Genomic DNA, 55,086 nt, shown 5'->3' with positions numbered 1-55,086 from the left:
CGGTGTACGAGAACCGGGTGAAGCTGATCCCGTTGCAGGAAAAATACCGGTTGCAGCAGCACATCGGCGTGGTGTTTCTCAAGGCCAAGGAGCGTGACCCGAATCTGTTGGCGTTGCTGGCCGAGTGTCGGATGTATGCCAATCGACAGGCCTGAGACCGCGCTGCTGCCAATCGCCAGCAGGCTGGCTCCCACAGAGGGTGTTCCAACAGATCACCCTGTGGGAGCTAGCCTGCTAGCGATGGCATAGCCCAGACAACTCAGAATCTGAAATCAGCCGACAATCCCCCGAACAATGAAGAACAGCAACGAAGGCCCCAGCAAGCAGCCAAGTCCGGTGTGGAAGGTCGCCGTCAACGCACCGTAAGGCACCAGGCGCCGATCCGTCGCCGCCAGCCCCGCCGTCACGCCGCTGACCGTCCCGGCCAGGCCGCCAAACACCATGGCCGAACGCGGGTTATCCAGGCCCATCCAGCGCGCCGCCATCGGCGTGCCGACCATCACCAGAATCGCCTTGATCAGCCCGGTAGCAATCGACAACGCCACCAGATCGGAACTGGCACCAATCGCTGCCCCGGTCACCGGCCCGACGATGTAGGTCACCGCGCCAGCGCCAATGGTGGTCATGCTCACCGCATCGCGATAACCAAATGCCCAGGCGATGCTCGCACCGACAATGAACGGCAACACCGTGCCCAGCAGCAGCGCAATCACCCCGATCAACCCGGCCTTTTTCGCTTCCGTCGCCTGCACTTCGAACGCCGTGGCGACGATGGCAAAGTCGCGCAACATGGCGCCGCCCATCAGGCCGATGCCGGAGAACAGCGTCAGGTCCGCCAGGCCTTTTTGCCCGCCGGTCATGGTGCCGCCGACCCAGGCCAGGACCAGGCCGATGACGATGGCAATCGCCGAGCCGTGAATGCGCCCGAAAGTCAGGCGTTTGGACAACACCACCGACACCCACATGATTACGCCCACGAACGCGAACGCCGTGACCAGACCGTTATGTTCCAGACCTTTCTCGATGAGATCCCACATGTCAGCGACCTCCTGCCGATGCGCCAACCGGGGTTATTTCTGCCGGCTCATCGGGCAAGGGTTCGCCTTTGTGAGTCCGGCTGATCAGAGCAATGGTGCAGCCGCAGACCACCACCGAGCCGATGGCCGCCAGCACCGCCACCGGGCCGCCGTGCAGCGCCGTGACCACGTTCTGTTGCGCGGCCATTGCCACCACCACCGGAATGTACATCGCGCCCCAGAAACCGACGCCCATCTCGCAGTCCTTGGTCATGCCGCCACGCTTGTGCATCCACAACCGCGCGCAGATCAGCAGGATCATCGCGATCCCGACCCCGCCGACGTTGGATTTGACGCCCAGCAACACGCCCAGCATGTCACCCATGATCACCCCTGCCAGCGTACAGATCGCCAACAGCGCCACACCGTAAATAATCATTGTTGTAGTCCTCAAATTGCATCGTCGAATATTGTTTTTGTTGTTCGAAGCCTGAGTCAGTGATCTAGGATTGGCGGCTTCCCTCCTCACGCAACAGCGCCTGCAGGGTATCGAGCCGGGCACCGTCGAAAGCCATCACGGTCCCCTGCTCGAACACCCGGCGCGCCAGCCCGGTCAGCACCGCACCGGGCGGCAGTTCGATCTGTAGACGTACGCCACGCTCATAAGCGCTTTGTACCGTGCCGCGCCAATCCACCACGCGGCACATGTTGAAAGCGAGGTCGTCGCGCAACGCTTCGATGTTGGTCACCATCCGCGCGCGGCTGCCGCTGAGATAACCCAGGACCGGCGTTTTCAGTGGCACCCCGGCGAAGGCTTCGGCCAGGAACTTCGCCGGTGCATCCAGCAGCGGGCAGTGCGACGGCACGCTCACCGCCAGACGCCTGGCCAGCCCGGCACCACGGCCTTTCGCCCGTTCGGCGACGGCTTTCATCGCGCCATCGCTGCCGGCGATCACCACCTGGTTATCGGCGTTGATGTTGGCCAGGTAAACCGGCGTGTCGTCGCCGTGAACCTGGGCCAGCAAACCTTCGACCGTCGCCAGATCCAGACCGATGATCGCGGTCATGCCGTAGCCCAGAGGATAAGCCTGCTGCATCAACTCACCGCGCAGGCTGACCAGATGCAACGCATCGCTGAAACTCAGGGCTCCGGCCACCACCGCTGCCGGGTAGGCGCCGATGGACAAACCGGCGACGTAGTCCGCCGCGACGGACAACTGCCGCGAAGCCGCCACACCGGCGATCAACAGGCACAACTGAACGGCCCGCGTCGACTGCAAAGCCGCAGCAGAATCCAGCAGCAAGACATCCTCACCGAGCACGTCGCTGGCCTCGATCAGGGTTTCCCGAGGCAAGCGTTGAAGCATGCCCGGCTGCTGTGCACCCTGACCGGGGAACACCAACAAGCTGCTCACGCTGCCTGCTCCTGCGGGTTCCATGGATCGAGCACCAGACAAGCCTGGCTTGCGTTCTTGAGCAGCACGCGATTCGAAGAACCGGCCCATTCACGCAACGCGACGGCGCCGAATGGCGTCTGCAACTGCATGTCCACTACACAGATGGCGCGGTCCAGAATCGCCACCAGCGCCCGAGATTCAGCACGGCTCAGCGGCTGTGGTGTACGAAGTATCACGTCGAGATCGCTGCCCTCATGCAAGGCTGAAAACCCGCTGGCCAGTTCAAACCCGGCACTGCCGCTGACACCCCAGACCCGACCGCAACCCTCCAGCATCGGCCGCAATTGAGCCAGGGCCTGAAGCACCGGCAAGTCCCTGTCGATATCGACATGACAGAGCGCCTCCGGCGACACCCGACGGGTGATCGAAGCAATCGCCATCGACGCCGCGTAACGCTGTTCGCGCTGACGGCCACGCACACCGACCGCGACCTGCCCGGCCGCTGACAAGGCGCGCCGCACCACGACCGGTTGCCCGGCGAGGACCGACTCGATCGCCCACACAGGCGCATCCGCAGGCAACTGCGCCGGGGTCATCCCCCAGAGCAGGTCGTGCGCCAGCAGCGTGTTCACCACTGCGCCCTCAGCAATTGGCGAACCTGGCTGGAGGCCGTGCGATGGGTGGCACCGAGGCGGCCACTCAGGTCGCGTCCCTTGGCAGCGACATCGCCGATGGCCAATGTCAGGCACTCAGCCACTCGCGCCAGATCGTTCGCCGAGGGTTGTTCGATCTGCTCCACCGACAAGGTTTCCCAGAGCAAACCGAGGCTGGCATAACTGTCGATGTCATAGGCCATCGGCGGCACGCTGGCGGCCAGGGCTTCCAGTTCTTCGACACTGCGCAGCGTCACCCGCGCCGCCGAAGCCTTGCCCATGGCATGCACCATCACCCCAGGATCACGCAGGGCAATCAGCCGGTTGGCTTGATAGCCGTGGGCGAGAAACGCCCCGGACATGGCCTTGCCCACCAGCAAACCGATCACGGCATGGCCGGCCAGACGGGCACGGGCATAGCTGTCGGCGGCACCGGCCAGGGCCTGATGAATGCCGAGCGCTTCTTCGCGCCGGCCATAAGCCTGGCTCGGTACATCAACGATGGCGATCAAGGCCCGTTTTTGCGGTTTGTCCTGATCGGCCGTGATGACTTCGTCCACCGCCTTGGCCAGGCCCCAACCTTCGAGCAAGCCGACTTCACCATGACGGGCACGAACGAAACGGTTGTCCGGATCGGCCACCACCGCGATAAACCGAACGGCTTGTTCACCTAGAAAGCCATCCGCCACCTTCAGCGACGCCGGTAAACCTTCGACCGCTTTGGCGCCAGCACTCAAGGCGTTGAACCAGTTCAAGCCCCTCAGGGAATACGCACTCATGAGCGCTCTCCTTGATACAGATCGCGAACCACTGAAGGCTCGATTTGCGGCCCGGCGTCCAGACGCGCTAGCCGTTGCAGGAACAGTTCGGCCTGTGTGCTGCGTTGCTGCGCGGGCAAACCCTGCTTGAGCAACGCGCTGACCTGCTGGCGGATCTGCGCCACGTCGTCCTCGGCGTAGCGATCCACCAGGCCGGTGGCAAACCGTTGCTCGCCGCCAGTCAGGCTCCAAATGAACGGACGATCCCGCGAGTCGTATTCCTCAAGTCCGGCCTCCTGTTCGATCACCTGCGGGCCGTTCAGGCCGAGACGCGCTTCCTGGGTGACCAGCAAGTAGCTGCACAAGCCGGCGGCAATCGACATGCCGCCGAAGCAGCCCACGCTGCCGGCCACCACGCCAATCACGGGTTGGTACTGGCGCAGATCGACAATCGCCGCATGAACATCGGCAATCGCCGCCAAGCCGAGGTTGGCCTCCTGCAAACGTACGCCACCGGTTTCCAGTAGCAGCACAGCACGGGTCGGGATGCCGTTGCGGTTGTCTTCAGCCGCCAGTTCCAAGGCACCGGCAAGTTTCGCCCCGCCCACTTCACCGAGGCTGCCGCCCTGGAACGCCCCCTCGATAGCCCCGATCACCACCGGCAAACCGTCGATGCTGCCCTTGGCAATGATCACGCCGTCATCGGCCTGTGGCACCACGCCCTGACGCGACAACCAGGGCGACATGACCCGTTGAAACGGGTCGAGCAATTCGCGAAAGGTGCCGGCATCGAGCAAGGCCTTTGCCCGTTGGCGGGCGCCGAGTTCGACGAAGCTGTGCTTGTGCAGCAGTTCTGCGCTGTCAGTCATGGCCGATCTCCTCGAAACCCTGCTCCAGACGCAAACGCACCACGCCAGGGGTGGCGCCGAAATCGTGAATGTCGATGTCCATCGCCGGCGGGGTCTGCCCGTCGAACATCCGTGCAAACAGGTGCTGCCAGCGTTGTTCGCTGCCATTGACCGAGGTCTGCACGGTGATGGTCAACTTGCCGGCCTGACCCGGCTCGATCAGCACTTCCAGATCGCCCGAGCCGACACAGCCCACCAGTGTGCGGCCGCGTGGCGGCTGCCCGGCGGGGAATTCAAAGGATAAGGTTTCCATCAAAAAGCTCCCTGATTGATGCCGTCGCCGGACTCGATGCGGTCGATGAACAGGCAGGCGGCGAGCAGGTCGGCAGCACCGCCGGGCGAGGCATTCAGCGCGATTAATTGTTGGTCCAGCTCATGCAAACGACGGCGACCGGCCAGGCTGGCACTGCCACCCGCGTCGAGTACCGCCTGGGCGCCACGTTGCATGGTGTACAGGCCTTGTTCGCCGGCGCGGTACAGCACGCAGGTGTCGGCCAGTCGGGTCATGATCGCCAGCAGCGCATCGAGCCGGGCGTTCTGTTCGCCATGGCCGGCGGCGCGGCTGCGTTTGAGCTGCGGCAGGGCGCGTTGGGTGACTGCCGGAAAGCCCAACTGCGCTTCTTCGCGGGCACCGCGAGCGCCGTAGCGCAGGGTGACCTGAGCACCGTGGCTCAGGGGCCGTGGCGCATGGCGGTCGTCGAGCAAGGCCAGGCGTGCGGCGCGCAAAGCGATGGAACCTGCGGCAGTCGATTCAGGCTCCAGCGCGGCAGCCGCAACCAACAGGCCCAACGCCCAGATGGCCCCGCGATGGGTATTCACGCCGTGGGTGGTGGCGAGCATCGCTTGCTCACCCTCTCGACCGATCAGCCCGATGGCCTCACGCAGCGGCAAACCGATCTCGCCTATCTCGATGGCGATCTCAGCCATTTCTTTGAACGCTGGCCACAACGCCAGTGCCGAGGCGTGCATCAGCCCCAAGTGCAAATCGGTATGGGCACCGCTACCGCGACGGTCGACCAGCGCCGGTTTCGGCGACAGGTCCGCTTCGTCGATCAGCGCGTCCACCGCCAGGTCCGCCAGGCGTTCGGCCAGGGTCAGGGTTTTCGCTTGCAGGTTGAATGCGTGCATTACCAGCTCCTGAATTTGGCGGGCGGGTTATAGAGGCCACCGGACCACTCCACCAGATCGGCCACGCTTTTGGCGGCGAGCAACTCGCGGGTAGCGTCGGTGCGCCGGATGCCGAGGTCTTCGGGCAAGGCGATCAGGCCTTCACGGCGCATGCGCGCCGTGTCTTTGGGGTTATGACGCAGGCCGATGGCGGTCACCCCGGCGACGGCGGCGATCATCGCGCGGCGCTCTTCCAGCGAGCGGGCCTTGTACAGGTAGGCAATGCCTTCTTCGGTCAGCAGGTGGGTGACGTCGTCGCCGTAGATCATGATCGGCGCCAACGGCATGCCGCTTTTTTTCGCCACTTCGATTGCATCGAGGGTTTCGACGAAGGTCGGTTTGCCGCCCTCCTGGAAGGTCTCGACCATCTGCACCACGAGTTTCTTGCCGCGTTCGAGCATCGGTTCGGCGGCGTCGGCGTGGCGCATGTCGAGCCAGGCCGGCGTACCGTGACGCCGACCACGCGGGTCGTGGCCCATGTTCGGTGCGCCGCCGAAACCGGCCAGGCGTCCTCGGGTCACGGTCGAAGAATGGCCGTCGCCATCGACTTGCAGGGTGGCGCCGATAAACAAGTCCACCGCGTATTGCCCGGCGAGTTGGCTGAACATCCGGTTGGAACGCATGGAACCGTCGCGCCCGGTGAAGAACACATCGGGCCGGGCGGCGATGTAGTTTTCCATGCCCAGTTCGGTGCCGAAGCAATGCACGCTTTCGACCCAACCGCTTTCGATTGCCGGGATCAACGTCGGGTGCGGATTGAGCGTCCAGTTGCGGCAGATCTTGCCCTTCAATCCAAGGGATTGGCCGTAGGTCGGCAGGATCAGCTCGATGGCGGCGGTGTTGAAACCGATGCCGTGATTGAGTGACTGAACGTTGTGTTTTTCGTAGATACCGCGAATTGCCATCATTGCCATCAGCACGTGCACAGGCTTGATGTGCCGGGGGTCGCGGGTGAACAGCGGTTCGATGTAGAACGGCTTGTCGGCCACTACCACGAAGTCGACCCAGGACGCAGGAATGTCGACGCGGGGCAACTCGCTGACGTCGTCCACCAACTGATTGACCTGGACGATGACGATGCCGTCGCTGAACGCCGCCGGCTCGATCAAGGCCGGAGTGTCTTCGGTACTCGCCCCGGTGTAGATGTTGCCGGCGCGGTCGGCCATGAAACCGGCCGAGAGCACGACGTTGGGAATCAGGTCCACCACCAGCCGTGCATAGAGTTCGATGTAGGTGTGGATCGCGCCGATTTCCAACAGTCCGTCTTCGAGCAACTGGCTGATGCGCAAGCTTTGCGCACCGGCGAAGGCGAAGTCGAGCTTGCTGGCGATGCCGCGTTCGAACAGGTCCAGATGCTCGGCGCGCCCGACGCTGGGCATGATCATGTGCAAATCATGCAGCTTGCCTGGATCGGCCTTGACCAACGAGCGGGAGAGAAAATCCGCCTGCTTCTGGTTGTTGCCCTCCAGCACCACTCGGTCGCCGGGCAGAATCAACGCCTCCAGCGCCGCCACGATCTTGTCGGTGGGCAACACCACACCGTCGGCAAAGCCCCGCACCAGCTCGAGACGTCGCTGCTTTTCGCTGCGCCGCCGCGTCCATCGCGAGTCGGGGGATATTGTTGTTGTCATGACCACTCCACGGGTTCGCTGTCGTGGAGTCACCTTAGGAGCGTTGGGTGGGGGGTATCAATCAAGCAGCGCGGTGGATTGTTACGGTCAGGTTAATGATTGAACCGTCGGACGCCATCGCGAGCAGGCTCGCTCCTACATTGGGTCTGCGGCGTCCATAAAACCCTGTGGGAGCGAGCCTGCTCGCGATGGGGCCAGTCAGACCAACCCCGCCTCCACCAACAACTCTTCCAACGCCAGCAAATCCGGAACCCTGGCCACTTGATCGCCGACTTGCACCGCTGCTTTTTCCAGCGAGCACAACGGCACGTCGACATAGCTCAACTGACTGTCGAGCTTGTACGAGCGGGGAATGCCCTGGACCAGCATGGCGATGAATTTCAGCTCGGGGCGGCCGCCGAGGGCGTTGAGGATGACGATTCGGGCGCGCTCACCGATGATGATTTTACTGCCGCACGCCGACTCGAAACTGAGCAGCGGGATTTGCCGGTTGCGCCACGGTACTCGCCCCAGATACCAGGGCGGCGTGTCGAGGTCGAATGCCGCGGGCTGGTAGTCGATCAGTTCGGCGACCGCGACGTTGGGCAGGATCAGGTTACGGTCGGCCAGTGGCAGCAAGAGGCCGGTGAGGTGGCTAGTGCGCTGGTCGATCAGCCGCTCAAGCATGGGTTTTGCTCCATAGGGCGATGCTTTCGAGCAGTACCGATTCCTGGTACGGCTTGCCGAGGTAGTCGTTGACGCCGATGGCCATGGCGCGGTCGCGGTGTTTCTGCCCGGTGCGCGAGGTGATCATGATGATCGGCAGGTGCTTCAAACGCTCGTCGCTGCGCACCAGCGTTGCCACTTCGAAACCGTCCATGCGCGGCATTTCGATGTCGAGCAGCAATACGTCGGGCATGTGTTCTTCAAGCAGCAGCATGGCGTCGACCCCGTCCTTGGCCGTCAGCACATTCATGCCGTGGCGTTCGAGCAAGCGGCTGGTGACCTTGCGCACGGTGACCGAGTCATCGACCACCATGATCAGCAACGGCCGTTGCGGCTCGCTCTCGGTATCGGGATTCGCCGGACGCTGTGGCACATGGGCTTGCAGGGCGCGGATCGGCGCCAGCAAATCCAGGATCAGCACCACCCGGCCATCCCCCAGGATCGTCGCGCCGGAGACGCCCTTCACGGCCGCGAACTGCGGGCCGAGGCTCTTGACCACGATCTCGCGAGTGCCGGCCATGGCATCGACCAGCACCGCGATGTGCCGTTCGTTGCACTGCACCAGCAGCACCGGCAGCGGCAGGTTCTGGCCCAGCAGTTTTGGCCGTGGACTGGTTTTCAGCAGTTCGCCCAGGTAGCACAGTTCATAGCGCTGCCCGGCGTATTCATAGGTCGGCGGGTCGAGGCGGAAATGCCCTTCGAGCTCGTTAGGCAATACGCGGACGATCCCGTCGATGGTGTTCAGCGGGATCGCGTACTGATCCTCGCCACATTGCACCATCAGCGCGCGGTTGACCGACACCGTGAACGGCAGGCGAATGCGGAAGTGCACGCCCTGCCCCCGCACGGAATCGATGCTCATGCTGCCGCCCAGTTGCCGTACTTCTTCATGCACGACATCCATGCCGACGCCCCGCCCGGAAATCTGGGTGATTTTCTCGGCTGTGGAGAACCCCGGCTGCAGGATGAATTGCAGCACGTCGCGGTCGCTGATCTCGCTGTTCGGATCGAGCAAACCGCGCTTGATCGCCTTGCGCCGCACCGCCTCCAGGGAAACGCCGGCACCGTCGTCGCGGATATCGAAAATGATGTCGCCGCCCTCGCGCAACAGATCGAGGGTGATCCGTCCCTGTGCCGGTTTACCCGCCGCTATTCGCGCCTCGGCAGATTCCAGGCCATGGTCCACGGCGTTGCGCAGCATGTGCTCAAGCGGTGCGGCCATGCGTTCGAGCACGTTGCGATCCATCTCGCCTTCAGCGTTTTCGACGATGAACTCGACGTCCTTGCCCAACTCTTCGGACACCTGACGAACGATGCGCTTCAAGCGCGGCAGCATCCGCTCGAACGGCACCATGCGCGTATGCATCAGGCCTTCCTGCAGTTCGGTGTTGATGCGGCCTTGCTGTTGCAGCAGGTTTTCCGCGTCCTGATTGCGCCGGTCGAGGGTTTCCTTGAGGTCGAGCAGGTCGGAGGCCGATTCGAACAGCGCCCGCGACAGTTGCTGCAATTGCGAGTGACGGTCCATCTCCAGCGGATCGAACTCCTCGTAACCCAGACGTTCGGCGTCGACTTGCTGGCGACTGAGGATCCGGCCCTGGGTTTCGATATCGAGTCGACGCAGTTGATCGCGCATCCGTTCGATGGTGGTTTCCATCTCGTTCAGGGCGATTTGCGCATCGCTGACCTGCTGCTCGATGCGGCCGCGAAAGATTGATGTCTCGCCGGCCAGGTTGACCAGGTCATCGAGCAGTTCCGCCGAAACCTTGACCATGTCGGCCCCGGCATCGGGCTGCTGCGGGGCTTCGGTTTTTGTGGTGACGGGCAGCGACATTGGCGCTGGCGCTTCAGGCAGCGCCGGGTGGCTGAAATTCTTGATCGCGTCGATCAGCCGATCGGCCGGCGGCAAGGGGTCGCCGGCGCGGGTCGCGTCGAGCATTTGCGCCAGGCGGTCATGGCTGCGTTGCAGCAGCTCGAACAACGCCGACGTGGGTTTCAGCACCCCTGTGGATAAACCTTCGTAAAGAAACTCCAGCTCATGGGCCAAATCGCCGATCGGGGCGATTTCCACCATACGGGCGCCGCCCTTGAGCGTGTGCAGGTCGCGCAGCAGGGTTTCCACTTCCTGACGATTCGACGGCTCGGCCTGCCAGCGCACCAGCGCCGCACCGGAGCTTTCGATGATGTCGAAACCTTCTTCGAGGAAGATGTCCAGCAGCTCGCTGTCGTGATGGGCCGAGTCATGACTGGCCACAGGTTCGATCATATCGGCGTGGCCCGTTTGCCCTTGGCGCAACACGCGGATCGCGTCGATCAACTCGCTCGAGTCGCCCAAGGGCTGGTGCTGTTGCAGCTGCTCAAGCAATTGCGCCAGCCGCTCATGGCTGCGTTGCAGCAAATCGGTCAACCCGACGCTGTAGCTGTAACGACGGTCGACCAGGCCTTCGTAGAGGTTTTCCAGTTCATGGGCCAGGTCACCGACCGGCTGGACCTCGGCCATGCGCGCACCGCCCTTGAGGGTGTGCATGTCCCTTTGCAAGGACGACAGCGGCGCGACGTTCTGCGGTTCACCCAACCAGCGCTGCAAGGCCTGGCCGGCGCTTTCGAGGATATCCACGGCCTCTTCGAGGAAGATCGAAACAATCTCGTCGTCCAGGTCCTTACCACGGTTCTCTGTAGGAGCTGGCTTGCCAGCGAAGGACTCACCGACACCGTGTCTTTCCAATAAAAACGCGTCATCGTTGACGACCATCGCTGGCAAGCCAGCGCCCACGGGGGGCAGGCTGTTTTCGAGTTCGGCGGTGACATCGGACAGTTCGCGGATGCTCAGGGTGCGGCTGCCGTCGCTACGGATCAGGCCCATGGCCGATGGGTCCAGGCTCTGATCGAGCAAACCGTGCAAGGCACGAATCCTTTCCGGACACGGGCTGACTTCCTGGCCGGCAGCCAGTTCATCAAGCATGTTGATCAGCGCTTCGTGGGCACTTTGCGCTTCCTGGAAAACCGCCTCGCTGACCGCCAGACTGCTTTCCTCAACGGCACCGTAAAGGTCGAGCAAGGCTTCGCACAATTCGTCCACCGGATGCAGATCGGCCAGGTGCGCACCTTCGCCGAGGGTGGTCAATTCATCCAGCAGCGCACTGAGTTCCTGGCGTTCGCCAGGGTGTTGCTGCCAGCGTTGCAACAGGCTTTCGGCGTCCAGCAGGATGTCCATGCCCTGGGCCAGAAAGTTGTTGATCAATTGCGGATCGCGCTTGATGCGCAGCCCTGTGCTCGGGGTGTTCGACAGGCTGGCCAGACGTTCGGCCAACAGTGCCTGGGTGCGCTCGATCAAGGCCACAGCGTCAGGGATCTCGGCCAACGGGTCCGTCTTGAGTTGGCGCAAGCCGAGGCGGAACAAACCTTCGGCTTCCAACAGCAATTCGACTTCGTCCAGATCCAGGGCGATCTGGTGGGCCTTGTATTCCCGGGCCAGTTGATCCAGAGGCGCGGCCAGCTCGGCAATTGGCAACACCCCGGCCATCGACGCACTGCCCTTGAGGGTGTGCAAGGCGCGCTGCAACTCATCGCTGGCCTGCAGCGGCACGTGTTCGGCAGCCTGATCCAGGAAGCGGTTGAGGCTGTTCAAATGGGTTTCGGCTTCTTTGCGGAAGATCTCCAGCAGCAAGGGATCAAGGGCCGCGACGTCCTGGGTATCTTCATCGACGGCCCATTCCTCGCCCTTGGCCAGGGCATGGGCGCGGGCGGCCAGTTGGTCGACGTCGTTGCGCTGGCGTTGTGCACCGGCGGCAAATTCGGCCACCAGTTCCGGCAGCAGCGCTACCACATCAGCCAACAGTTGTTGCACGGCAGCGCACGGTGCGACGCTGTGCTCCAGCACGCGGTTGAGCAGGTTTTCCACGGCCCAGGCCAGTTCGCCGAGCACCAGCGCACGGACCATTCGACCACTGCCCTTCAGCGTATGGAACGCGCGACGCACGTCCCCCAGGGCTGACGGGTCATCGGGGGCGGCCGACCTGCGCGGCAAGTATTCCCGAAGGATTTGCAGCACCTCGTCGGCCTCTTCGAGGAACACTTCGCGCAGTTCGTCATCCACCGGCGCTTCACCGGCAGGCGGCGGCAGCAGGCTGCCCGGCGTGGTCAGGGCGGGTGGGTTCAGCGCCGAGACCGGGCTGGCCATCACATCCGCCAGGGTCTGGGCGATGGCCGGGCCGTCCAGTTCCTGCATCTGTTGCATGACCTGCGCTTCGCTCGGGCTCAACACATCCTCGAGTACTGGCACATGCTGTTCGCTGGGGAAGAAACCGAGTGACGCCAGGCTTTTTTCGGCGATATCGAGCAATGACTCACCGGGGGCTTCCGGGTCATCGTTAAGGCGCTCCAGGTAGTATTCGAGGCTGGCGATAACGTCGGCCAGGCTGTCCAGTTCCTGCCAGTCGGGCTGGCCGGGATCGAGCAGCAGGTGCTCACGGATGAAGTGATTGCAGGATTCGATCAGGCTGGCCGCGCGGCTCAACGGAATCATCGCCAGCGCACCGCGAACCTGGGTCAACAGGGCCGGCAGCGCCTGTAAGTGCTGACGGTCCCAATCGGCGTCGATGTAGTCGACGATCATGTCCTTGGCCTGTTGCAGGCAGATGCGCGCTTCCTTGATCACGATCTGGTGAATCTGTGTCAGGTCGGTGGTCGGCAGACGGCTTTCTTCCTGACTCTCCGGCTCCACGGTGCCGACCATGCCGGCCAGCGTCGCCTCGACATAGAGCAAGGCCCCGGCCACATCCATGAGAATCGCGTCATCGGGCGCACGCTGGCCCTGGGCGAGACTCAGCACCACCGCCAATTGGTCAATGATGACCTTGCGCGGCTGACCGAAACCCAGCACCGCCAGGGTGTCGGCGATTTGCCGCAGCGGCGCCAACAGGCTGTCGAGATCGGAGGCGTGTTGACGGTCGCTGCGCACGAACAAGTCCAGACGCTCCTTGACCCGTACCAGCTCCTCGCAGAGCGCCGCCAATACCGAACGCATGGCATCGCGGTCGGGACCGGCCAGCCGTGCGCGTTCTTCATCGACCATCGCGCTGTCAGGCAGCGCATCGTCCAGTCCGTAGCGATCTTTCATGGTCAGCATCTGCCCGGTGGGGTGTTCGGCTTTGGCAATGTAAAACAGCAAACTCTTGAGCAGCTCCGGCGGCGCCGGTTGATTGATCGCGGGCATGCCCTGTTCGAGCAGACGCTTGAGTTCTTTGTCGGCGTCCTTGAACAGGCTGCGCAAGGCGGGGCTGTTGGCAATCGCACCGCCGCGCATGCCTTCGACCAGCGCCGAAGCGACCTGCCACAACGGGCTCAAGGGTGCGTTACCGCACAGGCTTTCGAGGCGACTGAATACCTTGGCCAGATAATCGAGGTTAGCCTCGTCATCCTGCTCACGGAGCAAGCCCACCAGGGCCATCTGCAACATTTGACGCAATTTGCGCAGCACGCTCGGCAGCTCCACCGGCTCCAGCAGCGCCAGCGATTCCTCATCCAGGGGCGGCAGATCAGGCAACTGTGGGCTGAACAGGCTGGTCTCGGACAACAGGCCTTCACCACGGGCGCTGCGCAGATCGTTGATCAGCGGCAGCACCACCAGCGGCAAGTCGCGACGCGCGCCCTGGACCCGGTCGAGGTAAATCGGCAATTGCCCCAAGGCTTGCATCAACAGGTGCAGTGCCTCGTCACGGTGGCTGACGCGGTCCTGTTGCAGGGCGCACACAAGCTGCTCCATCTCTTCGGCGAGCAGGGCCGCGCCGTAGAATTCGACCATCTGCAAACTGCCGTGAACCTGATGGATGCACGCCAGGCAATCGCTCAGCGCGTGCGTCGCCTGCGGATCATCCAGCAGGGTTTCGATGGCGTGATGAGCCTGCTTCAGCGTTTCGGCAATCTCGCCTTTGACCCATTCGAGGGCCACATAGTCGTGCCGATCACCCATAACCACTCCAGTTACCACTTCAGTCAAAATGCCAACGCCCGAAGGCGGTTCAAGCGTTGTCCGTCGCCTGCGCCTGGGCGGCCGGCAAGGTGAAACCGGACACCGACCGCCGCAACTGGCTGGCCATTTTCGCCAGGTTGCCAATGCTCTCGGCGGTGGCGGTGGAACCTGACGAGGTCTGCGTCGTGATTTGCTGGATCACATTCATCGTCAGGGAAATCTGACCGGCAGACGACGTCTGTTGTTGCGCGGCGTTGGAAATACTCTGGATCAGCGCCGCCAGCGTCTTGGAAACCCCTTCGATTTCTTCCAGGGCCACACCGGCATCCTGCGCCAGCCGCGCCCCTCGCACCACTTCGGTGGTGGTCTGCTCCATGGAAATCACGGCTTCGTTGGTGTCGGTCTGAATCGCCCGCACCAGGGTTTCGATCTGCCGGGTCGCCGCGGATGAGCGCTCGGCCAGACGCTGCACTTCATCGGCGACTACCGCAAAGCCGCGCCCGGCATCACCGGCCATGGACGCCTGGATCGCCGCATTGAGCGCGAGGATGTTGGTTTGATCGGCAATGTCATCGATCAGGCTGACAATGTCGCCGATTTCCTGGGATGACTCGCCAAGACGCTTGATTCGTTTGGCGGTGTCCTGAATTTGTTCGCGGATGTTGTCCATGCCGTGGATGGTGTTGTGCACCACCTCGTTGCCCTTGTTGGCGATTTCCACCGAACGCTCGGCCACCGCCGAAGATTCGGCGGCGTTGGCCGACACTTGATCGATGGACTCGGCCATCTCGTTGATGGCGGTAGACGCTTCGGCGATTTGCTGCGCCTGATGCTCCGACGCCTGCGCCAGATGCATCGCGGTGGCCTGGGTTTCCTGCACGGCGGCCGCGACCTGGCCGGCCGTCAGGTTGATGGTCGCCACCAGGTCGCGCAGTTGGTCCACGGAATAGTTGATCGAGTCGGCGATGGTGCCGGTGAAATCTTCGGTGACCGATGCCGTGACCGTCAGGTCGCCATCGGCCAGGTCCTCGATCTCGTCGAGCAGACGCATGATCGCGTTCTGGTTGCGCTCGTTTTTCTCGGCGGTTTCCCGCAGTTGGCGATTAGTTTCACGCACCATCACCAAACCGATGAGGATGATCGAAGTTAACGCCAACAAACCCAGCACGTAACCGCCGATGGTATCGGTCGTGCGCCCACCCGCCAGGTTTTCGAAACCGCTGGCCAGGTGCGAGGCTTCATCGAGCAGGGTTTGCGACAGGCTGAAAATGTTGGTGGCCGATTCGCGCACCTTGAGCAGTTCGGGCGAGGTTTCGAGGATTTCATCCACGGAGCCGGAGACGAACTCGAACAGCTCGGAAATCTCGATCAGTCGTGCGCGCGCATCGCGGTCCTCGACCTGGCTGATCCTCTGCGACACGTTGCCCTGAAGCATGCCGTTGAGCACCAGACCGAAACGCGCCGCGTCACGACCGAAAGCGTCGGCGGCCTGCTGCGAGTTTTCGTCGCCGGACAATACCGTGTTCACCGCGCCGAGAATCCGTTCAGCCAGCAGCGATTGACGCTGGGCCATCGCCACCTGCCCCGCCGGAGCGCCGCGTTGCAGCAGGATCTCCACCACTTTTTCGTATTCGACCTGCAACTGCGGCACGGTTTCGGCGAGCGTCGCGGCCACCTGATGCAACGACAACACGGTCTGCTCGCTGGAAAGAATGGCGTCGGTGTTCTTCAGCAGGCGTTCCCAATCCAGCTGCACGGCGCGCATTTCCGGGCGCACGCTAGCCGGCGCTGGCGGCAGGCCAGTCGCCGGGTCGCCTTTCTTCAGATAGCCCCAGCGCTGGGCAAAATCATTGCGCGCATCGCTGAGCAGCTTGAACGCCGCGGCCTTGCCGGCAGCGGCCTCGGTGGCGTTTTTGGCAATGCGCTGGGACAGCACGCGCAATTCGCCAGCGTGGCCGATGTACTGCTTATCGTAGGTGGCCTGGGTGTTGAGGTACGCGAAGTTGGCGAACAGCAGCATGATGAAGATGATCAGTGCGATGAACAGCACGATGATCTGCGACCGACTGCGCGACCCTTCCATTGGCTTGCCTGTTTTTGCTTTTATCATCGGTCACCAACACCCTTTAAAGCTTGCCGAAGTACCTGTGGGAGCGAGCTTGCTCATTCAGGCGCCGCGGCGCATCAGGAAAACCGCGTTATCGTTCAATCGCGAGCAGGCTCGCTCCCACAGGGTTTACACGGCCACGTTCATGAAGCCCTGGGATCGCGCCAACGCAAACGGGCTGAACACCCGCCAATGCTGTTCGCCCTGAAAACAGCCTTCGACGAACGCCGCCATCGGCCCCTGCAATTCGTCAGCGGGCAGGGCCTCCAGGCTGTCCCGAGCGAAGTGCTGGAGGCCGAAGACTTCGTCGACCATCAAGCCGGCAAACACATCTTCGTGCTCCACCACCAATACCCGTCGCTGCCTTCGCGCGTTCGACAGTTCGTAACCAAAAAAGCCACACAGGTCCATGATCGGCAATAACCGCCCGCGCAAGTTGGCCACGCCCTTGACCCAAGGTTTGACCCCGGGCAGTTGCGTGAAGCGCGGCTCGTGCAGCACTTCGCCGACTTCGCCCATGGGCGCGACATACCAGTGTTCGCCCACGCGAAAGCCGATGCCGCTCCAGCTGTCCTGCCGGGGCGGCTGGGACGGCAAGTCCGCGGCCAGCAGACGACAACGCTGGTCGATCTGCAGCAGAAGCTCGAAGGCGGTCAGTGACTCGCTCATGGCTGGACGATTAACCGGGCAATACGTTGTTCAGGGTCTTGATCAGGGTTTCTTCGTCGACGGGTTTGGTCAGGTAGTCCCTGGCCCCTTGGCGCGTGCCCCAGACCTTGTCGGTTTCCTGATCCTTGGTGGTGATGATGATCACCGGGATATGCCCGGTTTCCGGGTCCTTGGTCAACTGACGGGTCGCCTGAAACCCGTTGAGGCCGGGCATGACGATGTCCATCAACACGGCGTCAGGCTTTTCCTGGCGGGCCAGGGCCACGCCGTCGGCGCCGTTTTCGGCTTTCAATACTTCATGACCATGCTTTTCCAGCATACCGGTCAGTTTGTACATCTCAGTCGGCGAATCATCGACGATCAGAATACGTGCCATGGTCTTCCCCATTCTTGTCGGCGCCAGGCCCGTTGGCCGAGCGTCACTGTAGGTGTCTTACTGCGGCAAAACGGCGGCAAAGCCCGGAACATGGGCCTGGATCGCGTTCAGCAGTTCTTCCTTGCTGAAAGGCTTGGTCAAAAACTGGTCGGAGCCGACGATACGCCCCTTGGCCTTGTCGAACAGCCCGTCCTTGGACGACAACATAATCACTGGCGTGGACTTGAACGCTTGGTTGTTCTTGATCAAAGCGCAGGTCTGATAGCCATCCAGGCGCGGCATCATGATGTCGACAAAGATGATTCCGGGGTGATTGTCGGCGATCTTGGCCAGGGCATCGAAACCGTCAATGGCGGTGATCACTTCACAACCCACGTTTTTCAACAGCGTTTCGGCAGTGCGACGAATCGTCTTCGAGTCGTCGATCACCATGACCTTCAAGGCGCTGGAATGCTGTTCCATAAATGCTCTGCCGTCGCCTTTGCGAATCAAATTGTCCATTTCCGGTAACCGGAGGGCTCGAAACCCTTGATGTTCAAGGGCCAGTACCACTTGGCAGCCTTTTTAGCACAGTCTCCAACACCAATCTATCGGCCAGCCTTCGCGGTGGTTTTTCCTTGACCGGGAACACACTCAGCGCCACTCTGACGCCACTTTACGGCCTGATCTTTTGTAGGAGAGAGCCCGCTCGCGATGGTCGTCAACGATGACGCAGGCTGGCTGGAAAAACGCGGCGCCCTCAAGCCCATCGCGAGCAGGCTCGCTCCTACAGGTCACACATACGCCCCCACTTTCGAGGAAACACCCATGAGCGTTCGCGTCGGGATTGTCATGGACCCTATTGCCAGCATTTCCTATAAAAAGGATAGCTCGCTGGCCATGCTGTTGGCCGCGCAGAAGCGCGGCTGGGAACTGTTCTATATGGAACAGCGCGACCTGTACCAGGCAGAAGGCCAGGCCCGGGCGCGGATGCGTCCGCTGAAGGTCTTCGCCAATCCGGAAAAATGGTTCGAGCTGGAAGCCGAGCAAGACGCCCTGCTCAGTGATCTGGACGTGATCCTGATGCGCAAGGATCCTCCGTTCGACATGGAGTTCGTCTACTCCACGTATCTGCTGGAGCAGGCCGAGCGTGCTGGCGTGCTGGTGGTCAACAAGCCGCAGAGCCTGCGGGACTGCAACGAAAAACTGTTCGCCACGCTGTTCCCGCAGTGCACGCCGCCGACCATCGTCAGCCGTCGCCCGGATGTGCTGCGCGAATTCGCCGACCACCACGGGGACGTGATCCTCAAGCCGCTGGACGGCATGGGCGGCTCGTCGATTTTCCGCCACACCGCAGGCCACCCGAACCTCTCGGTGATCCTCGAGACCCTGACCCTGCACGGTCAGCAGCAGATCATGATCCAGGGCTACCTGCCCGCCATCATCGATGGTGACAAACGTATCCTGATGATCGACGGCGAACCGGTGGACTACTGCCTGGCGCGCATTCCCGCCGCGGGTGAAACCCGTGGCAACCTGGCCGCCGGTGGCCGTGGCGAAGCGCGTCCGCTGACCGAGAAAGATCGCTGGATCGCCGCGCAAGTCGGCCCGACCCTGCGGGAAAAAGGCCTGCTGTTCGTGGGTCTGGACGTCATTGGCGAGCACCTGACGGAAATCAACGTCACCAGCCCGACCTGCATTCGCGAGATCGATAATGCGTTCGGTACCGACATTGGCGGCCTGCTAATGGAGGCTATCGACAAGAAGCTGCAAGCTGCAAGCTCCAAGCTCCAAGCTTGAAGCGCACGCGAGTTTGCCTCTCCCTTGTAGCTTGAGGCTTGAGGCTTGAGGCTTGAGGCTTGTAGCTTGAGGCTTGCAGCTTGAGGCTGCCCCCCTACATCTTGTCGCTCGACACTTGAAGCTTGAAGCTAAAAACCAACATTGCGTTATCATGCCCAGCCCACGAAAACGCGATGTTGGTTTTTTGCCCCATGACCCTCCCGTCCGATCTGCCCGCCGAACTCGCCCACCGTGGCGTGCGCCCGGCTGATCGCCTCGGTTTTACCCTGTTTCTCGCGGCGCTGATTCACCTGGCCTTGCTGCTGGGCGTCGGCTTCACGATGGTCGAGCCCAAGCAAATCAGCAAAACCCTGGAAATCACCCTCGCCACTTTCAAAAGCGAAAAGAAGCCTGAGAAAGCCGACTTCCTCGCCCAGGAAAATCAGCAAGGCAGCGGCACTCTGGATAAAAAGGCGATCCCCAAGACCACCGAGGTCGCGCCGTTCCAGGACAACAAGGTTCAGAAAGTCACGCCACCGCCAGCGGCCAAGCCTCAAGTGCAGGAGGCCCCGCCCAAGGCGGCCGTGACCACCGTCGCGCCGAAGCAGAAAAAAGCCCCAGCCAAGACCGAAGAACCCAAGACCGACACCAAACCCGCCGTGGCCGCGCCGACGTTTGACACTGAACAGTTGTCCAGCGACATCGCCAGCCTGGAAGCGGAATTGGCCAATGAACAACAGTTGTACGCCAAGCGCCCGCGCATCCACCGCCTGAGCGCCGCCTCGACCATGAAAGACAAGGGCGCCTGGTACAAGGAAGATTGGCGCAAGAAAATCGAGCGCATCGGCAACCTCAATTACCCCGAAGAAGCCCGGCGCCAACAGATTTACGGCAGTTTGCGCCTGATGGTGTCGATCAACCGTGACGGCTCGCTGTATGAGGTACTGGTGCTAGAGTCCTCCGGGCAACCGTTGCTGGATCAGGCGGCACAGCGCATCGTGCGCCTGGCCGCGCCCTTTGCTCCATTTACCGGGGATCTGTCGGATATTGACCGGCTGGAAATCATTCGCACCTGGAAGTTTGCCCGTGGGGACAGACTCTCAAGCAACTGACCTCGCGTAACCTTGTGGGAGCGAGCCTGCTCGCGATGGTCGTCAACGATAACGTTGGAAGATTGACACTACGCGGTGTTCTCAGGGTTATCGCGAGCAGGCTCGCGCCTACAGGCATTGTGTCGCCAACAGCAATTTACAGCATTTCCTGCGCATCCCCAGCTTGTCAGTTTGCCCCTCCAACGCCACACTAGCGCTCATGAAAAACGTCAGCCCCAGCTACCTCAAGCATCAATTCCTGATCGCCATGCCGCACATGGTCGACCCGAACTTTGCGCACACCTTGACCTACATCGTCGAGCACACGGCCAACGGTGCCATGGGGCTGGTGGTCAACCGTCCGCAAGACCTGAATCTGGCCGATATCCTCGAGCAATTGCGCCCGGATATCGAACCACCCGCACTCTGCCAGCATGTGCCGATTTTCATCGGCGGCCCGGTGCAGACCGATCGCGGGTTTGTCCTGCATCCTTCGGGGCAGAGCTATCAGGCGACCGTTGATCTGGAAGGCGATTTATCCCTGTCGACCTCCCAGGACGTCCTGTTCGCCATCGCCGACGGCGTTGGCCCGGCGAAAAGCCTGATCGCCCTCGGTTATGCCGGCTGGGAAGCCGGGCAACTGGAAGCCGAACTGGCGCAGAACGCCTGGCTGACCTGCCCGTTCGACGCCGACATCCTGTTCAACACCAGCTGTGAATTGCGCCTGGAAGCGGCCGCCCGACACCTGGGCGTCAACCTCAGCCTGCTGACCAGCCAGGCGGGGCACGCCTGATGGCCCTGCGGCTGATCCTGGGATTCGACTACGGCACCAAACAGATCGGCGTTGCGGTCGGCCAGGTGATTACCGGCCAGGCCCGCGAACTGTGTACCCTGAAAGCGCAGAACGGCATTCCCGACTGGGATCAGGTCGAAGCCCTGATCAAGGAATGGAAACCCGACGCCGTGGTGGTCGGCCTGCCGCTGAACATGGACGGCACGCCCAGCGACATGTGCGTCCGCGCGGAAAAGTTCGCCCGTCGCCTGAATGGCCGCTTCAACCTGCCCTTCTATACCCACGACGAACGCCTGACCACGTTCGAGGCCAAGGGCGAACGCCGTGATCGTGGCGGCCAGAAAGGCAGTTACCGCGACAACCCGGTCGATGCCATCGCCGCCGCCCTGCTGCTGCAAGGCTGGCTCGACGAAAACAGCGCCTTGTTCGAATCCTGATGCACCCAATCCTGAAGAGTCGCCATGCGGCTCTTTTAGTAACAACCCGAGCCAACCCAAGCACAACCCGACTCGGGCCCAAGAAGGAGCAACCATGAGCCTGCCCAATCCCACCGAACTGATCAGCCAGATGGCGATCCGTCTCAAGGCACACCTGGAACACCGTGGCATCAGCGAACCGCGTTACATCGGCATTCGTACCGGCGGCGTCTGGGTCGCCCAGGCCCTGCTCAAAGAGCTGGGCAGCCATGAGCCCCTCGGCACGCTCGATGTTTCCTTCTACCGCGACGACTTCAGCCAGAACGGCCTGCACCCTCAAGTGCGTCCGTCTGCCCTGCCGTTCGAAATCGAAGGGCAGCACCTGGTGCTGATCGACGACGTACTGATGAGCGGCCGGACCATCCGCGCGGCCATGAACGAACTCTTCGACTACGGGCGTCCGGCCAGTGTGACGCTGGTGTGCCTGCTGGACCTGGACGCCGGCGAACTGCCGATCCGCCCGAACGTGGTGGGTGCAACGCTGTCACTCGCCGCCCACGAGCGCGTGAAGCTGTCCGGCCCGGAGCTCAAGCTCGAAGTGCAAGACCTCGCCCTTTAATTCGCCCTATTGAGAGTCCCCCTTGCGATGACGCCTCTAGAAACCAAGCGCCCGCTGCAGCTCAATGATCAGGGCCAGCTGCGCCACTTCCTCTCGCTCGACGGCTTGCGCCGCGAGCTGTTAACGGAAATCCTCGACACCGCCGACTCGTTTCTCGAGGTCGGCGCCCGCGCGGTGAAGAAGGTCCCGCTGCTGCGCGGCAAGACCGTGTGCAACGTATTCTTCGAGAACTCCACCCGCACCCGCACCACCTTCGAACTGGCGGCCCAGCGCCTGTCGGCGGACGTGATCACCCTGAACGTGTCCACGTCGTCGGCGAGCAAGGGTGAAACCCTGCTCGACACCTTGCGCAACCTGGAAGCCATGGCGGCCGACATGTTCGTCGTGCGTCACGGTGACTCCGGCGCCGCGCACTTCATCGCCGAACACGTATGCCCGCAAGTGGCGATCATCAACGGCGGCGACGGCCGTCACGCCCACCCGACCCAGGGCATGCTCGACATGCTCACCATCCGCCGGCACAAGGGCGGTTTCGAGAACCTCTCGGTGGCCATCGTCGGCGACATCCTGCACTCGCGGGTGGCGCGGTCGAACATGCTGGCGCTGAAAACCCTGGGCTGCCCGGACATCCGCGTGATCGCGCCGAAAACCCTGCTGCCGATCGGCATCGAGCAATACGGCGTGAAGGTCTACACCGACCTGGCCGAAGGCCTGAAAGACGTCGACGTGGTGATCATGTTGCGTCTACAGCGCGAGCGCATGACCGGTGGCCTGCTGCCGAGCGAAGGCGAGTTCTACCGCCTGTTCGGCCTGACCACTGCGCGCCTGGCCGGCGCCAAGCCCGATGCCATCGTGATGCACCCGGGGCCGATCAACCGTGGCGTGGAGATTGAGTCGGCGGTGGCCGACGGCCCGCACTCGGTGATCCTCAATCAGGTGACCTACGGCATTGCCATTCGTATGGCCGTTTTGTCCATGGCCATGAGCGGGCAGACTGCCCAGCGCCAATTCGAGCAGGAGAACGCCCAGTGAAGCTCAGCATTCTCGGCGCCCGCGTGATCGATCCAGCCAGCGGCCTGGATCAAGTTACCGATATCCACATTGAAGCCTGCAAGATCGTCGCCATTGGCGCCGCACCGGCCGGTTTCGTCGCCGTCGACACCCTCGACGCCAAAGGCCTGGTGGCCGCCCCTGGCCTGGTCGACCTCAACGTTGCCCTGCGCGAACCGGGCTACAGCCGTAAAGGCTCGATCGTCAGCGAAACCCGCGCGGCCGCGGCCGGTGGCGTGACCAGCCTGTGCTGCCCGCCCAAAACCAAACCGGTACTGGACACCTCGGCGGTGGCCGAACTGATCCTCGACCGCGCCCGCGAGGCCGGCAACACCAAAGTTTTCCCGATCGGCGCCCTGAGCAAAGGCCTGGACGGCGAACAGCTGGCAGAGCTGGTCGCGTTGCGCGATGCCGGCTGCGTGGCCTTCGGCAACGGTCTGGAGAGTTTCCGCAACACCCGCACCCTGTGCCGGGCGCTGGAGTACGCGGCAACCTTCGACTTGACGGTGATTTTCAACTCCCAGGATCATGATCTGGCCGAAGGCGGTTTGGCCCACGAAGGCCCGACCGCCAGTTTCCTCGGCTTGCCGGGCATTCCGGAAACCGCCGAGACCGTGGCCCTGGCCCGGGACCTGCTGCTGGTCGAGCAAACCGGCGTGCGCGCGCACTTCAGCCAGCTCACCAGCGCTCGCGGTGTGGCCCTGATCGCCCAGGCCCAGGCCCGTGGCCTGAAGGTCACCGCGGATGTCGCCCTGTACCAGTTGATCCTGACTGACGAAGCGCTGATCGACTTCAGCAGTCTGTATCACGTCCAGCCTCCACTCCGCACCCGCGCCGACCGCGAGGGTCTGCGTGCGGCAGTGAAGTCAGGTGTGGTGTCGGCGATTTCCAGCCATCACCAACCCCACGAGCGCGATGCCAAACTGGCGCCGTTCGGTGCCACCGAGCCCGGCATCAGCAGCGTCGAACTGCTGCTGCCATTGGCGATGACGCTGGTGGAAGACGGTTTGCTGGACTTGCCGACCCTGCTGGCGCGCCTTGGCGCCGGTCCTGCCGAGGCCTTGCGCCTGCCGGCCGGCAAACTGGCGGTCGGTGGTGCGGCGGATATCGTACTGTTCGACCCTGCGGCTTCGACCGTGGCCGGTGAAACCTGGCTGTCCAAAGGCGAGAATTGCCCGTTCATCGGACACAGCCTGCCGGGCCTGGTGCGTTACACCTTGGTGGATGGACGGATCAGTCACCAGGCGTGAGACCGTGTCACCCCAATCGCTAGCAGGGCTAGCTCCCACGGGGGATTTGTGTGGTTCACAGATCCCGAGTGGGAGCTAGCCTGCTAGCGATGGCTTACTGAAAGGCAGCTCGATTCTGCGCGTTACGCAGCGAAACCTGATCATTCAGCGTCCAGAAGTCATACAGCACCCCCACGAAGAACAGTCCGCCCGTCAGCAGGTAGATCAACCCGCTGATCCATTTGCCCTGATACATCCGGTGCACACCGAATACCCCGAGAAACGTCAGCAGAATCCACGCGACGTTGTATTCGATCGGGCCAGCGGTGAACCGCAGATCGGCTTCACGGTCCATGGACGGGATCAGGAACAGGTCGATCAACCAGCCAATCCCTAACAAACCGAAGGTGAAGAACCAGATCGTCCCCGTGACTGGTTTGCCGTAATAAAAGCGGTGAGCGCCGGTGAAACCGAAAATCCACAACAGATAACCAATCACTTTGCTGTGGGTATCTTGGTGGGGAACAGGTTGTTGATAGGTGTTCATGGATGACCTCGATTCACACGATAGATAAATATTCTTGAATTCTTTGTGACTTTTTTACGAGCACCCGACGTATGGCAAATGGTACGTTGTCTCCCGTCAAAGCCTTATAACACCTGACTTCTGTCCGACAATGGCGTCAATTTGCCGCTCATTTGGTTCCGTTGACCCCCAGGTTGAATCGACCAACGGCCTCGGAAGGGACAAAAAAGCTGTTATAAAGTTGCGCGCTAACCCATACGAGCCCTGCCTAATGCGTCCATTTATAAAGACATGGCTAACCATTTGCCTATTATTGCCACTGGCCGCCCACGCCACCAATCGTGAGCAACGTCTTCCGAACGTTAATGGTTACACCCCGAAATCCCATGCTTCTGCTCCTTCGAACAAAAGCAAAAAATCAGTCAAACACGCTCCACAGCTGGCCAGCAACAAAAAAGGCCTGGTTCCGCCGATGGCGAACAAGGAAAGCAGCAACGTGCTGAGCCGTGCGGTCAACGTCCTCGGTACGCCGTATCGTTGGGGCGGCAGCAGCCCGAGCAAAGGCTTCGACTGCAGCGGTCTGGTGAAATACGCGTTCAACGACGCTACGTTTGACCTGCCACGCACCTCCAATGCCATGGCCAGCGGTCACGGCGAGAAAGTCAATCGCAACGACCTGAAGCCAGGCGACCTGATTTTCTTCAACATCAAGAGCCGTCGAGTCAATCACGTTGCCATCTACCTGGGCAACGACCGCTTCATCCACGCACCACGTCGTGGCAAGTCGGTGACCATCGACACACTGAAGAAGCCGTACTGGGAAAACCACTACGTCGTTGCCAAACGGGTTCTGCCGAAAGATCAGAACGCGATGCGGGTTGTTCAGCGCTGATTACATCCGCTGGAACCTGCTTCGATGTAACGACCTCTTCGCGAGCAAGCTCCCACACTGGAATGCATTCCCCTGTGAGAGCGAGCTTGCTCGCGAAGCCTCCTGTAAAGCGCCACAGCTTCCCCTCAGAAATTATCCGGTGACCGTGCTTTCTCACGCGCATGGTCGCGGCTGACCAGGCCCTTGGCCACCAGGTCCTTTAGCCCCATGTCCAACGTCTGCATGCCCAGCGACCCACCTGCCTGAATCGACGAATACATCTGCGCCACCTTGTCTTCGCGGATCAGGTTCCGGATCGCCGACGTGCCGAGCATGATCTCGTGGGCCGCCATACGTCCGCCGCCAATCTTCTTGACCAGGGTCTGGGAAACAACTGCCAGCAACGACTCGGACAACATCGAACGCACCATCGACTTCTCATCCCCCGGAAACACGTCGATGATCCGGTCGATGGTCTTCGCCGCCGAGGTGGTATGCAGCGTGCCAAACACCAGATGGCCGGTCTCGGCGGCCGTCAACGCCAGGCGAATGGTTTCCAGGTCGCGCATCTCGCCCACCAGAATGACATCCGGGTCTTCGCGCAGGGCTGAACGCAAGGCCGCGGGGAAGCTGCGGGTGTCGCGATGGACTTCACGCTGATTGATCAGGCATTTGCGCGACTCGTGGACGAACTCGACAGGGTCTTCGATGGTGAGGATATGGTGGTGGCGATGGTTGTTCAGGTAATCGATCATCGCCGCCAGCGTCGTGGACTTGCCGGAGCCGGTCGGGCCCGTCACCAGCACCAGGCCACGGGGCGCGTCGGTCATCTTGCGAAACACATCGCCCATGCCCAACGCCTCCATGCTCAAGACCCTGGAGGGGATGGTGCGAAACACGGCGCCGGCACCACGACTCTGGTTGAACGCATTGACCCGAAAACGGGCCACCCCAGGCAGATCAAAGGAAAAGTCGGTTTCCAGGTGCTTCTCGAAAGCCACCCGCTGGGTGTCGCTCATGATGTCGTAGATCAGCGCCTGCACTTCCTTGTGGTCCAGGGGCGGCAGGTTGATGCGCCGCACATCGCCATCGACTCGAATCATCGGCGGCAGGCCTGCGGACAGATGCAGGTCGGATGCGCCTTGTTTGGCGCTGAACGCCAGCAGCTCAGTGATATCCATAGCACGCCTCAATTCCAGTAGAATGCCGCCAACCTCAGACCCGCTGGCGCCCCTTGAATGTCCACGATAGCAGACAACATTGCACTGGTTAGTTCGCGCATCCGCGCTGCCGCCCTCGCCGCCAACCGGGACGAACACAGCGTCCAGCTGCTGGCCGTGAGCAAGACCAAACCCGCACAAGCCCTGCGCGAAGCCTATGCCGCCGGCCTGCGCGACTTTGGCGAAAACTACTTGCAGGAGGCCCTGGGCAAGCAGCTCGAATTGGCCGACCTGCCCTTGATCTGGCACTTCATCGGCCCCATTCAATCGAACAAGACTCGCGCAATCGCCGAGCACTTCGCCTGGGTGCATTCCGTGGATCGCCTGAAAATCGCACAACGCTTGTCGGAACAGCGACCTGCCGATCTGCCACCGTTGAACATCTGCATCCAGGTCAACGTCAGCGGTGAGGCCAGCAAATCCGGCTGCACCCCGGCCGACCTGCCGGCCCTGGCCAATGCCATCAGCGCCCTGCCTCGCCTCAAGTTGCGCGGATTGATGGCGATTCCCGAGCCGACTGAAGATCGCGCCGCCCAGGATGCCGCCTTTGCTGCCGTGCAGAATCTGCAAGCCAGCCTCCATCTGCCGCTCGACACACTTTCCATGGGCATGAGCCACGATCTCGAATCGGCCATCGCTCAAGGCGCCACCTGGGTCCGCATTGGTACGGCCCTGTTTGGCGCTCGCGACTACTCACAGCCTTGATCCATGGCTTACACACTTTTTATAAGGACCTGACATGAGCAAGACGCGTATTGCCTTTATCGGTGCCGGCAACATGGCCGCCAGTCTGATCGGCGGCCTGCGGGCCAAAGGCCTGGACGCCGCGCAGATCCGCGCCAGCGATCCGGGTGAAGAAACCCGCGCCCGCGTGAGCGCCGAACACGGCATCGAAACCTTTGCCGACAACGCACAGGCCATCGACGGTGCCGATGTGGTCGTGCTGGCGGTCAAGCCTCAAGCGATGAAAGCGGTCTGCGAAGCGATCCGTCCAAGCCTGAAGCCTGAGCAACTGGTGGTTTCGATTGCCGCCGGCATCACCTGCGCCAGCATGAATAACTGGCTCGGCGCCCAACCGATCGTGCGCTGCATGCCCAACACCCCGGCACTCCTGCGCCAAGGCGTGAGCGGCTTGTTCGCCACCGCCCAGGTGACCGCCGAACAACGCCAGCAGGCGCAAGAGCTGCTGTCGGCTGTCGGTATCGCCCTCTGGCTGGACGAGGAGCAGCAACTGGACGCGGTCACCGCGGTCTCCGGTTCCGGCCCGGCGTACTTCTTCCTGCTGATCGAAGCCATGACCGCCGCGGGCGTGAAACTCGGCCTGCCAGCCGACATCGCCGCTCAACTGACCCTGCAAACAGCACTGGGCGCTGCTCACATGGCGGTCTCCAGCGACGTCGACGCCGCTGAACTGCGTCGCCGCGTAACCTCGCCGGCGGGCACCACGGAAGCGGCGATCAAGTCGTTCCAGGCCGGCGGCTTCGAAGCACTGGTAGAAAAAGCATTGGGCGCCGCCGCGCACCGCTCGGCCGAAATGGCTGAGCAACTCGGTCGCTAATCAGCTCTTACAAAGGAATAAATGATGCTCGGACTCAATGACGCTGCCATTTTCGTGATTCAAACCCTGGGCAGCCTGTATCTGCTGGTCGTGCTGTTGCGCTTTATCCTGCAACTGGTGCGGGCGAACTTCTACAACCCGCTCTGCCAGTTCGCCGTGAAGGCCACTCAACCGTTGCTCAAGCCACTGCGCCGGGTCATCCCGAGCATGTTCGGGCTGGACATGTCGTCGCTGGTGTTGGCGCTGATCGTGCAAATGGTGCTGTTCGCCGTCATCCTGCTGCTCAGCGGCTACAAGGTGGACGTGCTGTTCCTGGTGCCATGGGGTTTGATCGGCATTTTCGCGCTGTTTTTGAAAATCCTGTTCTGGGCGATGATCATCAGCGTGATCCTGTCCTGGGTCGCTCCGGGCAGCCATAACCCTGGCGCAGAGCTGGTGCAGCAGATCACTGAACCGGTACTCGCGCCGTTCCGCCGGATCATTCCGAACCTGGGCGGCCTCGACATCTCGCCCATCTTCGCCTTTATCGCGCTGCAGTTGCTGCAGAGCTGGCTGATTCCGCGCCTGGCGTACTACGCCCTGATGCCAAAAGAGCTGTTCGGGCTGATCTGACACTGATGCGGCGGCCTGGTTGAGCGAGTCATCGCTCATCGCGGGCAAGCCCCGCTCACCACATGGGAATCTGTACTCCTGTGGGAGCCTGGCTTGCCCGCGATGGCCGCACCCCGGTCTTTCAGGAAAATCAGGCCCGCCCTTTGCTTGCCGCTAACCCCACTGGTCTTTAGACTTACGCCTCATTTCAACGAGAGCAGGGTCGATGCCAGCTGCCTTCCCCCCCGATTCTGTTGGTCTGGTGACGCCGCAAATGGCGCACTTCAGCGAACCCCTGGCGTTGGCCTGCGGTCGTTCGCTACCGGCCTATGACCTGATTTACGAGACCTACGGCACGCTGAACGCGACGGCGAGCAACGCCGTGCTGATCTGTCACGCCTTGTCCGGGCACCACCACGCGGCCGGCTATCACAGCCCCGACGACCGCAAACCCGGTTGGTGGGACAGTTGCATCGGCCCCGGCAAACCCATCGACACCAACAAGTTCTTTGTGGTCAGCCTGAACAACCTCGGTGGCTGCAACGGCTCCACCGGCCCAAGCAGTATCAATCCCGAGAGCGGCAAGCCGTTTGGCGCCGACTTTCCGGTGCTGACCGTGGAAGACTGGGTGCACAGCCAGGCGCGCCTCGCCGACTTGCTCGGCATCGGCCAATGGGCAGCCGTCATCGGCGGCAGCCTGGGCGGCATGCAGGCCCTGCAGTGGACCATCACTTACCCGGACCGCGTGCGGCACTGCCTGGCCATCGCCTCGGCACCCAAGCTGTCAGCGCAGAACATCGCCTTCAACGAAGTGGCACGTCAGGCGATCCTCACCGACCCGGACTTCCATGGCGGTTCGTTCCAGGAACACGGCGTGATCCCCAAGCGCGGGCTGATGCTGGCACGGATGGTCGGGCACATTACCTACCTGTCCGACGACTCCATGGGCGAAAAATTCGGTCGCGGCCTGAAAAGCGAGAAGCTCAACTACGACTTCCACAGCGTCGAGTTCCAGGTCGAAAGCTACCTGCGCTACCAGGGGGAAGAGTTCTCCGGGCGGTTCGACGCCAACACTTACCTGCTGATGACCAAGGCCCTGGATTACTTCGATCCGGCCGCCAATTTCGATGATGACCTGGCGAAGACCTTCGCCGGTGCCACCGCCAAGTTCTGTGTGATGTCGTTCACCACCGACTGGCGCTTCTCCCCTGCCCGCTCGCGGGAACTGGTGGACGCGCTGATGGCCGCGCGCAAGGACGTCTGCTACCTGGAGATCGACGCACCGCAGGGCCACGACGCCTTCCTGATTCCGATCCCGCGCTACTTGCAGGCGTTCGGCAATTACATGAACCGCATAACGTTGTGAGATAGCCATGAGAGCTGATCTGGAAATCATCCAGGAATGGATCCCCGCCGGTAGCCGCGTGCTCGACCTCGGTTGCGGCGATGGCGAGCTGCTGACCTGGCTGCGCGACAACAAGCAGGTCACCGGTTATGGCCTGGAAAACGACGCGGACAACATCGCCGAATGCGTGGCCAAGGGTATCAATGTCATCGAACAGGACCTGGACAAGGGCCTGGGCAACTTTGCCAGCAACAGCTTCGACGTCGTGGTCATGACCCAGGCGCTGCAGGCGGTGCATTACCCGGACAAGATCCTCGACGAAATGCTACGGGTCGGTCGCCAGTGCATCATCACCTTCCCCAACTTCGGTCACTGGCGGTGCCGCTGGTACCTGGCCAGCAAGGGACGGATGCCGGTTTCCGAGTTTCTGCCGTACACCTGGTACAACACGCCGAACATCCACTTCTGCACTTTCGAAGACTTTGAAGCCTTGTGTCGCGAACGTGAAGCCAAGGTCATTGATCGGCTTGCCGTGGATCAACAGCATCGGCACGGGTGGGCCAGTAAGCTATGGCCTAATCTGTTAGGTGAGATCGGTATCTACCGCGTCAGCAGCCCGGGGCTTGCGGACCACAAGGTCGCGGTCTGAATCACCACATTCCGAGGAGAAAATCATGGGTCGTCTAGCGCTGTTTTTACTCACCGCCTGCCTGAGCGTCACGGCCATGGCTGCTGATGTCATCAAGGGCGAACGCCAGGAAACCTTTGGCGACATGACGGTGCACTACAACACCTTCAACTCCACGTACCTGACGCCGGACATCGCCAAGTCGGCCGAACTCATTCGCAGCAAGAATCAGGGCGTCATCAATATTTCGGTGATCAAGGACGGCAAGCCGCAGATGGCGCAAGTGAGCGGCTCGGTCAAAGACCTGACCAGCCAGAGCGTGCCATTGATCTTTAAACAGATCACCGAGCAAGGCGCCGTTTACTACATCGCCCAGTACCCTGTGCCTCAACAGGAAACCCGCACCTTCGAAATCAAGGTGCAGACCGGTGACAAAATCAACACCATCAATTTCAACCAAGAGCTCTTCCCCGGCGAATGATCAACTTCACGCAACTCGTACTGGCCAGCCACAACGCCGGCAAACTCAAGGAACTCCAGGCCATGCTCGGCGAATCGGTGCAACTGCGCTCGATCGGCGAGTTCAGCCAGGTCGAGCCTGAAGAAACCGGACTGTCGTTCGTCGAGAACGCCATTCTCAAGGCCCGCAACGCCGCGCGCATTTCCGGCCTGCCGGCGCTGGCCGACGATTCCGGGCTGGCGGTGGACTTCCTCGGCGGTGCGCCGGGCATCTACTCGGCGCGCTATGCCGACGGCAAGGGCGATGCGGCGAACAACGCCAAGCTGCTGGACGTCCTGAAGGACGTGCCCGAGGCCGAGCGCGGCGCGCAGTTCGTCTGTGTGCTGGCCTTGGTGCGACACGCCGACGATCCGCTGCCGATTCTCTGCGAAGGCCTGTGGCACGGTCGCATCCTGACGGAGGCCAGCGGTGAACACGGCTTTGGCTACGACCCGCTGTTCTGGGTGCCGGAGCGCGATTGCTCCAGCGCCGAGCTGAGCCCGGGCGACAAGAACCAGATCAGTCACCGCGCCCGCGCAATGGATCTGCTGCGCCAGCGTCTGGGCCTGAAATGACCCACGACCGCTCCGCGTCACCGCTGATCTTCGGCGGTGCCGCGCAATCGCCTCGGGCGGCTCTGCCGGTACTGCCACCCCTGGCGCTGTACATCCACATCCCGTGGTGTGTGCGCAAATGCCCTTACTGCGACTTCAACTCCCATACCGCCAGCCCGGTGCTGCCGGAAGAAGAGTACGTCGACGCCTTACTGGCCGATCTTGATCAGGACCTGCACGCCGTCTACGGTCGCGAGTTGAGTTCGATTTTCTTCGGTGGCGGCACACCGAGCCTGTTCAGCGCCGCCGCGTTGGGGCGATTGCTCGAAGGCGTTGAACAGCGCATCCCGTTTGCCCACGACATCGAAATCACCCTGGAAGCCAACCCCGGCACCTTCGAACAAGAGAAATTCGTCGCCTACCGGGCGCTCGGCATCAATCGCCTGTCGATCGGCATCCAGAGCTTCCAGCAAGCAAAGCTCGAGGCCCTGGGGCGAATCCACAACGGCGACGAAGCGGTGCGAGCCGCGGGCATGGCTCGCCAGGCCGGGTTCGACAACTTCAATCTGGACTTGATGCACGGTCTGCCGGACCAGTCCCTGGAGGACGCCCTGAGCGACCTGCGCCAGGCCATCGCCCTGAAGCCGACCCACCTTTCCTGGTATCAGTTGACCCTGGAGCCGAACACCGTGTTCTGGAACCAGCCGCCGACGCTGCCGGAAGACGACACGTTGTGGGACATTCAGGAAGCCGGCCAGGCACTGCTGGCCGAACACGGTTACGCGCAGTACGAGGTCTCGGCCTACGCCCAACCGGGCCGCCCGGCACGGCACAACCTCAATTACTGGAGTTTCGGCGACTTCATTGGCATCGGTGCCGGTGCCCACGGCAAGCTCAGCCATCCGGACGGGCGCATCGTGCGCACCTGGAAGACTCGCCTGCCGAAGGACTACCTCAACCCTGCCAAAAGCTTCCAGGCGGGCGAGAAAGCCCTGACCAACGATGAGATGCCGTTCGAGTTCCTGATGAATGCCCTGCGCCTGACCGAAGGGGTCGAATCGCGGCTGTATCCGGAACGCACCGGACTGCCCCTGGACACCCTGGCCGAAGCTCGCCGCGAGGCAGAACAAAGCGGCCTGTTGCAGGTCGAACCGTCACGTCTGGCGGCTACCGAGCGCGGACAGCTATTCCTCAACGACTTGCTGCAGAAGTTTCTGACATAAGGAAATCGAATGGATCTGGTACTCGACCTGCTCGCCACCGTTTCTCGCTGGAGCCGCAGCAATCTCTCGGAGATCGCCCTGGCTCTGATGGGCTGTCTGCTGGTGCTGTTCGGCGCGGATTTCAAGGGCTGGGTCGACCAACGACTGGGCAGCATCGCCGGCGCCTTGCGCGTGCCGCTGATGGCCCTGCTGTGCATGATCGGCAGCGGCGCCGCCCTGATCTACGCCACGCCGTGGATCGTTCGGGGCTTGAGCCAATTCAACAACTACAGCCTGGCGCCGGTGTTGCTGGTGGTGCTGGTGCTGATCGGCGTCGTCGCTGACCGCCGCTGATTTCAGCTACACGGAACAACCACTGTAGGAGCGAGCCTGCTCGCGATGATCGTTAACGAAAACGCGGGGCATCTGGGGCCCCGCGTTGCTCTCTGGTTTTTCGCGAGCAGGCTCGCTCCTACGACAGCTTTTCGAACTTCAAGTCCCATACACCATGCCCAAGACGCTCGCCACGGCGTTCGAACTTGGTGATCGGCCGCTCGGCCGGGCGTGGTACACACTTGCCGTCTTCGGCCAGGTTGCGATAACCCGGCGCGACGTTCATCACTTCCAGCATGTATTCAGCGTACGGCTCCCAGTCGGTGGCCATGTGCAGCACACCGCCGACCTTCAACTTGCTGCGTACCAACTCGGCGAACGACGCCTGAACGATACGACGCTTGTGATGGCGGCTCTTGTGCCACGGGTCCGGGAAAAACAGCATCAGGCGATCAAGGCTGTTGTCGGCCACGCAACGGTTGAGCACTTCGATGGCATCGCAATCGTAGACCCGCAGGTTGGTCAAACCCTGGGTCAGCACGCCGTTGAGCAACGCACCAACGCCCGGACGGTGCACTTCGACGCCGATGAAATCCTGCTCCGGCGAAGCTGCCGCCATTTCCAGCAGCGAATGGCCCATGCCGAAACCGATTTCCAGCGAGCGCGGTGCCGAGCGACCGAACACCTGGTCGAAGTCCACCGGCGCGTCGGCCAGGGGCAGCACGAACAGCGGCGTGCCCTGCTCCAGGCCACGTTGCTGGCCTTCGGTCATGCGCCCGGCACGCATCACGAAACTCTTGATGCGGCGGTGTTGGCGCTCGTCGCCTTCTTCCGTCTGGATAGGCGTGTCGTTCGATTCAGTCATCAATGGCTCTTACTTGATCAGACCATCCAGCGGCGAAGAGGCGCTGGCATAGAGTTTTTTTGGCATGCGGCCAGCGAGGTAAGCCAAACGGCCCGCAACGATGGCGTGTTTCATGGCTTCAGCCATCATGATCGGCTGTTGGGCGTGGGCGATCGCCGAGTTCATCAGCACAGCGTCACAACCCAGTTCCATGGAGATGGTAGCGTCGGAAGCGGTACCGACCCCGGCATCCACCAGCACCGGGATTTTGGCTTCTTCAAGGATGATCTGCAGGTTGTACGGGTTGCAGATCCCCAGGCCCGAACCGATCAGACCGGCCAGCGGCATCACCGCGATGCAGCCGATTTCCGCCAGTTGCCGGGCGATGATCGGGTCGTCGCTGGTGTAAACCATCACGTCGAAGCCTTCCTTGACCAGCGACTCGGCGGCCTTGAGGGTTTCGATCACGTTGGGGAACAGGGTTTTCTGGTCCGCCAGCACTTCCAGTTTCACCAGGTTGTGACCATCGAGCAGCTCACGGGCCAGACGGCAGGTGCGCACGGCCTCGACAGCGTCGTAGCAACCGGCGGTGTTCGGCAGAAAGGTGTAGCGATCCGGCGACAGGAAATCCAGCAGGTTCGGTTCGCTCTCGTTCTGACCAAGGTTGGTACGACGCACGGCGAAAGTGACGATCTCGGCACCCGAGGCCTCGATGGCCAGGCGGGTTTCTTCCATGTCACGGTATTTGCCGGTACCCACCAGCAAACGCGACTGGTAAGTACGACCGGCCAGGACGAAAGGCTTGTCGCTACGAACGATGCTCATGGGAAATCCTCTGTAGGAGTGAGGGTCTTGCAGAATTGTCGGCCCATGCGGGCCAGACGGCTAGCCGCCGCCGATGGCATGCACGACTTCGACGCTGTCGCCGTCGTTGAGCGTGGTATCGGCATGCTGACTGCGCGGAACGATATCCAGATTGAGTTCCACCGCCACCCGGCGTCCGGTCAGGTCCAGACGGGTCAGCAGGGCCGCAACGGTTTCACCGTCGGGCAGTTCAAAGGATTCGCCGTTCAACTGAATGCGCATGCCGGATGCCGCCATCATTTTTAGGGGCTGGCATTCTAGCCCGATCGTGACCTAAAGGTCAGCAACAAGCGTCAAGCGGTAAGCTGCAAGCGCCAGGCGGCAAGGCCCAGGCAAAACCAGCCAACCAGGAATGCCAGGCCGCCAAAAGGCGTGATGATGCCAAGCTTGCTAAAGCCTGTCAGCGTCAGCACGTACAGGCTGCCGGAGAACAGCAGGATGCCGATGGCAAAGGACGCACCGGCCCAGGTGATCAGTCGACCGGGAATCTGCGTGGCCAGCAGCGCCACACCCAGCAACGCCAGGGTATGCACCAGCTGATAGGTGACGCCGGTGTGGAAAATGGCCAGGTACTCGGCACTCAGGCGATTTTTCAGACCGTGGGCGGCGAACGCGCCAAGGCCGACACCGGTGAAACCGAAAAAAGCGGCCAGCATCAGAAAGCCACGCAGCATGAAGAACTCCAGTCAGACGCAATCAACAGGGTCTGTATAATGGCCCGCTCAACGGGTTCGGCCAAGCCATCTCTATGCTGCGTATATATTTCCGTCGTTTCACGAAGGCCGTGCTCTGGTTCATGGGCGGCAGCGTATTGCTGGTGCTGATCTTTCGCGTAGTGCCGCCACCGGGTACGGCATTGATGGTCGAACGCAAGATTGAATCGTGGTTCAACGGCGAGCCCATTGACCTGCAACGCACCTGGAAGCCCTGGGATGAAATCTCGGACGACCTGAAAGTCGCGGTAATCGCCGGGGAAGATCAGAAATTCCCGGAGCACTGGGGCTTTGACTTCGGGGCGATCCAGGCCGCACTGGCCCATAACGAGCTCGGCGGTACGGTTCGCGGCGCCAGCACCCTGAGCCAGCAGGTCTCGAAAAACCTGTTCCTGTGGTCAGGTCGCAGCTGGTTGCGCAAAGGCCTGGAGGCCTGGTTTACCGGGCTGATCGAAGTGTTCTGGCCCAAGCAGCGAATTCTTGAGGTGTATCTCAACAGCGTCGAGTGGGATGACGGGGTATTTGGTGCCGAGGCCGCTGCACGACATCATTTTGGCATCAGCGCGAAAAACCTCAGCCGCCAGCAATCGAGTCTATTGGCTGCCGTGCTGCCAAACCCGCGCGTGTGGAGCGCCAGCCATCCGACTTCGTACGTTTCGCGGCGTGCGGGGTGGATACGGCAGCAGATGAGCCAGCTGGGGGGAGACAGTTATTTGATTGGACTGAACGATTCCCGTCGGGCGCCGTGGTCTCAGTAACATGCGTATCCCCTGTGGGAGCGAGCCTGCTCGCTCCCACATTGGGTATGTGTGAGGCCAGAAACAAAAACGCCCCGATCAATGATCGGGGCGTTTTTTATTGCCTGCTTGCCGGTTACGCCGCAATCGACAACTTGAGTTTGTTCATCGCGCTCTTCTCGAGCTGACGAATACGCTCGGCCGACACGTTGTACTTCTGCGCCAGGTCGTGCAGCGTGGCTTTTTCCTCTGCCAGCCAACGCTGATAGAGGATGTCTCGGCTGCGGTCGTCCAGCACTTCCAGCGCTTCGTGCAGGTTGTGATTGGAATTGTCGCTCCAGTCGGCATCTTCCAGTTGACGAGCCGGGTCGTACCGGTGGTCTTCCAGGTAGTTGGCCGGCGACTGGAAAGCACTGTCGTCGTCAGCTTCGGCAGCCGGGTCGAAGGCCATGTCATGGCCGGTCAGGCGACTTTCCATCTCGCGCACTTCCCGCGGCTCTACACCGAGGCTTTCCGCCACGCGATGGACTTCCTCGTTGTTCAACCAGGCCAGACGTTTCTTCTGACTGCGCAGGTTGAAGAAGAGCTTGCGCTGGGCCTTGGTGGTCGCGACCTTCACGATCCGCCAGTTGCGCAGGATGAATTCGTGGATTTCCGCCTTGATCCAGTGCACGGCAAAGGACACCAGGCGCACGCCCATTTCCGGGTTGAAGCGCTTCACGGCCTTCATCAGGCCGACGTTACCTTCCTGGATCAGGTCAGCCTGAGCCAGACCGTAGCCGGAATAGCTACGGGCGATATGAACGACAAAACGCAGGTGGGCGAGCACCATCTGCCGAGCCGCCTCAAGATCCTGCTCATAGTAGAGACTCTCGGCCAGTTCACGCTCCTGCTCCGGCGTCAGCAACGGAATGCTGTTCACCGTGTGCACATAAGCCTCCAGGTTCGCACCCGGGACCAGAGCATATGCAGGTTGCAAAGAATTGGTCATACGAAAAAACCTCCGACTTACATAACTCGTGCAGTTAAGCACTGCGAAAATTGACCAGAAACCGTAGAACAAGTTCCCATAAATGCTGAAAGGTCAATACGAGCAAAATGATACTACTTAGGCGCAAGCTCCCTCAGGTGGCGTGCGACTGCAATCCATGCACCGATATACCCCAACAGCACAGCGCCAAGCAAGAGAGACAGACCGTCGGCAACTGGTACTCCGGCCAGCGCGAAATTGCTGCCGTACAAACCGGCCAGTCCGACTACCGCGTCATTCAGCCAGTCAAGGCCAAACGCCAATACGCCCCAGGAAAAAATCCCCGCACCGAAGCCATAAAGCGCGCCCATATAGAGAAAGGGCCTGCGCACATAGCTGTCAGTGCCGCCGACCAGTTTAATCACTTCGATCTCTGTGCGGCGGTTTTCAATATGAAGACGAATGGTATTGCCTATCACCAAAAGTAATGCAGAAACCAGAAGCACGGTCAGACCGAAGACAAAACGGTCGCCCAGCTTGAGAATGGCTGCCAGACGCTCCACCCAGACTAAATCAAGCTGCGCCTGCTGTACCTTCGGCAGATCGGAAAGTTTTTGTCTTAATGCTTCAAGTGTCGGCTTATCGACTTCTTTCGGCGTCACCAGGACCACGCCGGGTAGCGGGTTTTCCGGCAACTCCTTGAGGGCGTCGCCCAGGCCGGACTGCTGCTGGAACTCTTCCAGCGCCTGATCCCGGCCAACGTATTCGGCATCGGCCACGCCCGGCATGCCCTTGATCTGCGCGCGTAGCGCCTCGCCCTCAGCCGGGCTGGCCTCGAGCTGCAAGTACAGTGAAATCTGCGCAGCACGCTGCCAGGAACCACCCAGACGTTCAACGTTACTTAGCAAAAGTGACAGGCCCATGGGCAAACTCAGGGCCACCGCCATCACCATGCAGGTGAAAAAACTGCCGATGGGCTGTTTACCCAGCCGGCGCAGACTGTCCAGCAGGCTGGCGCGATGGCTCTCGATCCAGGCGCGAAACAGCGTCGCGAAGTCCGGGCCATCATCGTCGTCGCCTTTTTTCTTGGTCGGTTGCGGATCGGCGGCCTTCGGCGCCACGCGTTCTGAAACCTTCGGACTGCGAGTCGCACTCATACGCCGGCCTCCCCGTCGCCGATCAATCGACCGCGCTGCAGGGTCAGCATGCGGTGGCGCATGCGCGCGATCAGTGCCAGGTCGTGACTGGCGATCAATACGCTGGTGCCCAAACGGTTGATATCTTCGAACACGCCCATGATTTCCGCCGCCAGCCGCGGGTCGAGGTTACCGGTCGGTTCGTCCGCCAGCAGCAAAGCCGGACGGTGAACGATGGCGCGGGCAATGCCAACGCGTTGTTGCTGGCCGGTGGAGAGGTCGCCGGGGTACAGATCGGTCTTGTCCGACAGCGCCACGCGCTCCAGGGCCGAATCCACACGTTTGGCGATTTCCGCCTTGGACAGGCCAAGAATCTGCAACGGCAGCGCGACGTTGTTGAACACTGTGCGATCAAACAACAGTTGATGGTTCTGGAACACCACGCCGATCTGCCGGCGCAGGAATGGTATCTGGGCGTTGCTGATGGTGCTCAGGTCTTGCCCGGCCAGCAGCAACTTGCCGCTGGTGGGTCGTTCCATGGCCAGCAGCAGGCGCAACAACGTACTTTTACCGGCACCTGAATGACCGGTTACAAACAAAAACTCACCGCGACGCACTCGAAAGCTCAGCTCATGCAAGCCGACGTGACCGTTCGGGTAGCGTTTACCGACCTGTTCGAAACGAATCATGAACGCTCCCGCTCGGCAAACAGCGCCTGGACAAAGGGTTCAGCTTCAAAAGTGCGCAAATCGTCGATGCCTTCACCGACACCGATGTAGCGGATCGGCAGACCGAATTGCTTGGCCAGGGCAAAAATCACCCCGCCCTTGGCGGTTCCGTCGAGCTTGGTCAGTGCCAGGCCCGTCAGCTCGACGGTCTGGTTGAACTGTTTGGCCTGGTTGATGGCGTTCTGGCCGGTGCCGGCGTCGAGCACCAGCAACACTTCGTGCGGTGCATCGGCGTCGAGCTTGCCGATCACCCGGCGAACTTTTTTCAGCTCTTCCATCAGGTTGTCTTTGGTGTGCAGACGACCGGCCGTGTCGGCGATCAACACATCGATGCCACGGGCCTTGGCGGCCTGCACAGCGTCGAAAATCACCGAAGCCGAGTCGGCGCCGGTGTGCTGGGCAATCACCGGGATCTTGTTGCGCTCACCCCAGACCTGCAATTGCTCGACCGCTGCAGCACGGAAGGTGTCACCGGCAGCGAGCATGACTTTCTTGCCTTCCAGCTGCAGTTTCTTCGCCAGCTTGCCGATGGTGGTGGTCTTGCCGGCACCGTTGACGCCAACGACCAGAATCACGAACGGCTTGCTTTGCGAGGTGATTTTCAGCGGTTGCTCGACGGGCTTGAGCATTGCGGCCAGTTCGGCTTGCAGGGACTTGTACAAGGCATCGGAGTCAGCCAGCTCCTTGCGCGCGACCTTCTGGGTCAGGCGCTGAATGATCACCGAAGTGGCTTCGACCCCGACGTCGGCAGTCAGCAGACGGGTTTCGAGATCATCGAGCAGATCATCATCGATGGCTTTCTTGCCCAGAAACAGGCTGGCCATGCCTTCGCCGATGCTGGCGCTGGTCTTGGACAGGCCTTGTTTGAGGCGGGCGAAGAAACCCGCCTTGGTTTCTTCGGTGCGAACAGGCTCGACCGGCGGTTCGACCGGTGCGGCGACAACAGGTGCAGGCTCTGGCGCTTTGACAACCGGTGCAACCGGCGGGACGAATACCGGCGCAGCCTCGACAACCGGCGCGGCAACCACCGGCTCAATCACTGGCGCCCGAACCGGCTCCTGCGCCACTGGCGTGTGCACAGGAATCGGCGGCGTCACATGGGGCGCCTGCTCATCTTCGACCAGGGCCACCGGCTCTTCCGCCACCGGCAACGTCAGCCAGGGCTGAGCGACCGGGGTCTGTGGCAATTCGGTCGGGGCTTCGTCAGCAGGCGCTGCAACCGGTTGCAGCACTGGCTCGGCGATTGGCAACACAACGGGCGCAGGCTCTGCCTCTGGCGCTGGCGTTGGTTCAGGAATTGGCTGTGGCTGTTCGACGGCGGGTTCCTGCGGCTTTTTGCGCAGCCATCCGAACAGGCTTTTCTTTTCGCCAGCCGCAGCTGGGGTCTTCTTGTCGTCGTTGGAACCAAACATGGGGGACGGCTATCTCACGGTAGCGACGCGCCAACGGGCGCCCCGGCAAATAAATATTCGATGCAGAACAGACTGCGATTGACCCAGCTTGTTCACGCGCAACATTTTGTCGAGGCGCTCATCGGCACCTCAAGAAATCGACTTCTCATAGGACTAAAGCAGCAAAATCGGCGAAAAAGCGGAATTCAGTTGATAAATATCCACCTTCCGTCGAAAACCCAATCAACCTGATCAAGCATAAAGGCCTGATAGGCGTGGCCGCCGCTAAAACGGATCAGTATCCTAGCACCTCCTCGCCCGCCTAGGCTAAGACCAAGCGGACAGTCCCAAAGGTTTAAAAACGAATGAATGCTCTAGCCCGCCGCGCTGCTGGCCTGCTGCTCAGCACAGTTTGCCTGCCCCTTTCGGCCCTGGCCGCCGACTCGCAACCCACCCACGAATTCACCCTCGACAATGGTCTGAAGGTCGTCGTGCGCGAAGATCATCGCGCGCCGGTGGTGGTGTCACAGGTCTGGTACAAGGTCGGCTCCAGCTACGAGACTCCGGGTCAGACCGGGTTGTCCCACGCCCTGGAGCACATGATGTTCAAGGGCAGCGAGAAAGTCGGCCCCGGCGAAGCCTCGCTGATCCTGCGCGACCTCGGCGCCGAGGAGAACGCCTTCACCAGCGACGACTTCACCGCTTATTACCAGGTACTGGCCCGCGATCGCCTGGGCGTGGCCTTCGAACTGGAAGCCGACCGCATGGCCAGCCTGCGTCTGCCGCCCGATGAGTTCGCCCGGGAAATCGAAGTCATTAAAGAAGAACGCCGCCTGCGCACCGACGACAAACCGATGTCCAAGGCCTACGAGCGCTTCAAGGCCATGGCTTACCCGGCCAGCGGCTATCACACGCCCACCATCGGCTGGATGGCGGATCTGGACCGCATGAAGGTCGAAGAGCTGCGCCACTGGTATGAATCCTGGTACGTGCCGAACAACGCCACGCTGGTAGTGGTCGGCGATGTGACCCCGGATGAAGTCAAAGCCCTGGCCCAGCGTTACTTCGGCCCGATCGCCAAACGCGATGTGCCGCCGGCGAAGATTCCGCTGGAACTGGCCGAACCCGGCGAGCGCCAGATCATCCTGCACGTGAAGACCCAACTGCCCAGCCTGATGCTGGCATTCAACGTACCGAGCATTGCCACCGCCGAAGACAAACGCTCGGTGAATGCCTTGCGCCTGATTTCCGCCCTACTCGACGGTGGCTATAGCGCACGCATCCCGACCCAACTGGAGCGTGGCGAAGAGCTGGTGTCCGGCGCTTCGTCGAGCTACGACGCCTACACCCGTGGCGACAGCCTGTTCACGCTGTCGGCAACACCCAACAGCCAGAAAAACAAAACCATCGAGCAGGCAGAAGCCGGTTTGTGGAAGCTGCTCGAACAGTTGAAAACCACCGCGCCGTCCAGCGAAGAACTTGAACGCGTGCGGGCACAGGTCATCGCCGGCCTGGTTTATGAGCGTGACTCAATCACCAGTCAGGCCACCGCCATCGGCCAACTCGAAACCGTCGGGCTGTCCTGGAAATTGATGGACACCGAACTCGCCGAACTGGAAAGCGTGACCCCGCAAGACATCCAGAAAGCCGCCAAGCTGTATTTCACCCGCGAACGTCTCAGCGTCGCCCATGTTCTGCCAGAGGAGACGACTCATGAGTGAGCGTAAAAAACCGCGCCTGGCCCTGCTGGGCCTGATCGCTGCCATGCTGATCGGCTCTGCCGCGTTCTATTTCGCCAAGACTGATGATTCCATTGCCAGTGAAGCGCTGGATAAAGCCAAGGCCAGCCAGAAACTGCAATCATTGACCGAGCTCAACGGCAAGGCGCCGAGCCATCGCAAACTCGATGTCCAGAGCTGGAACACCGCCGAAGGCGCCAAGGTGTTGTTTGTCGAGGCCCGTGAGCTGCCAATGTTCGACATGCGCCTGATCTTTGCCGCCGGCAGCAGCCAGGATGGCGATGTACCCGGTCTGGCCACGCTGACCAATGCCATGCTCAACGAAGGCGTCGCCGGTAAAGATGTCAGCGCGATTGCCCAGGGTTTCGAAGGCCTGGGCGCCGATTTCGGCAACGGGGCCTACAAAGACATGGCGGTCGCCTCCCTGCGCAGCCTCAGCGCCGCGGACAAACGCGAGCCGGCCTTGAAGCTGTTTGCCGAAGTCGTCGGCAAACCGACGTTCCCCGCTGATTCCTTTACCCGCATCAAGAACCAGTTGCTCGCCGGTTTCGAATACCAGAAACAGAACCCCGGCAAACTGGCCAGCGTCGAATTGATGAATCGCCTGTATGGCGATCACCCGTACGCGCACTCCAGCGACGGCACGGCGAGCACCATTCCGGGCATCACCCTGGAGCAACTGCGCGCGTTCCACCAGAAAGCCTACGCCGCCGGGAACGTAGTGATCGCACTGGTGGGTGACTTGTCCCGCAGTGAAGCCGAAGCCATTGCGGCGCAGGTTTCCGCTGCCTTGCCCAAAGGCTCCGCCCTGCCGAAAATCGCGCAACCGGCTGAACCCAAGGCCAGCATTGGTCATATCGAGTTTCCGTCCAAGCAGACCAACCTGATGCTCGCGCAACTGGGCATCGACCGTGACGATCCGGACTACGCGGCCCTGTCCATGGGTAATCAGATCCTCGGCGGAGGCGGATTCGGCACTCGCCTGATGAGCGAAGTCCGCGAGAAGCGTGGCCTGTCATACGGCGTGTATTCGGGCTTCACCCCGATGCAGGCACGCGGCCCGTTCATGATCAATCTGCAGACCCGCGCCGAGATGAGCGAAGGCACCCTGAAGCTGGTGCAGGACGTGCTCGCCGACTACCTTAAAACCGGCCCGACCGAAAAAGAACTCGACGACGCCAAGCGCGAACTGTCCGGCAGCTTCCCGCTGTCGACCGCCAGCAACGCCGATATTGTCGGCCAACTGGGCGCCATCGGCTTCTATAACCTGCCGCTGAGTCATCTTGAGGACTTCATGCAACAGTCGCAGAACCTGACTGTCGAGCAAGTCCGAGCCGCACTGAACAAACACCTGAGCACGGACAAAATGGTCATCGTCAGCGCTGGCCCGACCGTGCCACAAAAGCCGTTACCGGCCCCTACTGATAAACCTGCCGAGCAACCGCTCGGGGTTCCGGAGCATTAATGGCCACTTCCCGTCCTAAAAAACCGGTTCACAACGTGCATAACGGCGTGAACCAACTGCGCATCATCGGCGGCGAATGGCGCAGCCGAAAGCTGAGCTTCCCTGACGCTCCAGGCCTGCGCCCGACGCCGGACCGGGTGCGTGAAACCCTGTTCAACTGGCTAGCCCCCTACGTCCCTGGCGCCAAGGTGCTCGACCCGTTCACGGGCAGTGGCGCGCTGTTTCTCGAAGCCTTATCCCGTGGCGCAGCCATGGGCCAGGCGCTGGACGCCAGCAGTATCGCGGTGTCCAGCCTCAAGGAGCATCTGGGTACGCTACGCTGCACCAACGGACAGGTCCAGACCGCCGACGCCCTGCGCTACCTGGAAACCCAGACTGCAACGGCCTACGACCTGGTGTTCCTCGACCCGCCGTTCAACCAGAACCTGTTGCCCGCCGTTTGCACGCTGCTTGAAGAGCGTCAGTGGCTGGCAGACGACGCCTGGGTTTATACCGAAAGCGAAAGCGCACCCTCGACCCTGGGCCTGCCGCAAAACTGGCGTCTTCATCGCGAGCAGAAATCCGGGCGTGTGTACTACTCGTTATGGCAGCGCCTCGCGGAAAAACTTGCTGAGTAAAGCGTACGGGCAGACCAGTGGTCTGCCTTGCGTCGCGACTGTTTCTTAAAACGCAACACATCTGAAGTGGCTTGTTTATCTGCTCCTGGCTCATCGTAACCGTGCGAAATGTCTCGCATGGATGCAATGAAGGATTAACGGATGAACACGCTAATGACTGAACGAACGCCCCACCCCACCCATGAGTTCACCCTCGACAATGGCCTGAGGGTCATTGTCCGCGAGGATCACAGAACCCCTCAGGTCGGAATCACACTGGTTTTTGCCGTAGGAACTGATGACGAGCACCCCGAAGACTTCGGGGTCACAGATGTATTACAAAATGCACTGATGCCTGACTATGACGACTTCATCAAAGAGACCGGAGCCATTCATCAAAACTTCGGAGACTCTAAAGGGCTGAGAGACATCCTACTGATCGCCGCCGAACACCTGGAAAGTGCGCTCAAAGTCCAGTCGACCATCATGACGGACGAACCATCGGATGAATTGCTACGCACCTGGCTGGACGAAGAACTTCTGTGCAACAAGGAAAAATCCTTGTTCATATCTACAGTTAGTTTCAGTCCGGAAATCGACGCGCTGATAACCACCGGGCACAGTTACTACAGGCCCCGCGACGCGATTGCAGCCAATCTTGAACGACTGACCTTTGAACACCTCAGAAACTGGCGCCAGAGCCGGTATTGCCCCAGTAATGCCTGCCTGGTGATTGTCGGCGATGTCGATACTGAGGAGGCAAGACGACTGGTCGAGCGACACTTTGGATCGGAAGACCAGCGCGCCGCTCCCTTCAGACCCTTGATAAAAGGACCGTCAGAACCCGGCTACCGCCAGATAACGCAATTTCTGGAAACCGAATACCCGCTGATGCTCGTCATATTCAACACACCGGGGATGGAGAACGCCCCCGATCCGCAATCCGTCAGGGCACTGGAAGTATTGTCCTCCCTGTTTGAGTCCTCCGCACGCCTGAAGTCATTCGAGAATGACGACCGCTCGACAATCTTTGCAAATGTCCTTCGACTCAGTCGAGTCAATAATCAATTCACCCTCGCTTTCTACTTCAATGGTGATCCGCAGCAGGCCGAAGCCGACCTGTGGGCATTACTGGATGACCTTAAGCGCGTGCCGTTCACACCCGAGGAGCTCGAGCCCGCTATCATTCAAGAAAGTACTACCCGACAGGCGCTCTACGACAACCCTCAAACGCAGGCGAGTGGTATCGGCTATCTTGTAGGATCGGCTCAGCCATGGCAGTTGATCGATCTTGAGGTCGCGCAATTGCGCAGCGTCACGACGCAGGATGTTCAGCGCGCCGTCAATGCCTGCTTCACTCGCGAACGCGCAACCGTGGCACATGTGTTTCCCATCGAGAAAAAGACCTCGGCTTAACGAAAGCCCAGTGTAACCATCAACCCCTGAAAACCGGCCCCTGTGTGACCATGCACAGGGGCTTCTCTTGCCGGTCGCGAACCCTTGTGGTTTATGGCAAGTTAGCAACTTGCGGCGAGCAAGACACGCCCCATGAATTCCTCTGCATTTCACAAGCAGCGGTCTGCAATTGAACAGAATGTCTCACTACAAGTTGCCCCCAATTCCCCATGGAAACCTTCACCCCCGCCTTCGGTCTCGGCAACCCGCACTTGCAAACCTTGTGGGGACCGCTGTGGCGCAAAACCACACACCTTGAGCGCGAGCGTGAACGCCTGTGGCTCGAGGATGGCGACTTCCTCGACCTCGACTGGCACGGCCCGCACAGCGTCGACGCGCCCCTGGTCCTGGTGTTGCACGGACTGACCGGTTCGTCGAATTCGCCTTACGTGGCCGGGATTCAAAAAGCGCTGGGCGACCGGGGCTGGGCCAGCGTCGCACTGAACTGGCGCGGCTGCTCTGGCGAACCCAACCTGCTGCCGCGCAGCTACCATTCCGGCGCCAGTGAAGACCTCGCCGAAACCATCAGGCACCTGCGGGCCAAACGCCCTCTCGCTCCGCTGTATGCCGTCGGTTATTCCCTGGGCGGCAATGTGTTGCTCAAGCATCTGGGCGAAACCGGCAGCGCCAGCGGCCTGCTCGGCGCGGTGGCGGTGTCGGTGCCGTTTCGCCTGGACCAGTGCGCCGACCGTATCGGCCAGGGTTTTTCCAAGGTTTATCAGGCGCACTTCATGCGCGAGATGCTGGCCTACATCAAGAACAAGCAGCGGCAGTTCCAGCACGACGGGCGCGAGGATGGCCTGGCAGCGCTCGCCGCGCTGGGCTCGCTGGAAAACATGCGCACGTTCTGGGATTTCGATGGCCGGGTCACCGCACCGCTTAATGGCTTCACCGATGCCGAGGACTACTATCGCCGTGCATCGAGCCGCTACTTCCTGGGCGAAATCCGCACGCCAACCTTGCTCATTCAGGCAGCCGATGACCCCTTCGTGTTTTCCCACAGCCTGCCCCAGGCACAAGAGTTATCGGCCTGCACGCAATTCGAGTTGCAAGCCAAGGGTGGGCACGTCGGATTTGTCGACGGTTCGTTCCGGCAACCGGGGTATTACCTGGAACGGCGTATCCCACAATGGCTGGCCACCTTGGCTCGCAAGTAGACCGTGAATAACCATCAGGGCGAATCCATCCTCTTCTGGCAGACCGCGCCACTGGCCGGGGTCGAGTTGTTGTCTGCGCGCTACATCGAACACCGTTTCGCCCCTCATGTGCACGACGGTTACGTGATCGGCATGATCATGGCGGGCGCCCAGCGCTACCGGTATCGCGGCGCCGAGCATCTGGCAGGCAGCGGCACGCTGGTATTGATCAACCCGGACGAACTGCACACCGGCCACAAGGGTACGGAGGATGGCTGGCTGTACCGGGCGTTTTATCCCGATAGCGGGCAGATCCTGTCGCTGCTGGCCGAACTCGAATTGCCCACCCGTCACCTGCCGGCGTTCGGCGCCACGCTGTACCGCGATCCGGATCTGGTGAATGGTTTCTGCCAATTGCACCGTTTGCTGGAAAGCCCGTCCACCGCACTGCAACAACAGACCGCCTGGCGTGAACTGATGCTTTCATTGCTGCAGCGTCACGCAGCGGTTCCGGATGCCGGAAAACCGGGCAAGGAACACCGGGCGGTGACATTGGCCAAGGACTTGTTGCAAACGCAACTGGCGGCACCGCCCTCGCTGGAAGAACTGGCAGCGGCGGTGAACCTGTCGCCCTTTCACTTTGCCCGGGTGTTCCGCCGCGCCACCGGCATGCCGCCGCACACCTGGCTGATGCAACAACGCATCGCTCGGGCACGGGCACTGTTGCAGGGCGGTTGCTTGCCACTGGAAGTCGCGACGCAATTGGGGTTTGCCGACCAGAGTCATCTGAGTCGGCAATTCAAGCAGGTGTATGGGGTGGGGCCAGGGGCGTATCGCAGTGCGCGCCTGTCTTGATATCTGAAATCCACCTCCCCCTGTGGGAGCAAGCTCGCTCCCACAAGGATTGCGGTGACTATTCGCCTTTGGCGACGCCGCGAGCAGGCTCGTTGATCCATTCGCTCCACGACCCGGCATACAACGAGCCCAATGGATAACCCGCCAGGCACAACGCGAACAGGTTATGGCAAGCCGTCACACCGGACCCGCAATACGCCACCAGCCCGGTCGGCGAACGGCCTTGCAGCTTCGCCGCAAAACGCTGCTTGAGCTGATCGGCCGGCAGGAAACGCCCGTCGCTGCCCAGATTATCGGTGAACGCCGCACACTGAGCGCCGGGGATGTGCCCGGCAATCGGATCGATCGGTTCCACTTCTCCCTTGAAGCGCGGCAAGGCGCGGGCATCGAGCAACGTCAGCGCGGGTTGGCCGAGGCGTTTTTGCAGCTGTTCTGCGCTGAGCAGCAGCGAACCGTCAGGGCTCCCGCTAAAGGTGCCGCGCGAGATGGACGGCGCATCCAGACTCAACGGCAACCCTGCGCCGTGCCAGGCTTTGAGCCCACCATCGAGGATGAACACACCCTCACGCTTGCCCAACCATGCCAGCAGCCACCAGGCCCGCGCCGCATAGGCACCCGGACCGTCGTCATACAAAACCACTTCGCTGTCGGCATTGATGCCCCAGGCTTGCAGACGCTCGATCAGGGCGGCCGGCTCAGGCAATGGATGACGCCCGGTCACACCCTTGACCACTTTGCCGCTGAGATCGCGCTCGAGATCGGCGAAGCTCGACCCGGCAATGTGCCCTTCGGCATAGCTACGCTGACCGTAATCCGGGTCTTCGAGGGCAAAACGACAATCCAGAATCACCAACCCCGGCTGGTCCTTCTTCAGGTCCAGCGCTTGCGGGCTGATCAGTTGCGCAATGGGCATAACGGGCTCCTGTGAGGTTGTCGAATGACGATCCTACTGCACTTTGCGCTTCACAGCTCTTCCAGCGCCTGGGCCAACGGCACATAAAACTCCTCGAACAAGGCGTTGACCGCATCGCGCGCCTGATCCGTGACAAAGCCAGCCTCCAGCACCAGCACTTGATAGACCCCGCGCTTGATCGCTTGCTCGCTGAGGTGGCTGGAGTTTTCCCGCGTGGTGCACAGAAAGCGCACCCAGGACGTGAGGATGATCCAGGCATTGAGGGTCAGGGATTCGATCTGCACCCGATCCATCTTCAGGATGCCCGCCTCGACGAAGCCCTCGTAGATGTGCGTGCCCTGGATCAGGCAACGCTGGGAAAAGCGCCTATAGCGTCCGGCCAGTTCTGCATCGCTGTCGAGCAAGTGCTCGAGGTCGCGATGCAAAAACCGGTAGCGCCACATCGCCGACAGCAGCTCCTTGAGGTAGAAGCGCTTGTCTTCCACCGTGGCGGCGCGGCCCTGGGGCGGGCGCAGGAAACTGTCCACCAGGCTTTCGTACTCACTGAACAGCACAGCGATGATCGCCTGCTTGTTGGGGAAGTGGTAGTACAGGTTGCCCGGAGAAATCTCCATGTGAGCAGCGATGTGATTGGTGCTGATGCTGCGCTCGCCCTGCTGATTGAACAGCTCGAGGCTGTTCTGCACGATGCGCTCGCTGGTTTTGATCCTTGGGGCCATGGCTTGAGCTTTAATTCAGAGTGCGTTGATGAGCATCTTACGACCTAACCGGACAGGGATAAAACAAAGCTGCGGCAGGATGTCATTTGACTTTATAGAGCATAGACTCTAAAACGAGCCTCATTACAATAAATCCGGAGCCGACCATGACCGCTGGAATTTCCTACCTGCAAGACCTGCAGCAGCCTCTGGAAGAACTCCACAACCTCTTCAACGCGCAGCGCGCCGCCTACGCCGCCAACCCGATGCCACCCGCGGCCCAGCGCCAGCAATGGCTCAAGGCATTGCGCGACCTGTTGAGCGCTGAACGCGAACCCCTGATTGATGCCATCAGCCAGGACTTCAGCCACCGCAGCGCCGACGAAACCCTGCTCGCCGAATTGATGCCCAGCCTGCATGGCATTCATTACGCCAGCCGCCACCTCAAAGGCTGGATGCGAGCGTCGCGCCGCAAGGTCGGCGTGGCCTTCCAGCCTGCCTCGGCCAAAGTGGTTTACCAGCCGCTGGGCGTGGTCGGGGTGATCGTGCCGTGGAACTACCCGTTGTACCTGGCCATCGGGCCTCTGGTCGGCGCATTGGCGGCGGGTAATCGGGTGATGCTCAAGCTCAGCGAGTCCACGCCTGCTACCGGTTTGCTGCTCAAGGACCTGCTGGGACGAATCTTTCCCGAAGACCTGGTCTGCGTGGTACTGGGCGAGGCCGATATCGGGGTCGCGTTTTCACGACTGCGTTTCGATCATTTGTTGTTCACCGGCGCCACCAGCATCGGCAAACACGTGATGCGGGCCGCTGCGGAGAACCTGACGCCCGTTACCCTCGAATTGGGCGGCAAATCCCCAGCCATCGTGTCCCACGACGTGCCCCTCAAGGACGCCGCCGAACGCATCGCTTTCGGCAAGACCCTCAACGCCGGACAAACCTGCGTGGCGCCGGACTACGTGCTGGTGCCCGAAGACCGCGTCGGCTCTTTCGTCGAAGCCTATCGCCAGGCGGTTTGCGGGTTTTTTCCGACCCTGGCCAACAACCCGGACTACACCGCGATCATCAATGATCGCCAACTGGCGCGACTCAATGGCTATATCAGCGATGCCACCAGCAAAGGCGCGCTGCTGATACCGCTGTTCGAACAGGGCCAGGGACGCCGTATGGGCCACAGTTTGCTGCTCAACGTCAGCGACGACATGACGGTGATGCAGGACGAAATCTTTGGTCCACTGCTGCCGATCGTGCCGTACAAGGATCTGGATCAGGCGTTTGCCTACATCAACCAGCGCCCTCGCCCACTGGCGCTGTACTACTTCGGTTACGACAAACGCGAGCAAAACCGCGTGCTTCATGAAACCCATTCCGGCGGCGTGTGCCTGAACGACACCCTGCTGCACGTTGCCCAGGACGACATGCCCTTCGGCGGCATTGGCGCTTCGGGCATGGGTCATTACCACGGACACGAAGGTTTCCTGACCTTCAGCAAGGCCAAGGGTGTGCTGATCAAACAGCGATTCAACGCGGCGAAACTGATCTACCCGCCGTATGGAAAATCCATTCAGAAACTGATCCAGAAGCTGTTCATCCGCTAACGATCGTCACCGTCGGGTAATAACAACAATGAGCCCAAGCCTGTCCGATACACCCGCGCTGTCACGGCGCGGCCTGCTCAAGTTCAGCCTCGGCGCCAGCGCCTTTCTTGCCACGGCCGGGTTGGGAGCCAGCCTGAGCGGGTGCTCGTCGAGCATCCCGGCCAGCGGGTTTTCGTCTTTGCGCGGTGGCGACCTGCTGTTTCTGCGGGCACTGGTGCCGGTCATGCTCGATGGCGCCGTGGCCGTCGAAGGTATGTCCGACGCCGTCGAAGGCACCCTGAAAAGCCTGGATTACAACCTTGATCACCTGTCGCCGGAAATGCTCAAGCTGACCCGGCAACTGTTCGACGTGCTGGGCATGGCCGTGACCCGTGGGCCACTGACCGGCATCTGGGGCAGTTGGGAGAACGCCAGCGGCGCTGAGATCCGGCATTTCCTCGATCGCTGGGAGAACAGCGCCTTGGGCCTGTTGCGCATGGGTCACAACTCGTTACTGCAACTGGTGATGATGGCCTGGTACGGCCGCAAGGAATCGTGGGCTCATTGCGGGTATCCAGGGCCGCCAACGGTTTGAAATCGAGTCGGCCCTATCGCGGGCAAGCCACGTTCCCGCAGAGGATCGCGTACCCCTTGTGGGAGCGAGCCTGCTCGCGAAGACGGCCTCATGAACACCACTGGTCCAAACCATAACAACAAGAGAACCCGAAGATGCCCGTACCCGATCCGTTCCGCGAAGGCATGGCCCGTGGCTGGAAAACCTACAACGGCTCACAACTGACCCAGGACCTGACCCTCGAAGCGGATGTGGCGATCATTGGCAGTGGCGCCGGCGGTGGAACCACGGCCGAAATCCTCAGCGCAGCCGGTTACAAAGTACTGCTGATTGAGGAGGGTCCACTCAAGACCAGCAGCGACTTCAAGCTGCTTGAAGACCAGGCCTACGCCAGCCTCTATCAGGAAGGCATCGGCCGCATGAGCAAGGACGGTGCGATCACCATCCTCCAGGGCCGCGCGGTGGGCGGGACCACGCTAATCAATTGGACCTCCAGCTTCCGCACCCCGGAACCGACCCTGGAACACTGGGCCAGGGAGCACAACGTCAAGGGCCACTCGCCGGCTGAAATGGCGCCGTGGTTCGAGAAAATGGAACAGCGTCTGGGGGTCGCCCCGTGGAGGGTTCCGCCCAACGCCAACAACGACGTGATCCGCAAAGGCTGCGAAAAGCTCGGATACAGCTGGCACGTGATCCCGCGCAACGTGCGCGGCTGCTGGAACCTCGGCTACTGCGGCATGGGCTGCCCGACCAACGCCAAGCAATCGATGATGGTCACGACCATTCCCGCCACGCTGGAAAAGGGTGGCGAATTGCTGTTCCTGGCCCGCGCTGAAAAGCTCATTCTGGCGGGCGACAAGGTCACGGGCCTGCAATGCGTGGCGATGGACGAGCGCTGCGTCGAACCCACAGGGCGCCGCATCACGGTCAAGGCGCGGCATTACGTACTGGCGGGCGGCGGAATCAACAGCCCGGCGCTGTTGCTGCGTTCCGACGCGCCTGATCCGCACAAACGGCTGGGCAAACGGACTTTCCTGCATGTGGTGAACATGTCCGCCGGGCTGTTTGATGAAGTGATCAATCCGTTTTACGGGGCACCCCAGTCGATTTATTCAGACTATTTCCAATGGCTGGACGGCACCACGGGCAGAATGGCCTACAAACTGGAAGTCCCGCCACTGCACCCCGCATTGGCAAGCACGCTGCTCGGCGGTTTTGGCCAGGAAAACGCACAGCACATGGCCAACCTTCCCCATACTCACGCCATGCTCGCGTTGCTGCGGGACGGTTTTCACCCGGACAGCACCGGCGGCGCCGTCGAGTTGCGCGGTGATGGCACGCCGGTGCTCGATTACCCGATGACGCCTTATGTATGGGAAGGCTTGCGCCGTGCGTTCCACAGCATGGCCGAGATTCAGTTCGCCGGTGGCGCCAAGGCGGTGATGCCAATGCACGCCGATGCCCGTTATGTGAAAACCCTGGGCGAAGCGCGCACGCTGATCGATGGCTTGAGCCTGGAGCTGTACCGCACCCGGCTGGGCAGCGCCCATGTAATGGGCGGCTGTGCCATGGGCGAAGACCCGAAAACCGCCGTGACCGACAGCCTCGGTCGACATCATCAGCTGGCCAATCTGTCGATACACGACGGCTCGCTGTTCCCCACCAGCATTGGCGCAAATCCGCAGTTGTCGGTCTACGGGCTGACCGCGCAACTGGCGACTTCCCTGGCCGAACGTTTGAAAAACTCATGAAAACGACGAATATTCCCATCGTCTATAGTGCGTCCTTACCCAACAGGCGACTTGGCCGACCGGTTAGGCTGCGATACCATCCGACTCCCCAACGCACTCCCGCCAGGACGACGCGATGAACCGAGTGTTGTACCCAGGTACCTTCGACCCTATTACCAAGGGCCATGGCGATCTGGTCGAACGCGCCTCGCGCCTGTTCGATCACGTGATCATTGCCGTCGCCGCCAGCCCGAAGAAAAACCCGTTGTTTCCTCTGGAACAGCGCGTGGAGCTGGCACGCGAGGTCACCAAACATCTGCCGAACGTTGAAGTCGTCGGCTTCTCGACGCTGCTGGCGCACTTTGCCAAAGAGCAGAATGCCAATGTGTTCCTGCGTGGTCTGCGCGCGGTGTCGGATTTCGAGTACGAATTTCAGCTGGCCAACATGAACCGTCAGTTGGCTCCGGATGTGGAGAGCCTGTTCCTCACCCCATCCGAACGTTATTCGTTCATTTCCTCGACGCTGGTCCGCGAAATCGCAGCCCTGGGCGGCGATATCACCAAGTTCGTCCACCCTGCGGTGGCGGATGCCCTGACCGAGCGCTTCAAGAAATAGCCCCCGCAAACCGCAGGAGCGAACCTGCTGGGCGGGAAAACGACACCCCGCGGCGTTCTCGGGTTCATCGCCAGCAGGCTGGCGCCTGCAGTACGTCGCACCTGCGTGCAACGCAGGCGCCAATGCGGCACAATTACGCGCATTGATTTATTGCGCCCGGGCCTGTCGCCCTGGCTGGAGTTAGCATGTCCCTGATCATCACCGACGATTGCATCAACTGCGACGTCTGCGAACCCGAGTGCCCGAACGCCGCCATTTCCCAAGGCGAAGAGATCTACGTGATCGACCCGAACCTGTGCACCCAGTGCGTCGGCCACTACGACGAACCTCAGTGCCAACAGGTCTGCCCGGTCGATTGCATTCCCCTGGACGAAGCCCACCCGGAAACGCAAGAGCAGTTGATGGAGAAGTACCGGAAAATTACCGGCAAGGCTTGAGTCTTTCGATATCTGTTCGAACGCCATCGCGGGCAAGCCCGCTCCCACAAGGATCGCTTAAACCCTGTGGGAGACCGCAGGCGTTTCAGCGCTGACAGCGTGGGCAAAAGACGCTGGCGCGCTGCCCGAGCTTCACTTCCCGCAGCTCTGTCCCACAGACTTTGCACGGTTCAGCGCCACGGCCGTACACGAACAGTTCCTGCTGGAAGTAGCCCGGCTGACCATCACCACCGATAAAGTCCCGCAACGTGGTACCTCCGCGCTCGATGGCGGC

The 55,086-nt window shown here is 61.4% G+C and carries 58 protein-coding genes (2 of these 58 running past the window's edge); 30 read left to right on the top strand and 28 right to left on the bottom strand.

The features are described from left to right. On the top strand, positions 1-155 hold the 3' portion of the coding sequence (locus tag BLV61_RS17270) for a LysR family transcriptional regulator (protein ID WP_047534466.1). 760 nt of this gene lie to the left of the window's left edge; the window shows 155 of its 915 coding nt (coding positions 761-915); its start codon lies beyond the left edge, outside the window; it ends in the stop codon at positions 153-155. A gap of 117 nt (positions 156-272) precedes the next feature. Here the strand turns inward: BLV61_RS17270 and madM are convergent, their stop codons facing one another. The 15 genes from madM to pilG all read right to left on the bottom strand — a co-directional run bounded on the left by madM (position 273) and on the right by pilG (position 17,817). After that, positions 273-1,037: a malonate transporter subunit MadM gene (madM, locus tag BLV61_RS17265; RefSeq protein WP_047534467.1), complete on the bottom strand. Its 765-nt coding sequence runs from the start codon at positions 1,035-1,037 to the stop codon at positions 273-275. Position 1,038: 1 nt separating this feature from the next. Continuing rightward, positions 1,039-1,455, bottom strand: coding sequence for a malonate transporter subunit MadL (madL, locus tag BLV61_RS17260; protein ID WP_047534468.1), 417 nt, complete (start codon positions 1,453-1,455; stop codon positions 1,039-1,041). A gap of 64 nt (positions 1,456-1,519) precedes the next feature. Beyond that, positions 1,520-2,431, bottom strand: coding sequence for a malonate decarboxylase subunit epsilon (mdcH, locus tag BLV61_RS17255; RefSeq protein WP_090466607.1), 912 nt, complete (start codon positions 2,429-2,431; stop codon positions 1,520-1,522). Next, the gene (locus BLV61_RS17250) at positions 2,428-3,048 is read right to left on the bottom strand and encodes a malonate decarboxylase holo-ACP synthase (protein WP_090466605.1); all 621 of its coding nucleotides are present in this window, start codon (positions 3,046-3,048) and stop codon (positions 2,428-2,430) included. Before BLV61_RS17250 ends, mdcH begins: the two co-directional genes overlap by 4 nt. After that, the gene (gene mdcE / locus BLV61_RS17245) at positions 3,042-3,845 is read right to left on the bottom strand and encodes a biotin-independent malonate decarboxylase subunit gamma (RefSeq protein ID WP_090466603.1); all 804 of its coding nucleotides are present in this window, start codon (positions 3,843-3,845) and stop codon (positions 3,042-3,044) included. Before mdcE ends, BLV61_RS17250 begins: the two co-directional genes overlap by 7 nt. Beyond that, a complete protein-coding gene (locus BLV61_RS17240; RefSeq protein WP_090466602.1) occupies positions 3,842-4,693 on the bottom strand; it encodes a biotin-independent malonate decarboxylase subunit beta in 852 nt (283 codons plus the stop codon). The genes mdcE and BLV61_RS17240 overlap by 4 nt, the downstream gene beginning before the upstream one ends. After that, positions 4,686-4,985: a malonate decarboxylase subunit delta gene (locus tag BLV61_RS17235; protein ID WP_034147532.1), complete on the bottom strand. Its 300-nt coding sequence runs from the start codon at positions 4,983-4,985 to the stop codon at positions 4,686-4,688. Before BLV61_RS17235 ends, BLV61_RS17240 begins: the two co-directional genes overlap by 8 nt. Beyond that, entirely contained in the window at positions 4,985-5,860 is an 876-nt protein-coding gene (locus BLV61_RS17230; RefSeq protein ID WP_090466599.1) for a triphosphoribosyl-dephospho-CoA synthase, read from the bottom strand. Before BLV61_RS17230 ends, BLV61_RS17235 begins: the two co-directional genes overlap by 1 nt. Continuing rightward, on the bottom strand, positions 5,860-7,530 hold the full coding sequence (gene mdcA, locus BLV61_RS17225; protein WP_090466597.1) for a malonate decarboxylase subunit alpha: 1,671 nt from the start codon (positions 7,528-7,530) through the stop codon (positions 5,860-5,862). Before mdcA ends, BLV61_RS17230 begins: the two co-directional genes overlap by 1 nt. Before the next feature lie 198 nt (positions 7,531-7,728). Beyond that, positions 7,729-8,196, bottom strand: a complete 468-nt coding sequence (locus tag BLV61_RS17220) for a chemotaxis protein CheW (protein WP_090466595.1) — start codon at positions 8,194-8,196, stop codon at positions 7,729-7,731. Beyond that, positions 8,189-14,203, bottom strand: a complete 6,015-nt coding sequence (locus BLV61_RS17215) for an Hpt domain-containing protein (RefSeq protein WP_090466593.1) — start codon at positions 14,201-14,203, stop codon at positions 8,189-8,191. The genes BLV61_RS17220 and BLV61_RS17215 overlap by 8 nt, the downstream gene beginning before the upstream one ends. A gap of 49 nt (positions 14,204-14,252) precedes the next feature. Beyond that, positions 14,253-16,313 carry a methyl-accepting chemotaxis protein gene (locus BLV61_RS17210; RefSeq protein WP_090466591.1) on the bottom strand — a complete coding sequence of 687 codons (2,061 nt, stop codon included), beginning with the start codon at positions 16,311-16,313 and terminating at the stop codon, positions 14,253-14,255. 126 nt (positions 16,314-16,439) lie between these two features. Beyond that, complete coding sequence (locus BLV61_RS17205) at positions 16,440-16,979, bottom strand: chemotaxis protein CheW (protein WP_090466589.1); 540 nt, start codon at positions 16,977-16,979, stop codon at positions 16,440-16,442. 10 nt (positions 16,980-16,989) lie between these two features. Then, positions 16,990-17,355, bottom strand: a complete 366-nt coding sequence (pilH, locus tag BLV61_RS17200; RefSeq protein ID WP_047539122.1) for a twitching motility response regulator PilH — start codon at positions 17,353-17,355, stop codon at positions 16,990-16,992. Positions 17,356-17,412: 57 nt separating this feature from the next. Then, on the bottom strand, positions 17,413-17,817 hold the full coding sequence (pilG, locus tag BLV61_RS17195) for a twitching motility response regulator PilG (protein ID WP_047539125.1): 405 nt from the start codon (positions 17,815-17,817) through the stop codon (positions 17,413-17,415). Between the two features lie 345 nt (positions 17,818-18,162). Between pilG and gshB the strand changes: the two genes are divergently transcribed. The 7 genes from gshB to BLV61_RS17160 all read left to right on the top strand — a co-directional run bounded on the left by gshB (position 18,163) and on the right by BLV61_RS17160 (position 24,332). Further along, a complete protein-coding gene (gene gshB / locus BLV61_RS17190) occupies positions 18,163-19,134 on the top strand; it encodes a glutathione synthase (protein ID WP_047534501.1) in 972 nt (323 codons plus the stop codon). A 191-nt stretch (positions 19,135-19,325) separates the two neighbouring features. Next, positions 19,326-20,225, top strand: a complete 900-nt coding sequence (locus BLV61_RS17185) for an energy transducer TonB (protein ID WP_090466587.1) — start codon at positions 19,326-19,328, stop codon at positions 20,223-20,225. Between the two features lie 199 nt (positions 20,226-20,424). After that, positions 20,425-20,997, top strand: coding sequence for a YqgE/AlgH family protein (locus BLV61_RS17180; RefSeq protein ID WP_090466585.1), 573 nt, complete (start codon positions 20,425-20,427; stop codon positions 20,995-20,997). Further along, positions 20,997-21,434 (top strand): Holliday junction resolvase RuvX, encoded by a 438-nt coding sequence (gene ruvX / locus BLV61_RS17175; RefSeq protein ID WP_047534506.1) that lies wholly within the window; start codon positions 20,997-20,999, stop codon positions 21,432-21,434. Before BLV61_RS17180 ends, ruvX begins: the two co-directional genes overlap by 1 nt. Before the next feature lie 94 nt (positions 21,435-21,528). Then, a complete protein-coding gene (gene pyrR, locus BLV61_RS17170) occupies positions 21,529-22,032 on the top strand; it encodes a bifunctional pyr operon transcriptional regulator/uracil phosphoribosyltransferase PyrR (RefSeq protein ID WP_047534509.1) in 504 nt (167 codons plus the stop codon). Positions 22,033-22,059: 27 nt separating this feature from the next. Further along, positions 22,060-23,064: an aspartate carbamoyltransferase catalytic subunit gene (locus tag BLV61_RS17165; protein WP_047534513.1), complete on the top strand. Its 1,005-nt coding sequence runs from the start codon at positions 22,060-22,062 to the stop codon at positions 23,062-23,064. Continuing rightward, positions 23,061-24,332: a dihydroorotase gene (locus BLV61_RS17160; RefSeq protein WP_047534516.1), complete on the top strand. Its 1,272-nt coding sequence runs from the start codon at positions 23,061-23,063 to the stop codon at positions 24,330-24,332. Before BLV61_RS17165 ends, BLV61_RS17160 begins: the two co-directional genes overlap by 4 nt. Before the next feature lie 94 nt (positions 24,333-24,426). On the opposite strand, the gene BLV61_RS17155 is transcribed toward BLV61_RS17160, so the two are convergent. Next, on the bottom strand, positions 24,427-24,858 hold the full coding sequence (locus BLV61_RS17155; RefSeq protein ID WP_047534518.1) for an NINE protein: 432 nt from the start codon (positions 24,856-24,858) through the stop codon (positions 24,427-24,429). 250 nt (positions 24,859-25,108) lie between these two features. Between BLV61_RS17155 and BLV61_RS17150 the strand changes: the two genes are divergently transcribed. Next, positions 25,109-25,729: a C40 family peptidase gene (locus tag BLV61_RS17150; RefSeq protein ID WP_047534519.1), complete on the top strand. Its 621-nt coding sequence runs from the start codon at positions 25,109-25,111 to the stop codon at positions 25,727-25,729. Between the two features lie 125 nt (positions 25,730-25,854). On the opposite strand, the gene BLV61_RS17145 is transcribed toward BLV61_RS17150, so the two are convergent. Next, positions 25,855-26,889: a type IV pilus twitching motility protein PilT gene (locus BLV61_RS17145; RefSeq protein WP_090466583.1), complete on the bottom strand. Its 1,035-nt coding sequence runs from the start codon at positions 26,887-26,889 to the stop codon at positions 25,855-25,857. Positions 26,890-26,946: 57 nt separating this feature from the next. On the opposite strand from BLV61_RS17145, the gene BLV61_RS17140 reads away from it, so the two are divergent. The 9 genes from BLV61_RS17140 to BLV61_RS17100 all read left to right on the top strand — a co-directional run bounded on the left by BLV61_RS17140 (position 26,947) and on the right by BLV61_RS17100 (position 33,659). Further along, positions 26,947-27,633 (top strand): YggS family pyridoxal phosphate-dependent enzyme, encoded by a 687-nt coding sequence (locus BLV61_RS17140; RefSeq protein WP_047534525.1) that lies wholly within the window; start codon positions 26,947-26,949, stop codon positions 27,631-27,633. A gap of 34 nt (positions 27,634-27,667) precedes the next feature. Next, positions 27,668-28,486, top strand: coding sequence for a pyrroline-5-carboxylate reductase (gene proC / locus BLV61_RS17135; protein ID WP_047534527.1), 819 nt, complete (start codon positions 27,668-27,670; stop codon positions 28,484-28,486). A 24-nt stretch (positions 28,487-28,510) separates the two neighbouring features. After that, positions 28,511-29,098 carry a YggT family protein gene (locus tag BLV61_RS17130; protein WP_047534529.1) on the top strand — a complete coding sequence of 196 codons (588 nt, stop codon included), beginning with the start codon at positions 28,511-28,513 and terminating at the stop codon, positions 29,096-29,098. A gap of 205 nt (positions 29,099-29,303) precedes the next feature. Then, the gene (gene metX, locus BLV61_RS17125; protein ID WP_090466581.1) at positions 29,304-30,443 is read left to right on the top strand and encodes a homoserine O-succinyltransferase MetX; all 1,140 of its coding nucleotides are present in this window, start codon (positions 29,304-29,306) and stop codon (positions 30,441-30,443) included. 7 nt (positions 30,444-30,450) lie between these two features. Then, positions 30,451-31,071, top strand: coding sequence for a methionine biosynthesis protein MetW (gene metW, locus BLV61_RS17120; protein ID WP_047534534.1), 621 nt, complete (start codon positions 30,451-30,453; stop codon positions 31,069-31,071). Between the two features lie 25 nt (positions 31,072-31,096). Further along, positions 31,097-31,531 carry a DUF4426 domain-containing protein gene (locus BLV61_RS17115; protein WP_090466579.1) on the top strand — a complete coding sequence of 145 codons (435 nt, stop codon included), beginning with the start codon at positions 31,097-31,099 and terminating at the stop codon, positions 31,529-31,531. Beyond that, a complete protein-coding gene (rdgB, locus tag BLV61_RS17110; RefSeq protein ID WP_047534541.1) occupies positions 31,528-32,124 on the top strand; it encodes an RdgB/HAM1 family non-canonical purine NTP pyrophosphatase in 597 nt (198 codons plus the stop codon). The genes BLV61_RS17115 and rdgB overlap by 4 nt, the downstream gene beginning before the upstream one ends. Beyond that, positions 32,121-33,326 (top strand): radical SAM family heme chaperone HemW, encoded by a 1,206-nt coding sequence (gene hemW / locus BLV61_RS17105; protein ID WP_090466577.1) that lies wholly within the window; start codon positions 32,121-32,123, stop codon positions 33,324-33,326. Before rdgB ends, hemW begins: the two co-directional genes overlap by 4 nt. A gap of 9 nt (positions 33,327-33,335) precedes the next feature. Next, the gene (locus BLV61_RS17100) at positions 33,336-33,659 is read left to right on the top strand and encodes a DUF3392 domain-containing protein (RefSeq protein ID WP_047534544.1); all 324 of its coding nucleotides are present in this window, start codon (positions 33,336-33,338) and stop codon (positions 33,657-33,659) included. A gap of 118 nt (positions 33,660-33,777) precedes the next feature. Here BLV61_RS17100 and trmB read toward each other — a convergent pair whose 3' ends face one another. The 4 genes from trmB to BLV61_RS17080 form a co-directional block, all read right to left on the bottom strand. Further along, positions 33,778-34,503 carry a tRNA (guanosine(46)-N7)-methyltransferase TrmB gene (gene trmB, locus BLV61_RS17095; protein WP_090466575.1) on the bottom strand — a complete coding sequence of 242 codons (726 nt, stop codon included), beginning with the start codon at positions 34,501-34,503 and terminating at the stop codon, positions 33,778-33,780. Positions 34,504-34,512: 9 nt separating this feature from the next. Next, the gene (locus BLV61_RS17090) at positions 34,513-35,307 is read right to left on the bottom strand and encodes a thiazole synthase (RefSeq protein ID WP_090466573.1); all 795 of its coding nucleotides are present in this window, start codon (positions 35,305-35,307) and stop codon (positions 34,513-34,515) included. A gap of 60 nt (positions 35,308-35,367) precedes the next feature. Next, positions 35,368-35,568 (bottom strand): sulfur carrier protein ThiS, encoded by a 201-nt coding sequence (gene thiS, locus BLV61_RS17085; RefSeq protein WP_161793944.1) that lies wholly within the window; start codon positions 35,566-35,568, stop codon positions 35,368-35,370. Positions 35,569-35,639: 71 nt separating this feature from the next. Then, positions 35,640-36,020, bottom strand: coding sequence for a DUF423 domain-containing protein (locus tag BLV61_RS17080; RefSeq protein ID WP_047534549.1), 381 nt, complete (start codon positions 36,018-36,020; stop codon positions 35,640-35,642). 74 nt (positions 36,021-36,094) lie between these two features. Between BLV61_RS17080 and mtgA the strand changes: the two genes are divergently transcribed. Next, complete coding sequence (gene mtgA / locus BLV61_RS17075; protein ID WP_047534552.1) at positions 36,095-36,817, top strand: monofunctional biosynthetic peptidoglycan transglycosylase; 723 nt, start codon at positions 36,095-36,097, stop codon at positions 36,815-36,817. A gap of 115 nt (positions 36,818-36,932) precedes the next feature. On the opposite strand, the gene rpoH is transcribed toward mtgA, so the two are convergent. The 4 genes from rpoH to ftsY all read right to left on the bottom strand — a co-directional run bounded on the left by rpoH (position 36,933) and on the right by ftsY (position 41,042). Continuing rightward, complete coding sequence (rpoH, locus tag BLV61_RS17070; RefSeq protein WP_047534555.1) at positions 36,933-37,787, bottom strand: RNA polymerase sigma factor RpoH; 855 nt, start codon at positions 37,785-37,787, stop codon at positions 36,933-36,935. A 113-nt stretch (positions 37,788-37,900) separates the two neighbouring features. Further along, the gene (gene ftsX, locus BLV61_RS17065) at positions 37,901-38,923 is read right to left on the bottom strand and encodes a permease-like cell division protein FtsX (RefSeq protein ID WP_047534558.1); all 1,023 of its coding nucleotides are present in this window, start codon (positions 38,921-38,923) and stop codon (positions 37,901-37,903) included. Further along, positions 38,920-39,591, bottom strand: coding sequence for a cell division ATP-binding protein FtsE (gene ftsE / locus BLV61_RS17060; protein WP_003229148.1), 672 nt, complete (start codon positions 39,589-39,591; stop codon positions 38,920-38,922). The genes ftsX and ftsE overlap by 4 nt, the downstream gene beginning before the upstream one ends. Continuing rightward, positions 39,588-41,042: a signal recognition particle-docking protein FtsY gene (gene ftsY, locus BLV61_RS17055; protein WP_090466571.1), complete on the bottom strand. Its 1,455-nt coding sequence runs from the start codon at positions 41,040-41,042 to the stop codon at positions 39,588-39,590. Before ftsY ends, ftsE begins: the two co-directional genes overlap by 4 nt. Positions 41,043-41,386: 344 nt before the next feature. On the opposite strand from ftsY, the gene BLV61_RS17050 reads away from it, so the two are divergent. The 6 genes from BLV61_RS17050 to BLV61_RS17025 all read left to right on the top strand — a co-directional run bounded on the left by BLV61_RS17050 (position 41,387) and on the right by BLV61_RS17025 (position 48,267). Continuing rightward, positions 41,387-42,742 (top strand): M16 family metallopeptidase, encoded by a 1,356-nt coding sequence (locus BLV61_RS17050; protein WP_090466568.1) that lies wholly within the window; start codon positions 41,387-41,389, stop codon positions 42,740-42,742. After that, on the top strand, positions 42,735-44,225 hold the full coding sequence (locus BLV61_RS17045) for a M16 family metallopeptidase (RefSeq protein WP_090466566.1): 1,491 nt from the start codon (positions 42,735-42,737) through the stop codon (positions 44,223-44,225). Before BLV61_RS17050 ends, BLV61_RS17045 begins: the two co-directional genes overlap by 8 nt. Then, positions 44,225-44,842: a 16S rRNA (guanine(966)-N(2))-methyltransferase RsmD gene (gene rsmD / locus BLV61_RS17040; RefSeq protein WP_090466564.1), complete on the top strand. Its 618-nt coding sequence runs from the start codon at positions 44,225-44,227 to the stop codon at positions 44,840-44,842. The genes BLV61_RS17045 and rsmD overlap by 1 nt, the downstream gene beginning before the upstream one ends. 141 nt (positions 44,843-44,983) lie before the next feature. Next, positions 44,984-46,237, top strand: coding sequence for a M16 family metallopeptidase (locus BLV61_RS17035; protein WP_090466561.1), 1,254 nt, complete (start codon positions 44,984-44,986; stop codon positions 46,235-46,237). Between the two features lie 209 nt (positions 46,238-46,446). Further along, positions 46,447-47,433, top strand: coding sequence for a hydrolase (locus BLV61_RS17030; protein WP_047534576.1), 987 nt, complete (start codon positions 46,447-46,449; stop codon positions 47,431-47,433). Between the two features lie 3 nt (positions 47,434-47,436). After that, on the top strand, positions 47,437-48,267 hold the full coding sequence (locus BLV61_RS17025) for an AraC family transcriptional regulator (protein WP_090466559.1): 831 nt from the start codon (positions 47,437-47,439) through the stop codon (positions 48,265-48,267). 58 nt (positions 48,268-48,325) lie between these two features. Here BLV61_RS17025 and BLV61_RS17020 read toward each other — a convergent pair whose 3' ends face one another. Both BLV61_RS17020 and BLV61_RS17015 read right to left on the bottom strand, forming a co-directional pair. After that, complete coding sequence (locus BLV61_RS17020) at positions 48,326-49,180, bottom strand: sulfurtransferase (protein ID WP_090466557.1); 855 nt, start codon at positions 49,178-49,180, stop codon at positions 48,326-48,328. 50 nt (positions 49,181-49,230) lie between these two features. Further along, complete coding sequence (locus BLV61_RS17015; protein WP_090466554.1) at positions 49,231-49,899, bottom strand: TetR/AcrR family transcriptional regulator; 669 nt, start codon at positions 49,897-49,899, stop codon at positions 49,231-49,233. A gap of 146 nt (positions 49,900-50,045) precedes the next feature. Here BLV61_RS17015 and BLV61_RS17010 point away from each other — a divergent pair, with 146 nt between their 5' ends. From BLV61_RS17010 to BLV61_RS16990, 5 genes are all read left to right on the top strand, one after another. Further along, entirely contained in the window at positions 50,046-51,476 is a 1,431-nt protein-coding gene (locus BLV61_RS17010) for a coniferyl aldehyde dehydrogenase (protein WP_090466552.1), read from the top strand. 28 nt (positions 51,477-51,504) lie between these two features. Continuing rightward, entirely contained in the window at positions 51,505-52,050 is a 546-nt protein-coding gene (locus BLV61_RS17005; RefSeq protein WP_090466550.1) for a twin-arginine translocation pathway signal protein, read from the top strand. Between the two features lie 134 nt (positions 52,051-52,184). Next, positions 52,185-53,780: a GMC family oxidoreductase gene (locus BLV61_RS17000; protein ID WP_090466548.1), complete on the top strand. Its 1,596-nt coding sequence runs from the start codon at positions 52,185-52,187 to the stop codon at positions 53,778-53,780. Positions 53,781-53,895: 115 nt separating this feature from the next. Then, entirely contained in the window at positions 53,896-54,375 is a 480-nt protein-coding gene (gene coaD / locus BLV61_RS16995; RefSeq protein WP_007975368.1) for a pantetheine-phosphate adenylyltransferase, read from the top strand. Between the two features lie 185 nt (positions 54,376-54,560). Beyond that, positions 54,561-54,812, top strand: a complete 252-nt coding sequence (locus tag BLV61_RS16990) for a YfhL family 4Fe-4S dicluster ferredoxin (RefSeq protein ID WP_003176712.1) — start codon at positions 54,561-54,563, stop codon at positions 54,810-54,812. Positions 54,813-54,897: 85 nt separating this feature from the next. Here the strand turns inward: BLV61_RS16990 and mutM are convergent, their stop codons facing one another. Then, positions 54,898-55,086: the 3' end of a bifunctional DNA-formamidopyrimidine glycosylase/DNA-(apurinic or apyrimidinic site) lyase gene (gene mutM, locus BLV61_RS16985; protein WP_047534590.1), read on the bottom strand. Its footprint extends 624 nt past the window's final position; the window shows 189 of its 813 coding nt (coding positions 625-813); its start codon lies off the right edge, out of view; it ends in the stop codon at positions 54,898-54,900.

The sequence above is a fragment of the Pseudomonas mohnii genome (genome assembly GCF_900105115.1).
Lineage (GTDB): Bacteria > Pseudomonadota > Gammaproteobacteria > Pseudomonadales > Pseudomonadaceae > Aquipseudomonas > Aquipseudomonas mohnii.
This window is presented reverse-complemented; position numbering and strand designations above follow the sequence as displayed.

What these genes read in the sequence shown, in the direction of transcription:
- madM (WP_047534467.1), bottom strand. Translation starts at nt 1,037, where the DNA reads ATGTGGGATCTCATCGAGAAAGGTCTGGAACATAACGGTCTGGTCACG.
- madL (WP_047534468.1), bottom strand. Translation starts at nt 1,455, where the DNA reads ATGATTATTTACGGTGTGGCGCTGTTGGCGATCTGTACGCTGGCAGGG.
- mdcE (WP_090466603.1), bottom strand. Translation starts at nt 3,845, where the DNA reads ATGAGTGCGTATTCCCTGAGGGGCTTGAACTGGTTCAACGCCTTGAGT.
- BLV61_RS17240 (WP_090466602.1), bottom strand. Translation starts at nt 4,693, where the DNA reads ATGACTGACAGCGCAGAACTGCTGCACAAGCACAGCTTCGTCGAACTC.
- BLV61_RS17235 (WP_034147532.1), bottom strand. Translation starts at nt 4,985, where the DNA reads ATGGAAACCTTATCCTTTGAATTCCCCGCCGGGCAGCCGCCACGCGGC.
- BLV61_RS17230 (WP_090466599.1), bottom strand. Translation starts at nt 5,860, where the DNA reads ATGCACGCATTCAACCTGCAAGCGAAAACCCTGACCCTGGCCGAACGC.
- mdcA (WP_090466597.1), bottom strand. Translation starts at nt 7,530, where the DNA reads ATGACAACAACAATATCCCCCGACTCGCGATGGACGCGGCGGCGCAGC.
- BLV61_RS17220 (WP_090466595.1), bottom strand. Translation starts at nt 8,196, where the DNA reads ATGCTTGAGCGGCTGATCGACCAGCGCACTAGCCACCTCACCGGCCTC.
- BLV61_RS17215 (WP_090466593.1), bottom strand. Translation starts at nt 14,203, where the DNA reads ATGGGTGATCGGCACGACTATGTGGCCCTCGAATGGGTCAAAGGCGAG.
- BLV61_RS17210 (WP_090466591.1), bottom strand. Translation starts at nt 16,313, where the DNA reads ATGATAAAAGCAAAAACAGGCAAGCCAATGGAAGGGTCGCGCAGTCGG.
- BLV61_RS17205 (WP_090466589.1), bottom strand. Translation starts at nt 16,979, where the DNA reads ATGAGCGAGTCACTGACCGCCTTCGAGCTTCTGCTGCAGATCGACCAG.
- pilH (WP_047539122.1), bottom strand. Translation starts at nt 17,355, where the DNA reads ATGGCACGTATTCTGATCGTCGATGATTCGCCGACTGAGATGTACAAA.
- pilG (WP_047539125.1), bottom strand. Translation starts at nt 17,817, where the DNA reads ATGGAACAGCATTCCAGCGCCTTGAAGGTCATGGTGATCGACGACTCG.
- gshB (WP_047534501.1), top strand. Translation starts at nt 18,163, where the DNA reads ATGAGCGTTCGCGTCGGGATTGTCATGGACCCTATTGCCAGCATTTCC.
- BLV61_RS17185 (WP_090466587.1), top strand. Translation starts at nt 19,326, where the DNA reads ATGACCCTCCCGTCCGATCTGCCCGCCGAACTCGCCCACCGTGGCGTG.
- BLV61_RS17180 (WP_090466585.1), top strand. Translation starts at nt 20,425, where the DNA reads ATGAAAAACGTCAGCCCCAGCTACCTCAAGCATCAATTCCTGATCGCC.
- ruvX (WP_047534506.1), top strand. Translation starts at nt 20,997, where the DNA reads ATGGCCCTGCGGCTGATCCTGGGATTCGACTACGGCACCAAACAGATC.
- pyrR (WP_047534509.1), top strand. Translation starts at nt 21,529, where the DNA reads ATGAGCCTGCCCAATCCCACCGAACTGATCAGCCAGATGGCGATCCGT.
- BLV61_RS17165 (WP_047534513.1), top strand. Translation starts at nt 22,060, where the DNA reads ATGACGCCTCTAGAAACCAAGCGCCCGCTGCAGCTCAATGATCAGGGC.
- BLV61_RS17155 (WP_047534518.1), bottom strand. Translation starts at nt 24,858, where the DNA reads ATGAACACCTATCAACAACCTGTTCCCCACCAAGATACCCACAGCAAA.
- BLV61_RS17150 (WP_047534519.1), top strand. Translation starts at nt 25,109, where the DNA reads ATGCGTCCATTTATAAAGACATGGCTAACCATTTGCCTATTATTGCCA.
- BLV61_RS17145 (WP_090466583.1), bottom strand. Translation starts at nt 26,889, where the DNA reads ATGGATATCACTGAGCTGCTGGCGTTCAGCGCCAAACAAGGCGCATCC.
- BLV61_RS17140 (WP_047534525.1), top strand. Translation starts at nt 26,947, where the DNA reads ATGTCCACGATAGCAGACAACATTGCACTGGTTAGTTCGCGCATCCGC.
- proC (WP_047534527.1), top strand. Translation starts at nt 27,668, where the DNA reads ATGAGCAAGACGCGTATTGCCTTTATCGGTGCCGGCAACATGGCCGCC.
- BLV61_RS17130 (WP_047534529.1), top strand. Translation starts at nt 28,511, where the DNA reads ATGCTCGGACTCAATGACGCTGCCATTTTCGTGATTCAAACCCTGGGC.
- metX (WP_090466581.1), top strand. Translation starts at nt 29,304, where the DNA reads ATGCCAGCTGCCTTCCCCCCCGATTCTGTTGGTCTGGTGACGCCGCAA.
- metW (WP_047534534.1), top strand. Translation starts at nt 30,451, where the DNA reads ATGAGAGCTGATCTGGAAATCATCCAGGAATGGATCCCCGCCGGTAGC.
- BLV61_RS17115 (WP_090466579.1), top strand. Translation starts at nt 31,097, where the DNA reads ATGGGTCGTCTAGCGCTGTTTTTACTCACCGCCTGCCTGAGCGTCACG.
- rdgB (WP_047534541.1), top strand. Translation starts at nt 31,528, where the DNA reads ATGATCAACTTCACGCAACTCGTACTGGCCAGCCACAACGCCGGCAAA.
- hemW (WP_090466577.1), top strand. Translation starts at nt 32,121, where the DNA reads ATGACCCACGACCGCTCCGCGTCACCGCTGATCTTCGGCGGTGCCGCG.
- BLV61_RS17100 (WP_047534544.1), top strand. Translation starts at nt 33,336, where the DNA reads ATGGATCTGGTACTCGACCTGCTCGCCACCGTTTCTCGCTGGAGCCGC.
- trmB (WP_090466575.1), bottom strand. Translation starts at nt 34,503, where the DNA reads ATGACTGAATCGAACGACACGCCTATCCAGACGGAAGAAGGCGACGAG.
- BLV61_RS17090 (WP_090466573.1), bottom strand. Translation starts at nt 35,307, where the DNA reads ATGAGCATCGTTCGTAGCGACAAGCCTTTCGTCCTGGCCGGTCGTACT.
- thiS (WP_161793944.1), bottom strand. Translation starts at nt 35,568, where the DNA reads ATGCGCATTCAGTTGAACGGCGAATCCTTTGAACTGCCCGACGGTGAA.
- BLV61_RS17080 (WP_047534549.1), bottom strand. Translation starts at nt 36,020, where the DNA reads ATGCTGCGTGGCTTTCTGATGCTGGCCGCTTTTTTCGGTTTCACCGGT.
- mtgA (WP_047534552.1), top strand. Translation starts at nt 36,095, where the DNA reads ATGCTGCGTATATATTTCCGTCGTTTCACGAAGGCCGTGCTCTGGTTC.
- rpoH (WP_047534555.1), bottom strand. Translation starts at nt 37,787, where the DNA reads ATGACCAATTCTTTGCAACCTGCATATGCTCTGGTCCCGGGTGCGAAC.
- ftsX (WP_047534558.1), bottom strand. Translation starts at nt 38,923, where the DNA reads ATGAGTGCGACTCGCAGTCCGAAGGTTTCAGAACGCGTGGCGCCGAAG.
- ftsE (WP_003229148.1), bottom strand. Translation starts at nt 39,591, where the DNA reads ATGATTCGTTTCGAACAGGTCGGTAAACGCTACCCGAACGGTCACGTC.
- ftsY (WP_090466571.1), bottom strand. Translation starts at nt 41,042, where the DNA reads ATGTTTGGTTCCAACGACGACAAGAAGACCCCAGCTGCGGCTGGCGAA.
- BLV61_RS17050 (WP_090466568.1), top strand. Translation starts at nt 41,387, where the DNA reads ATGAATGCTCTAGCCCGCCGCGCTGCTGGCCTGCTGCTCAGCACAGTT.
- BLV61_RS17045 (WP_090466566.1), top strand. Translation starts at nt 42,735, where the DNA reads ATGAGTGAGCGTAAAAAACCGCGCCTGGCCCTGCTGGGCCTGATCGCT.
- rsmD (WP_090466564.1), top strand. Translation starts at nt 44,225, where the DNA reads ATGGCCACTTCCCGTCCTAAAAAACCGGTTCACAACGTGCATAACGGC.
- BLV61_RS17035 (WP_090466561.1), top strand. Translation starts at nt 44,984, where the DNA reads ATGAACACGCTAATGACTGAACGAACGCCCCACCCCACCCATGAGTTC.
- BLV61_RS17030 (WP_047534576.1), top strand. Translation starts at nt 46,447, where the DNA reads ATGGAAACCTTCACCCCCGCCTTCGGTCTCGGCAACCCGCACTTGCAA.
- BLV61_RS17020 (WP_090466557.1), bottom strand. Translation starts at nt 49,180, where the DNA reads ATGCCCATTGCGCAACTGATCAGCCCGCAAGCGCTGGACCTGAAGAAG.
- BLV61_RS17015 (WP_090466554.1), bottom strand. Translation starts at nt 49,899, where the DNA reads ATGGCCCCAAGGATCAAAACCAGCGAGCGCATCGTGCAGAACAGCCTC.
- BLV61_RS17010 (WP_090466552.1), top strand. Translation starts at nt 50,046, where the DNA reads ATGACCGCTGGAATTTCCTACCTGCAAGACCTGCAGCAGCCTCTGGAA.
- BLV61_RS17005 (WP_090466550.1), top strand. Translation starts at nt 51,505, where the DNA reads ATGAGCCCAAGCCTGTCCGATACACCCGCGCTGTCACGGCGCGGCCTG.
- BLV61_RS17000 (WP_090466548.1), top strand. Translation starts at nt 52,185, where the DNA reads ATGCCCGTACCCGATCCGTTCCGCGAAGGCATGGCCCGTGGCTGGAAA.
- coaD (WP_007975368.1), top strand. Translation starts at nt 53,896, where the DNA reads ATGAACCGAGTGTTGTACCCAGGTACCTTCGACCCTATTACCAAGGGC.
- BLV61_RS16990 (WP_003176712.1), top strand. Translation starts at nt 54,561, where the DNA reads ATGTCCCTGATCATCACCGACGATTGCATCAACTGCGACGTCTGCGAA.